The 57,671-nt window shown below is 55.0% G+C and carries 40 protein-coding genes (1 of these 40 running past the window's edge); 8 read left to right on the forward strand and 32 right to left on the reverse strand.

Annotated features, from left to right (window positions below; translation table 11 throughout):
- Positions 1 to 68: 68 nt before the first annotated feature.
- The 14 genes from VN577_20815 to VN577_20880 all read right to left on the reverse strand — a co-directional run bounded on the left by VN577_20815 (position 69) and on the right by VN577_20880 (position 16,204).
- A complete protein-coding gene (locus tag VN577_20815) occupies positions 69 to 1,037 on the reverse strand; it encodes an SDR family oxidoreductase (GenBank protein HWR17284.1) in 969 nt (322 codons plus the stop codon).
- Between the two features lie 68 nt (positions 1,038 to 1,105).
- Positions 1,106 to 2,467, reverse strand: coding sequence for a nucleotide sugar dehydrogenase (locus tag VN577_20820; GenBank protein ID HWR17285.1), 1,362 nt, complete (start codon positions 2,465 to 2,467; stop codon positions 1,106 to 1,108).
- Between the two features lie 191 nt (positions 2,468 to 2,658).
- A complete protein-coding gene (locus tag VN577_20825) occupies positions 2,659 to 3,801 on the reverse strand; it encodes a DegT/DnrJ/EryC1/StrS family aminotransferase (GenBank protein ID HWR17286.1) in 1,143 nt (380 codons plus the stop codon).
- A 77-nt stretch (positions 3,802 to 3,878) separates the two neighbouring features.
- Positions 3,879 to 4,478 carry a hypothetical protein gene (locus VN577_20830; GenBank protein HWR17287.1) on the reverse strand — a complete coding sequence of 200 codons (600 nt, stop codon included), beginning with the start codon at positions 4,476 to 4,478 and terminating at the stop codon, positions 3,879 to 3,881.
- A gap of 161 nt (positions 4,479 to 4,639) precedes the next feature.
- A complete protein-coding gene (gene wecB / locus VN577_20835; GenBank protein ID HWR17288.1) occupies positions 4,640 to 5,704 on the reverse strand; it encodes a UDP-N-acetylglucosamine 2-epimerase (non-hydrolyzing) in 1,065 nt (354 codons plus the stop codon).
- A gap of 83 nt (positions 5,705 to 5,787) precedes the next feature.
- Positions 5,788 to 6,633, reverse strand: coding sequence for a PEP-CTERM sorting domain-containing protein (locus VN577_20840; protein HWR17289.1), 846 nt, complete (start codon positions 6,631 to 6,633; stop codon positions 5,788 to 5,790).
- Positions 6,634 to 7,041: 408 nt separating this feature from the next.
- Positions 7,042 to 7,725 (reverse strand): PEP-CTERM sorting domain-containing protein, encoded by a 684-nt coding sequence (locus VN577_20845; protein HWR17290.1) that lies wholly within the window; start codon positions 7,723 to 7,725, stop codon positions 7,042 to 7,044.
- 421 nt (positions 7,726 to 8,146) lie between these two features.
- Complete coding sequence (gene xrtA, locus VN577_20850; protein ID HWR17291.1) at positions 8,147 to 9,697, reverse strand: exosortase A; 1,551 nt, start codon at positions 9,695 to 9,697, stop codon at positions 8,147 to 8,149.
- A gap of 7 nt (positions 9,698 to 9,704) precedes the next feature.
- The gene (locus VN577_20855; protein ID HWR17292.1) at positions 9,705 to 11,006 is read right to left on the reverse strand and encodes a glycosyltransferase; all 1,302 of its coding nucleotides are present in this window, start codon (positions 11,004 to 11,006) and stop codon (positions 9,705 to 9,707) included.
- Entirely contained in the window at positions 11,003 to 12,328 is a 1,326-nt protein-coding gene (lysA, locus tag VN577_20860) for a diaminopimelate decarboxylase (protein HWR17293.1), read from the reverse strand. The genes VN577_20855 and lysA overlap by 4 nt, the downstream gene beginning before the upstream one ends.
- Positions 12,329 to 13,888: an acyl-CoA ligase (AMP-forming), exosortase A system-associated gene (locus VN577_20865; protein ID HWR17294.1), complete on the reverse strand. Its 1,560-nt coding sequence runs from the start codon at positions 13,886 to 13,888 to the stop codon at positions 12,329 to 12,331.
- A gap of 48 nt (positions 13,889 to 13,936) precedes the next feature.
- Positions 13,937 to 14,191 carry an acyl carrier protein gene (locus VN577_20870; protein ID HWR17295.1) on the reverse strand — a complete coding sequence of 85 codons (255 nt, stop codon included), beginning with the start codon at positions 14,189 to 14,191 and terminating at the stop codon, positions 13,937 to 13,939.
- A 24-nt stretch (positions 14,192 to 14,215) separates the two neighbouring features.
- Positions 14,216 to 15,100: a hypothetical protein gene (locus VN577_20875; GenBank protein HWR17296.1), complete on the reverse strand. Its 885-nt coding sequence runs from the start codon at positions 15,098 to 15,100 to the stop codon at positions 14,216 to 14,218.
- Between the two features lie 204 nt (positions 15,101 to 15,304).
- Positions 15,305 to 16,204: an XrtA system polysaccharide deacetylase gene (locus VN577_20880; GenBank protein HWR17297.1), complete on the reverse strand. Its 900-nt coding sequence runs from the start codon at positions 16,202 to 16,204 to the stop codon at positions 15,305 to 15,307.
- 136 nt (positions 16,205 to 16,340) lie between these two features.
- Between VN577_20880 and VN577_20885 the strand changes: the two genes are divergently transcribed.
- From VN577_20885 to VN577_20895, 3 genes are all read left to right on the forward strand, one after another.
- Complete coding sequence (locus VN577_20885) at positions 16,341 to 17,552, forward strand: glycosyltransferase family 4 protein (GenBank protein ID HWR17298.1); 1,212 nt, start codon at positions 16,341 to 16,343, stop codon at positions 17,550 to 17,552.
- A 260-nt stretch (positions 17,553 to 17,812) separates the two neighbouring features.
- Positions 17,813 to 19,129 (forward strand): UDP-glucose/GDP-mannose dehydrogenase family protein, encoded by a 1,317-nt coding sequence (locus tag VN577_20890; protein HWR17299.1) that lies wholly within the window; start codon positions 17,813 to 17,815, stop codon positions 19,127 to 19,129.
- 9 nt (positions 19,130 to 19,138) lie between these two features.
- On the forward strand, positions 19,139 to 20,371 hold the full coding sequence (locus VN577_20895; GenBank protein HWR17300.1) for a glycosyltransferase: 1,233 nt from the start codon (positions 19,139 to 19,141) through the stop codon (positions 20,369 to 20,371).
- A 3-nt stretch (positions 20,372 to 20,374) separates the two neighbouring features.
- On the opposite strand, the gene VN577_20900 is transcribed toward VN577_20895, so the two are convergent.
- The 13 genes from VN577_20900 to VN577_20960 form a co-directional block, all read right to left on the reverse strand.
- Positions 20,375 to 21,637 (reverse strand): hypothetical protein, encoded by a 1,263-nt coding sequence (locus tag VN577_20900; GenBank protein ID HWR17301.1) that lies wholly within the window; start codon positions 21,635 to 21,637, stop codon positions 20,375 to 20,377.
- Complete coding sequence (locus VN577_20905; GenBank protein ID HWR17302.1) at positions 21,630 to 22,991, reverse strand: putative O-glycosylation ligase, exosortase A system-associated; 1,362 nt, start codon at positions 22,989 to 22,991, stop codon at positions 21,630 to 21,632. The genes VN577_20900 and VN577_20905 overlap by 8 nt, the downstream gene beginning before the upstream one ends.
- A complete protein-coding gene (locus VN577_20910; protein ID HWR17303.1) occupies positions 22,984 to 24,114 on the reverse strand; it encodes a polysaccharide deacetylase family protein in 1,131 nt (376 codons plus the stop codon). The genes VN577_20905 and VN577_20910 overlap by 8 nt, the downstream gene beginning before the upstream one ends.
- A complete protein-coding gene (locus VN577_20915; protein ID HWR17304.1) occupies positions 24,111 to 24,920 on the reverse strand; it encodes a class I SAM-dependent methyltransferase in 810 nt (269 codons plus the stop codon). Before VN577_20915 ends, VN577_20910 begins: the two co-directional genes overlap by 4 nt.
- The gene (locus VN577_20920) at positions 24,917 to 26,800 is read right to left on the reverse strand and encodes an asparagine synthase-related protein (protein ID HWR17305.1); all 1,884 of its coding nucleotides are present in this window, start codon (positions 26,798 to 26,800) and stop codon (positions 24,917 to 24,919) included. The genes VN577_20915 and VN577_20920 overlap by 4 nt, the downstream gene beginning before the upstream one ends.
- Before the next feature lies 1 nt (position 26,801).
- Entirely contained in the window at positions 26,802 to 28,643 is a 1,842-nt protein-coding gene (gene asnB / locus VN577_20925) for an asparagine synthase (glutamine-hydrolyzing) (GenBank protein ID HWR17306.1), read from the reverse strand.
- A 22-nt stretch (positions 28,644 to 28,665) separates the two neighbouring features.
- Positions 28,666 to 29,856, reverse strand: coding sequence for a glycosyltransferase (locus tag VN577_20930; protein ID HWR17307.1), 1,191 nt, complete (start codon positions 29,854 to 29,856; stop codon positions 28,666 to 28,668).
- A 159-nt stretch (positions 29,857 to 30,015) separates the two neighbouring features.
- Positions 30,016 to 30,942, reverse strand: a complete 927-nt coding sequence (locus VN577_20935) for a CpsD/CapB family tyrosine-protein kinase (protein ID HWR17308.1) — start codon at positions 30,940 to 30,942, stop codon at positions 30,016 to 30,018.
- Positions 30,935 to 31,882, reverse strand: coding sequence for an AAA family ATPase (locus VN577_20940; GenBank protein ID HWR17309.1), 948 nt, complete (start codon positions 31,880 to 31,882; stop codon positions 30,935 to 30,937). Before VN577_20940 ends, VN577_20935 begins: the two co-directional genes overlap by 8 nt.
- A 2-nt stretch (positions 31,883 to 31,884) precedes the next feature.
- Entirely contained in the window at positions 31,885 to 33,447 is a 1,563-nt protein-coding gene (locus tag VN577_20945; GenBank protein ID HWR17310.1) for a GNVR domain-containing protein, read from the reverse strand.
- 147 nt (positions 33,448 to 33,594) lie between these two features.
- Entirely contained in the window at positions 33,595 to 34,932 is a 1,338-nt protein-coding gene (locus tag VN577_20950) for a hypothetical protein (protein HWR17311.1), read from the reverse strand.
- Between the two features lie 11 nt (positions 34,933 to 34,943).
- Positions 34,944 to 35,603, reverse strand: a complete 660-nt coding sequence (locus VN577_20955; protein HWR17312.1) for a polysaccharide biosynthesis/export family protein — start codon at positions 35,601 to 35,603, stop codon at positions 34,944 to 34,946.
- A 173-nt stretch (positions 35,604 to 35,776) separates the two neighbouring features.
- Entirely contained in the window at positions 35,777 to 39,502 is a 3,726-nt protein-coding gene (locus VN577_20960; protein HWR17313.1) for an Ig-like domain-containing protein, read from the reverse strand.
- Positions 39,503 to 39,795: 293 nt separating this feature from the next.
- On the opposite strand from VN577_20960, the gene asnB (VN577_20965) reads away from it, so the two are divergent.
- Both asnB (VN577_20965) and VN577_20970 read left to right on the forward strand, forming a co-directional pair.
- Positions 39,796 to 41,727, forward strand: a complete 1,932-nt coding sequence (asnB, locus tag VN577_20965; protein HWR17314.1) for an asparagine synthase (glutamine-hydrolyzing) — start codon at positions 39,796 to 39,798, stop codon at positions 41,725 to 41,727.
- A gap of 3 nt (positions 41,728 to 41,730) precedes the next feature.
- The gene (locus tag VN577_20970) at positions 41,731 to 42,933 is read left to right on the forward strand and encodes a TIGR03087 family PEP-CTERM/XrtA system glycosyltransferase (GenBank protein HWR17315.1); all 1,203 of its coding nucleotides are present in this window, start codon (positions 41,731 to 41,733) and stop codon (positions 42,931 to 42,933) included.
- 19 nt (positions 42,934 to 42,952) lie between these two features.
- Here VN577_20970 and VN577_20975 read toward each other — a convergent pair whose 3' ends face one another.
- The 5 genes from VN577_20975 to VN577_20995 all read right to left on the reverse strand — a co-directional run bounded on the left by VN577_20975 (position 42,953) and on the right by VN577_20995 (position 53,848).
- Positions 42,953 to 45,346 carry a tetratricopeptide repeat protein gene (locus tag VN577_20975; protein HWR17316.1) on the reverse strand — a complete coding sequence of 798 codons (2,394 nt, stop codon included), beginning with the start codon at positions 45,344 to 45,346 and terminating at the stop codon, positions 42,953 to 42,955.
- Between the two features lie 29 nt (positions 45,347 to 45,375).
- Entirely contained in the window at positions 45,376 to 46,776 is a 1,401-nt protein-coding gene (locus VN577_20980) for a TIGR03013 family XrtA/PEP-CTERM system glycosyltransferase (GenBank protein ID HWR17317.1), read from the reverse strand.
- Positions 46,777 to 47,006: 230 nt separating this feature from the next.
- Entirely contained in the window at positions 47,007 to 48,362 is a 1,356-nt protein-coding gene (locus VN577_20985; GenBank protein ID HWR17318.1) for a hypothetical protein, read from the reverse strand.
- A 125-nt stretch (positions 48,363 to 48,487) separates the two neighbouring features.
- The gene (locus VN577_20990) at positions 48,488 to 49,828 is read right to left on the reverse strand and encodes a glycosyltransferase family 39 protein (protein HWR17319.1); all 1,341 of its coding nucleotides are present in this window, start codon (positions 49,826 to 49,828) and stop codon (positions 48,488 to 48,490) included.
- A 327-nt stretch (positions 49,829 to 50,155) separates the two neighbouring features.
- Complete coding sequence (locus VN577_20995) at positions 50,156 to 53,848, reverse strand: fibronectin type III domain-containing protein (protein HWR17320.1); 3,693 nt, start codon at positions 53,846 to 53,848, stop codon at positions 50,156 to 50,158.
- 518 nt (positions 53,849 to 54,366) lie between these two features.
- On the opposite strand from VN577_20995, the gene VN577_21000 reads away from it, so the two are divergent.
- The 3 genes from VN577_21000 to VN577_21010 form a co-directional block, all read left to right on the forward strand.
- On the forward strand, positions 54,367 to 55,425 hold the full coding sequence (locus VN577_21000) for a FemAB family XrtA/PEP-CTERM system-associated protein (GenBank protein ID HWR17321.1): 1,059 nt from the start codon (positions 54,367 to 54,369) through the stop codon (positions 55,423 to 55,425).
- 68 nt (positions 55,426 to 55,493) lie between these two features.
- Positions 55,494 to 57,068 (forward strand): hypothetical protein, encoded by a 1,575-nt coding sequence (locus VN577_21005; protein HWR17322.1) that lies wholly within the window; start codon positions 55,494 to 55,496, stop codon positions 57,066 to 57,068.
- 95 nt (positions 57,069 to 57,163) lie between these two features.
- Positions 57,164 to 57,671, forward strand: the 5' portion of a protein-coding gene (locus VN577_21010; protein ID HWR17323.1) for an asparagine synthase-related protein. 1,055 nt of this gene lie beyond the right edge of the window; the window shows 508 of its 1,563 coding nt (coding positions 1-508); the start codon lies at positions 57,164 to 57,166; its stop codon lies off the right edge, out of view.

The following is a 57,671-nucleotide window of genomic DNA, read 5'->3' on the forward strand; positions in this document are numbered from 1 at the left end:
CCTCAGAAGACTTATCCGGGAATAAACAAAGGCGCGGCCGCAGCCGCGCCCATGGAAAAGGTCAGGTCTTATTTGGTAGCCTGCGCCGCCATCGTCGGCATCGACTCGCGATACCAGTTCACCGTCCGCGCCAGGCCCTCTTCGAACTTCACCAGCGTCTTGTAGCCAATGTGCTCCTCGGCCTTCGAGATGTCGGCCAGCGAGTGCTTGATGTCGCCCTCGCGGTCCGGCCCGTACGCCGGAGGCTGGCTGTACCCGATCAGCTTTTGCAGCACCGAGTACGTGTAGTTGAGCGTCACGCGGTTTCCGGTCGCCACGTTGAAGTAGCGCCCCGCCACCTGTGCCGCCGGCGCCTCGCACGCCAGCAGGTTGCCGGAAACGACATTATCGATGTACGTAAAGTCGCGGCTCTGTTCCCCGTCGCCGTAAATGGTCGGCTGCTCGCCCTTCAGCATTTTGCTGATGAAGATCGCCAGCACGCCCGAATACATCGACGTTGGATCCTGCCGCGGTCCGAAAACGTTGAAGTAGCGGATGCTGACCGTCTCCAGCCCGTACACGCGGTAGAACGATGTCATATAGTACTCGCCGGTGAGTTTCGAAACCGCGTAAGGCGAGATGGGATTCGGGATCATGCCCTCGTGCTTCGGCAGCGTCGGCGTGTCGCCGTAGAGCGACGAAGACGAAGCGTACGTGACACGCTTCACCTTGTTGTCGCGCGCAGCGACCAGCAGGTTCAGCGTGCCGTCAACGTTCGAGCGGTTCGAAGTGATCGGATCCTTCACCGAGCGCGGAACCGACGGAATCGCCGCCTGGTGCAGCACGAAGTCGATGTCCTTGCAGGCATCCTGCATCGCGTCGAGATCGAGCAAGTCGGCCTCGCGGAAGTCGATCTTGTCGCGGATCGCCGCCAGGTTCTGGATCTTGCCCGTCGAAAGATTGTCGATACCGCGAACCGAGTGCCCGCGCTCAAGCAGCGCGTGCGCCAACGATGAACCGATAAAACCGGCAATGCCGGTGATCATGTAATTTGCCATGGCTTCACACCGTTCGGGCAGCCCCGCAGAGCTGCCCGATTGTCAGAAAACTAAATTGTTGTTGTCGCTTAGCAAAGCACAATTTTCGGCGACTTAATGCCCTTCGTGGCGTTGCGGCTGTCAACCACCAGTTGCGCTTCGTTCACGATCTTCTTGTAGTCGTAATCGGTGTGATCGGTAACGATCAGCACGCAATCGTACTGGCCAAGATTCTCCAGCGGCGTGTTCTTCATCTGGAGATCGTAATGACGGCCTTTGCCGACCGACGCGAAGAACGGATCGTTGTAGAACACTTCCGCGCCTTCGTCTTTCAGCTTCTCGATGATCGTAAGCGAAGGCGATTCGCGAAGGTCGTCGATGTCCTTCTTGTACGCAACGCCGAGCACGAGAACCTTGGAACCATTCAGGCTCTTCTTGCGGCCATTGAGCGCTTTGCTGACCGCAGTTACAACGTGATAAGGCATGCCGGAATTCACGTCGCCGGCAAGCTCGATAAACCGCGTGTAGAAGTCGTATTCACGCGCCTTCCACGAAAGGTAATACGGATCGACAGGAATGCAGTGTCCGCCGAGTCCTGGTCCCGGATAGAACGCGTGGAAACCGAATGGCTTCGTCTTCGCGGCTTCGATCACTTCCCAAATGTCAATGCCCATGCGCAGACAGAGCAGCTTGAGCTCGTTCACCATCGCGATGTTCACGCAGCGATAGATGTTCTCGAGCAGCTTGGTCATTTCCGCTGCGGCCGGAGTCGAGACTGGAATCGTGCGGCGGAAAATGGTGCCGTAAACGGAACGCGCCATTTCGGTCGCGGTCTGGTTCACGCCGCCTACAACTTTGGGAATGTCGTGACGCGCGACTTCGGTGTTGCCCGGATCTTCGCGTTCCGGCGAGAACGCGACGAAGAAGTCTTTGGCGCCGAAGTTGTCGCCACGCGCGACCTTCAGTCCGCCCTTGTTGCCCTTCTCGAGGATCGGGATCAGAACATCTTCGGTCGTTCCCGGATATGTCGTGCTCTCGAGAATTACGATCTGGCCCGCATGAACGTAAGGCGCAATCGCCTTCGCCGTGTTCTCGATGTAGCTCATGTCGGGTTCGCGATACTCGTTCAGCGGAGTCGGAACGCAGATGATGACTGCGTCCATTTCGGCGATCTTGGCGTAATCGGTCGTCGCCTTGAAGCCCGCTCCGCGCGCGCCATTGATCTCTTCGGGAGTGATACGAACGATGTACGAACGTCCGGAGTTCAGCGAATCGACCTTCGAGTTGTCGATGTCAAAACCGGTAATGCCGAACTTCTGTTCGGAGAACAGCAGCACCAGCGGAAGCCCGACGTAACCGAGGCCCACAACGCCAATCTTCGCGGTCCGAGCGTCCACTTTGGACTTGAACTGCTCAAGCACAGTAACAGCAGGCTGTATAGCTGTAGACATAGGCAGATGAATTTCCTTCCGAGAATACCCATGATTCTAGCATCGGGATTCGACGCGAGCGCTTGGGCAGTTTGGTTCTGGGGTAACTGGAGTAACTACCTTTGCAATCCGCTAGTTACGGGTCAGAACGGTTCCTCTATTTGTACATATTTGGGCCGTTTCTCGCCATAGGAAATTAGACCTAGACAGAATTACGTACTCTGGTTGTAGAACGCCCCAATGGCCTCTACGACCAGCCTGAGTTTGTCCTCCCCGAGTTCCGGATAGATAGGCAGAGAAAGCACTTCCAGACTAGCCTTTTCGGAAGCCGGGAAATCGCCCGCCTTGTGTCCCAGGAAGGCAAACGCCTTCTGAAGATGCAGCGGATATGGGTAATAGATCTCGGTCGGAATGCCCTTCTCCGTGAGGAATGCCCGTAGTTCATCGCGCTTCTGGCAACGGATTGTGTACTGGTTGTAGATGTGATGACAACCCGAGGGCTCGATCGGGAGAACGACATGGTCGGTGAGTTTGACTTCCGCGAAAAGCTGCCTGTAGATGGCCGCGTTTCGGCGACGACCTTCCGCCCATTTGTCGAGGTACTTGAGCTTTACGCTGAGGACAGCGGCTTGAACTGAGTCGAGCCTGCTGTTGACGCCGATCATCTCGTACTCGTAGCGACGCGGACTGCCATGTCCACGAAGCTTGCGGAGTTTGGCATCGAGCGCAGGGTCGTTGGTGGTTACGAGACCACCATCTCCAGCGCCGCCGAGGTTCTTAGAGGGGAAGAAGCTGAAGCAACCGAGCGAGGCGTTGGAACCAGCCATCTTGCCACTGCGCCTTGCGCCGATGGCTTGGGCGGCATCTTCGATGACCGCAATGCCGTGCTTCGCCGCGATGGCTTTGATCTCGTCGATCGGCGCCATCAGGCCGAAGAGGTCGACTGGGATGATGGCTTTCGTCTTTGGCGTGATAGCAGCTTCAATCTTCCTGACGTCAATATTGAATGTCGCCGGATCGATATCGACAAAGACCGGCTTGCCGCCGAGTAACGCGATCGGACCTGCGGTGGCGACGAATGTGAACGGCACGGTGATGACTTCGTCGCCGTGCTCAACGCCAACGGCCATCAGAGCGAGCAAAAGAGCATCGGTTCCGGATGCACATCCGACGGCATGCCGCGCGCCGATGTAAGTCGCGAGTTCGTTCTCGAATGACGCGACCTCGGGACTCAGAATGAAATATTGCGAATCGAAGACGCGCGCTACCGCCGCGTCAACTTCAGGCTTTATGGCGCGGTACTGTGCGCGCAGGTCGAGAAATGGGAATTGCAGAAAAGCCTCCGTCCCAATCATATTGCAGGAATTTGAAGCAGAAGCTCAATGGAAATCGGGAAGCGACACGGACAGCGGCCCAAAATGAACCTTGCCTCCTAGAGCGCAGATTTCGTGGCATCCTCTCGTAAATTGAGGTGAACGCGGTTGCGCTCCGTGAGCGAGAGGTGCACATACGGGGCGATAGAGGCCAGCATTAGCTCTAGTTTCCAAGCCTTGACGAACAGGGTATGCGCAATTCTGGCTGCGCCGAGGCGCTTGTGAGCACGACGGGACCGGATATTCGTTCGGGTCAGCCGGCTAAAGGAGTTCCGAATGCCTCGAGTTAGCAGGAATTCATTCGCTCCGTGCCAGGTTCCAGCGAAGGCAAGGGTCATCCGGCACTCGGGCATAACATATAGGTCGAAGTCGAAGACCGCATGAGGAGGCAATACGAAGGTGCATCTGGCCTCATCTTCCTCATAGGAGCCAAAAGCCAACCAAATGTACGCCACCAGTTTGTTCTTCTTGAAAGTACCAAGACACATCGCGTTCTGGGCAAACCTGGAGACTTTTATCTCAGGACGCGCCGGCATCAGATCTAATTCGGGGTCGCCTGGCTTGATCTGACGAATCTGATAGGTTTGGGCTAATTGTCCTGCCAGGAGAGGTGTTTCCGGTATGGGCTGAATGAGAATCTCGTACAGGGAGATCCTCAAACCTGGCGAGACTCTCTGAAGTAATCGATCAGCAAGATACAAAGCGCCAGCAACAAACCCGAATTCCTCAAACGGGCTGGTTAGCTTCTTTAACATTTCAGGTAGAGAACGGCACTATTGTGTGACGATCTCTCTGAATAATCAACTCTCCAGTTGAATTGTTATTTGAGCAGCACGTCCGCAATCCGCTCAGAAGCGTGCCCATCCCAAAGGGGCGGAATGCTTCCCTTTTTGCGCTTGCCGTCGAGGATACGCTGGAGTTCTTGTGCCATCAGCTCGGCGCTTCGCCCGACCATGATGTTCGTGCCAACATCAACGGTGATCGGCCGCTCGGTGTTTTCTCTCATCGTTAGACAGGGTGTTCCCAGGAAGGTGGTTTCTTCCTGGATGCCGCCGGAATCGGTAACAACCGCCGTCGCGCGCGTTTGGAGGCCGAGAAACTCGAGATACGGCTTCGGTTCGGAAAGCATCAGAGCCGCGTGCTTGGATGTGTCGATACCGGCATCGCGCAGTCGCTGCCGCGTTCGCGGGTGGATCGGAAAAATTACCGGAATCTGGCTGGAGATGTCGGTAAGCGCCTTCAGAACGCCGGATAGCCAGGGCAGGTCGTCCACATTAGCTGGGCGATGCAGGGTGACCAGCACGAAGCGATCGGGAGTGTCGGGGGAAACCGAAGCTTTTGCTTGTGGGAGCATGCTGATCAGGGTATCGATCATCACGTTACCGACGAGGCGGATCTTGCTCCCGGAAACCCCTTCGCGCAATAGATTGTCGTCACCGTCCTTGGACGGAGTAAATAACAGGTCGGAGATCTGGTCGGTCAACAGACGGTTGATCTCTTCCGGCATCGTGCGGTCGCCAGAACGGAGTCCAGCCTCAACGTGTGCAACGCGGATCAGCAACTTTGAACAGACGAGCGCGGCTGCAACGGTCGAGTTCACGTCGCCATATACAAGAACGAAGTCCGGCTTGCGCTCGAGCACAACGGGCTCGAAACGGCTCATGATGTCTGCCGTCTGCTGGGCGTGGGAGCCCGAGCCGACCTGGAGATTTACGTCCGGCGCAGGGATCGCCAACTGCTGAAAGAATACGTCGGACATATTGAAATCGTAATGTTGTCCGGTATGGACGAGCGTTTGCGAAATTCCGCGAGCCCTTAACGTCCGAAACACGGGCGCGACTTTCATAAAATTCGGACGGGCACCGATTACGTGAAGAATGTGCATTTTTTTGAGTATACGGGATTGCGTCTTCGGGCCAAATGAAAAGCGCGCCAACAAGGCGCGCTTGGCCAGACTTCTATTGCCTACTAGAGACGACGGCGAAGGGCGGCAAACCCGACCAGGCCCAAGCCGAAGAGCAATGCACTTGCCGGTTCCGGAATGCGACGGCGCGTGCTTAGTCCGGATTCCGTAAATGGCGTGGTGTACACGTCACCCGCACTCGTGGCATTTGGGTTCTGGCTGTACGCAACGACAAACGTTCCCACGGGAACGTCGTTGACAAACTTAACGTTGATGTAGTCTTTCGAGTCGAACGTTGCACCAGATGGCAAGTTAATGGCAAAGACGTAGATTGCGAAGTTGGTAACGGAGATATTGTTGACCTGCAGATCGGCACCGGCCCAATTTACGAAATTGTTGGAACCGTTGCCGGTCAGGTTCAAGACCTTATAAACATCTGCCTGTCCGTTATACGGATGGCTTACGTTCCACTTGTCCTTGAAGGCGGTGGCAGTAAACGAACCTTGATAGCCGGATTTTCCGCTGGTCAGGTTATAGGTGTTGTTCGGATCGCCATAGTTCCAAGTCAGCGAATTTGTTGGCGTCGTGCTGTTGTGATAGAGGTCAACCGACGCAATCGAAGTGGCATCGAACATCGCCTTGGTGGTGTCATTCGGAACGGCAAGGATCAGCAGGATGGGGCTGGCCTGTGGGCCGGCACCACCGCTGTTCATGTAGATATCGACATTTCTCGTAATGGGGTTCACTTCCGTCGGATTGCCTGATCCGGAAGGCGAATACATATAGCATCCGCCAGTGGCGCAACTGGTCCCTACGCCAGGCCCCATATGGAGAACGGCAGGATCATCACCCGGAAGGATGTCGGCGAACGCAGTGGTCGCTGCGGCCAACAACGCTATCAGAACAAGCATTACAACGAATTTGCCCTTGCTCACCATAGTCCGACCGTGATTAGTGCAAGTGGTATGCCAATCTGCAAGTAACGACATCCACATTAACTTCAATCTTTTCAACTAAGTAGCTGTCTTCCACTGCGCTCCGGCCGCAATAGTTGCAAAAGGTTGCGCAGTGCGGAACAGCACTTACTCATGATCGGCGCAGATTCAGAGACCTCATCACCGACCACAACACTTTATACCGAATCTCGCACAGATCCGAAAATTACGCCGGTTACCTGAAGCGCATGACTGAAGCCTGCTGCGTGTCGAGCGCCTACCGTGAAGACGGACAAACGGCAGCCCTTATCGGGCTGCCGTAAAAGTTGGGGACACAGAGCCCCAAAAGTTAGATTGGTCCAAGCTCGCCTCGTTATCCGCGAACTATTTCACCAGTTTGCGGCGGAACAGACCGGCCAAGCCGATCATGCCTGCGCCGAGAATCGTCATGCTGGCCGGCTCCGGAATGCTGAGGTGAGCGTCATACGACGTCACGCCAGCACCAGCGTGAGTGATCTGTACGAGTTGCGTGAGCGAGTAGGAACCATCGCCAGCAATCATGCCATTGGTCGCACCGGCGAATGGAGTCGTGTTGAATGTCAGCAACGCACCAATCGTGTTGGCATAGCCAAACGCGGTGTCGCTGTTGTCATAGTACGCCTGGTATTCGACGGTACCGCCAGTCGTGCCGCCAATCGCGCTATGAGCGTTGCCGCCGGAACCGGTGAAGCCAGTCACGGTCCAACCGATCAGAATCGTGCCCGCGCCGCTGCTGAGGTTGACGCTGTTCAGGTCGATCTCAGGCGGAACCGTGCTCACGATGAGACCCGTGGATACGTTGACGGTCCACACGCCAAGGGAACCATTCAGGGTCACCTGATTAGTGTTGCTCGTCTTTGTAAAGCCAGCGCAAATTGCACCCGCCTGAGAATCGGCGCAAGTGCCGGTAGTGGTCAGCGTGATCCAATCACTTCCGACCTGCAGACCCAGCGTGCCAATTGTCGAAGCGCTTGCCAGGGTCGCACCCAACACCAGAACCGCAAGCAAAATCACTTTGTTGCGTAACATTTGTCTGTGTCCTCCAAGCTTTCTTAGAACTTTGTCTGAGATACCCACGGTGTATGTAGCAGCTTCTCTACCAAACTCGCAAATTTCTAAGTTATTGATAAATATGCCACTAACAGCCGTTGGCTTACCGCATACTCAAAAATGCTGCAATCTTCTGCACTTCCGATGGAAAATCCCCTGAACCGCCGGTCTTCCTTCTTCTTTGAGTCGATGACAGCACTCATGCGTATTGGCCCCTAATAGTGCAAGGGGCATTCCAATCTGGCCTGGTGGTTACCTTTGCGCTCTTGATCTGGATGTTATTTAGAATCAGCAACTTGCATGGGAGCTATTGGCGACTTCCACAGTTACCTCAAGCGCGAAAGGGAAGATGTGCAAATTCATTGCACATTGGGGAAGGAATTCTCTCTTCCTGAAGTGATTAGCGAAATGACTGAGAAAGCTGATCCGCGAAGTCGAAATGCTGCACGAAATCTTGAAGAATTGTGCGGGCTTCTGCCGGATCCGCGACGTAGTCCGCCGATATCGCGACAACAGCGGAGGCCGGGAACTTTGCGGTTAGGCGGGCTTTCGCCTGCAGTGCCTTAACCTGGTATGGGCTGGAGGTAAATTCACCGTTAACCCAGTACCATGTCCAATAAACGCGTTGTCCAACAGTATCCGGTGGTGTAATGAGTTCGATCAACTGGGTCTGTTTTCCATCGATTTCCGCCAGCCGCGTGCCCTTTGAGGCTGCACTCCACTGCGACGCGAGCAAATGCTTTCCTGATGAATTCAAGTCGATACCGTTGCCACCAACGCTGTAGAAGGCGAAATACAGGCGTACTCGCTTTTGAGAGTTGCTGTAGGCAACGCTCTGAGTAAAGCTCGCGGTGTTTGATTCGGAGATCCAGGAGGCCGGGCTAAACGGCTCCGCCTGCCAAGGGCTTTTTATCGTCGGCACCGTCGTGCCGGCACGAATCGGTGCGATACGGTGAGAGACCCAGTACGACGCGGTGGCAGGAACCGCGCTGATCAAGAGCGCGGTGACCGCAACTATCGCCAATGTCTTCGACGAAAGCGGCGCGATGGATGCATCGACTGCGGCAAACTCGAGCCGTTCCGGTTCCGTCTCGCGCCAACGAAATCCGATCGAGAACAATACGAGGGTAACAAGCGAGAAGAAGATCCATCCGTAGATCAGATGATCCACGCCCACGGCGATTCGGTTATCGGAGATGTAGCCGAGCGCCACAATACCGTAAGCGCGGATGGCGTTCGCAGCGATTGGAAATACCACTGCGAGCACCATGAATATGATTCTTCGCTTCGTGGATCGATAGACCAGATGTGCGAACACGAGTCCCAGAACGAAGGACGAAAGCAGGTAACGCGCGCCGGCACAAGCTTCCGCAACTTCCCAGACACCGTTTGGAACAAGAATGAAGTGCCCTTCCATCACGACAGGAATACCGCTCCAGGTGAGGAGTTTCAGCGTCGCGATGGCGGTAAAGTCCTGCAGCGGCGGAATCACACTTTCGCCAAAAGGAACCGCAAAAACCAGGAAAGCCAATGGGAAGCGATAGGCACGGACAGCGGCGGTTCCGAAAACGGCCCATGCAAGCGCCATCACAGTCCCAACGAATGCCATCTGCTGAAGTATGCGAACGTTGCCAAGATCGCCAGCGAACCAAACAACCCCGAAGAGTGGCAACAAACAGAGGGCAAGCAATTCAGGCCTGGGGAGAATCGCCCGGGCACGGTTCTTCCCTGTCCAAATGAGGTACAGAGAAATTGGAACTATCAAATAGCAGTGGGAGTACTCTGCACTATCCCAGGTGGCGACAAGCTGACTGACGGTCTGCCAATAGATAACGATGAGACCGCACAGGGCTACGGTGAAAACGATGATGGCGCGCTTCCATTCAGCCGACCAATCAGCGGAAAGAGCATTGCGATTTGTAACATCCGATACGGTTTGTGTGATTTCCATACCGAGCCTAGTGCGAAGCTCCAACTGCCGCATCCGAATGCGTGACGCGATCGGATGCTTTGTGAACCATGTCGCCGAACTTGATCTGGTTGAATATTTCTGCCATACGCTGAGCTTGAGAGCGCCGAGCATACCGTGAGACCAGATTCGGGTCAGGTACCGGGTGACTCAAGCTACGGAGTTTCTGAAAGAAGAGCGGGAATTCGCGGGTGATCGCTTCTTCGTCGGCAATATCGACGATGGTGGACCCACCGTTATCGCGCAGTAAAGCCGCGGTGTCTCCGGCGTGATCGGTCAGAGCAAAGATTGGCTTGCGCAGCCGCAGATACTCATACACCTTCGCCGGAATCTGGTGGTTGCATATCTGCCCTTGGAAGACAAGCAAACCGTCAGCGAGCGCTGCGTCACGCAGAGATTCGCGATATGGAAGCATCGGCAGAATGCGCACGATGTCGCCGATATCACATTCCTGAATAGCTTTGAGGTAGTAATCCTCCGAACCTGGTGCCCTCAGTTCGACGCTCAGCTGAGAAGCCGTGATGAAGCCAGTGGATTTCAGCCGCGCAAGAGTTCTGAAGAATGGAAGTGGATCACGCTGGTCCGGATACAAGACTCCCCCGTGCACGAGTCGCAGGGGACGCGAATCTGCAGCAGGCGCCGACCGTGGAAGGTCCTTGAAATCCTCTTCATCAAATCCGTTAAGGATGACGACACAACGATTCGGATCAAGGTCAGGATAACGGTCGAGATACATGCGCCGCGTCTGGTCCGCAGTCATGATGATCCTCGACGCGCGCTTTACCATTTGGCCCTCAATCCATCGCCACATGCGCCAGACTCTGGGGTCCCGCGGATATCCATCTTCCGTGATGGAGTCACGCAGATCTGAAACCCAGGGCTTGCCAGTGAGCTTCTGCAATATGACGCCGATCAAAACTGCGGTCGAAGTCGGAAACGTCGTATAGATGAGGTCCAGGTTCTCGGATCGAATCAGCGAGAGCGCCTTGGGAATCGCACCCAGCACCCACGTTACCGCGCGATCCGGCAAGGCGGTGAAACGAAGGAATCTTCCCTTCCACGCCAGGTGCTTGCGGGAATCGAGAGCGAAAACGCGATGTATCTCAGTACCCGGTGGGATGTCGGCGAGGCGGCGATCGTCGGTAGCGTCGTACGCGCGTGGATGCGCCGTGAGAACCGAAGGCTTCCATCCGAACTCCGGCAGGTAACGGCAAAGTTTGAGGGAGCGGAGTTGCCCACTGCTGCCTGCCTGCGGCGGGAAGTGGAATGCCACCATGAGGAATCGGTTCATGCGGTGGCCACCACTTGTTTCTCAATATCGCGGGTGTAGTCTTCAACCGAGCCCCGGCGACGAATCAGTCGATGCTGTCCGTGGTCAACGATCACTTCGGCCGGTGCCGGATGGCTAAGAAAATTCAGCGGGCTGGCAGCACGGGCATAGGCGCCAGATTGGAAAACCCCGATCAGGTCGCCGATTGCGACCGGCGGTAAAGAGACGTTGCGCGCGAGGACGTCGAGCGGCGTGCAAAGCGGTCCGACGACTTCGACTGCGCCCGTCTGTTCCGCATTCACCTTATTCAACACTGCCACCGGATAGTTCCGCTTGATGGTTTGTCCCAGGTTCCCTGATGCGGCCAAATGGTGATGCATTCCGCCGTCGACGATAACGAACTTCTTTCCCCGCGACTCTTTCACGTCAGAGACCTGAGTGATATAGACGCCCGACTCTCCGACAAGAAAGCGCCCGGGCTCAACGACGAAACTTGTACCACGAAAAACGGGATCCTGCTCAATTTCCCGCATCAGTTCCGAAATTCCGGAACTGACAGCAGACAGATCAAGTTCGTTGTCGTTAGAAAAATATGGAATGCCCAGTCCCCCACCGAAGTCGACGGTGGTGAGTTGAATTCCCGTCAGCTCGACAACGCGTCGTGCGATCTCGATTGCCTTGCGGTATTGCGTAATCAGAATGGAGGCGTCGAGGATCTGAGTGCCCGTGAACAGGTGAATGCCGTGCAGGGCGAGGCCTGTTTCCCTCATGATCTGCTTGAGCACGGGTTCGAGTTGTTCCTCGTCGATGCCAAATGGCGCAGGCTTCCCGCCCATTCGCATGGCGCCGCCCTGCGCCTCTGCCGATGGATTTACGCGTATGGAGACAGGTATAGGGCGACCAAGTTTTGCAGCTATCAGACCGAGCCGCCGTACCTCGGTGGCGGACTCGACGTGAATCTCGCCGATGCCAGCTGCAGCCGCAGCCTGAAGTTCGGCTTCGGTCTTGCCGGGGCCGGCGAAGATGATTTTATGGGCCGGGCAGCCGGCGGATAAAGCCTGATGTAATTCCCCGAGAGACGCAATTTCCAACCCGCAGCCATTCTCAAGGAAGAATTTCAGCAGGTGGAGATTGGGGTTCGCCTTAACGGAATAGTGAATACTGAAGCGCGTCCCCAAAGCGGACCTCAGCGCAGTCAGTTTTCTTTGAAGAACGCTCGTATCGTAGACGAATAGCGGGGTGCCGTAGATCCGCACCAGCTCCGTAACGCCAATGCCTCCGAGCAGAAGCTCGCGATTACGAACGGCAAAATGGCGCTCAACGATCTCCGCCGCCTTATCCAATCAATTGCCTCCGGAGGCAGCTCTCGCTCGCAGGGAAGGATAGTCCACCTTGCCACTGGTCGTCTTGGGAAGTTCCGAGAGCACTTCAACGTACTTTGGAACCATGTAATGCGGGACTTTCTCGCCGCAGAACTTCAATAACTTCTCCACGTCGACGGCTTCGCCATCGCGAGCGACCACATACGCTTTCACAGCCTGGCCAAGCATTTCGTCCGGTACACCGATGACAGCAGCATGCCTGATGTATCCGCTCTGGAACAGTACCTCTTCGACTTCGGTCGGACTGATGCGATAGCCAGAAGACTTGATCTGCGTATCGCGGCGCGAAACGTAGTAGAGGAAGCCGTCCTCGTCCATCTTCACCAAGTCGCCGGAGTAACAGACGATTTCCTGCTCGCCAAGCTCAGGTGGAAGCAGCGGATTGGGTTTCAGCACCTTGGCAGTGGCTTCCGGATTATTCCAGTAGCCCATGGAAACCGTCGGTCCGCGATGCACGAGTTCCCCGATTTCTCCCGGTTTGCAGAGTTGGCCATGTTCGTTGATGACCATCATTTCGCAATCCGGAATAGCTTTACCCATCGAAGTCGGCCGCTTGTCCAATTCCGATGGAGGCAGGAACGTGGAACGGAATGCTTCAGTCAAGCCGTACATCAGGAAAACTTTAGTAGTCGGCAGGGCCGCACGAAGCTGCGCGAGAACGTTTTGCGGCATTGCGCCGCCGGTATTCGTAATGTAGCGCAGGTGCGGGAACTTGTTCTTCGCGAGTCCGGAATTCGGTTGTGCCAACAAACTCCAGACCGTGGGAACGCCGGCAAGCCCGGTGATGTTTTCTTTCAACAACGCGTTGACAATCTCGCGAGCGAAAATGAATTTGATGAGAACGATGGTCGCGCCCTGCTGGAACGCGGTGGTCAACTGGTTCATGCCCGCATCGAAGCTGAACGGGAGTACCGCCAGAATGCGCTCATTGTCGGTGATGTCCAGGTACGTGGAGACGATCGTCGCACCGGCCATGACATTCGCATGGCTGAGCATTACGCCCTTCGGCTTTCCGGTCGATCCTGAGGTATAGAGGATGGCAGCGAGGTCTTTTGAAATACACCAGTCCTGCCAAGGGCTCTGCGCGGGAGCCTGTACGGCTTTATCAAAGTCGTGAATCTGAAGTGAAATTTCAGGTAGCTCCCCTTCCCCGGTAACGAGAGCGACCTTCAGAGTGGGGATCTGGTTCAGCACCGGTGCTAAGGAGGCCAGCTTCGCACGGGTCGTGATCAGCATGGTCATACCGCAATCACGTGCGATGTGAGCTACCTGCTCGGGGAAAAGCTGGTGGTTGATCGGCACATAGGCTCCGCCCGCCTGCGAGATACCGAAGATCGAGACCACCTGCGCGACGCTTGGTTCCGTATAGATACCTATCCTGTCGATGCGTTTGAGCCCAAGTCCGCGCAGCGTTTGCGCGAGACCAGCCGTCAAGGACGCCACCCGCGAATACGAAAGACGCTGCTCGCCATGCACAATAGCTTCCTTGTCTGGAAACTTCTGTGCAGACGTGCGCAGCATGTGATGTATCAAAAAATCCAAATCCTGCCTCCGGCCTTGAAGGGGGCGCTAATTGAGTTTGCTTTGAACGAAAGCGGTGATCGTTTGTACCGACTGGAAGTTCTCCGGCAAAAGCTCGTCATCGGAGATTTCAATGCCAAACTCCGTTTGCAGATACGACACCAGATCCAGCATTCCGAGCGAATCGACCGCACCGCTCTCCAGCAGATTGTCGTTCGGTCCAAGCTTCAATTTCTTGGCCAACGGAAACTTCTCGGAAATAAACGCGTGAATTCGGTCGCTGTGGCTTTCCACTTGTTGCATCCATTACCCCGTTCTTTTACTGATTTAGCTCTCCCGGTCCGCGTCTAAAATCAACCAGTCTCCACTGCCCTGCGAACCCGGATCCAGCACTACAGCCGCACTTGCTTCTCTCGGCCTGAAGCCTAATTTTGACAACCAGTTACACCATGGGTGAGCTGCGGGAATACAGAAGCTTACCGTACTCTGTCCGGCATGGTGAGCCGTGCGGATCACTTTCGTAACCAGCGCCTGGAGCGGTTCGAGAGCTTCGCCGCCGAAGAGATCCACGATGCGCGTAACTGACTGTTCCTGAGCAGTAACTACGTATGCAAGTAGCTTGCCATTGTGACGTGCCGTCCAGGTAACGAACTCTGCGTACGGGTGCTGCAGGTATCGCCAGCTAAGGTATTCACCGGAACGACGGACACAAGTTCCCCACCGCGCTCCTGTCCGGGAAGCCAATTCGGTAAACTCGTTGCCGAACGGGCCAGGATGTTTTTCGATGGAAAGGGCTGGGCATTGTTGACGAGGAAGCGTTAAGCCAATGCCAAAATCGAGGACAGCTGCCACCAAGCCCGACAATACTGAGTTTCCAAGTCGCTCTCGAACGATCTTGCCGGTCCGCAACGGTCGTGCGTAGCGCGCAACCTGCATCGCGGTTTTCACGCCTATCCTCGTATAAACCGCCTGCATGACATGACTTGGAAGATCGTAGGCGACTGCCCCTGTCTCGGCGATTCCCTGCATGCATGCCTTTTGAAGTTTCAACGCCGGACCTAATGCACGGTGCTTCGAGCTGATACAGAAGTCTCCCAAAACGTAACCAGTGCTTACGCCCGCGGGTCCCTGTATATATCGTGGAAAGGCCGCTGCCACACCGATCAGTTGTCCTTCTGAGCTCACGTATTTCCAGACTTTCGCCTCACCCATCGGGCCCTGACGGTAGAGCCACTCGTAACGCTTTTCGTCGGCAAAGGGGCCGAATTCCTGACGTAGAAGTCCGATGATCGCTTGGCGGTCGACTTCCAGGTTAGCGAGCGAGATTGGATCGGTTGTGGTCTGAGGCTTCAGAGTGGCCGCCGCGTTCGAGTATGGGTGGGTTTCTGCGGGATTATATCCAAATTCCTGCCGGAATCAGGCCGAAAAACTGGCCGCTTTCCCTGCGCTCACAGTAGCCGCTTTTTGCGATACTGGCCGCGAACTCAGAACCAGAGGTTCGACCAGTTGCGCCATCGGAGCGAATTCAAAATCTTTAAGTAACTGTTTCAGTTTTCTTTGTACACCTTTCAAACCAATGTAATGGCGGATACGCGATGTCAAACCTGCCGAAACCCTTGGCTGCTCCGGGTCAAACTCCCAAGGATGCAAATAGGTGCAAAAACTCCGGCTCTGTTCGTTAACCAACTTCAGGGTGTCGCGGGTGAACCAGTACGGCAGAAGTCTGAAGTACGCGCCGCCGGCAACCGGCGCCCTCATCCCTGCGAACTCGATCGCCGTCATCGGAAACTCGACAATCGGTCCATGTGCGGTATTCACGACAAAAGGCCTCAGTTGTTCATTGGGAACGCCGTAATTGGGATGACTGACCGGGAAAACGCTGGAGTCGTACGCAAAGCCCAACTCAGCAAGCACATCGAGTGCCCACCAGGAATCTCGCCGGATGGAGAAGCTCGGGGCACGAAAGCCTAGAATCTGCTGGCCGCAAGCGTCCTCAAGCAACTGCTTTGCCCGCCCCGAATCCTCGCGAAACTCAGTGGGACTCAGCGTAAACACCTGACGGTGAAGATTACTGTGGCAGGCGACTTCATGACCAGCTTCAGCGATCCGGCGCACAAGTCCGGGACGCTTTTCTGCCACCCAGCCTAACGTGAAAAACGTGGCCTTAGTGCCCATCTCGCCGAGCATCTCCAGAACGATCTCGGTGGTGCGTTCGACACGGCTTTCCTTGGTATCCCAGTCGCGGCGATCGATGCTGGCAGCAAATGCGATGACCTGGAAATACTCCTCAACGTCGAATGTAAGGGCGTTTTTCATACTCAAAGCAGCGCGGATAGTGTCCTCCCTTAAGTATCCCACATGCACGCCAGATGCCAGAATCCGTGGTAACCAGTCGCATTCTGTTTGCTATCTGCAATAGGCTAGCCCTGCGATAACATCGGAAATCGCTTCCATGCGCGTACTGACCTTCACAAGCCTGTTTCCGAACTCGTGCCAACCGGAACACGGCATTTTCATTTATCAGCGCATGGCTCACTTCGCGCAACGGCCCGGTAATTACGTGGAAGTGGTAGCACCGATTCCCTATGTTCCTTCGTGGCTCCGGGGAGCCGCGATTCCCAGCCGGTTGCAGCATTTCGCCTCGGTCCCTAGGACCGAGAAGATTGGTGGAATCCGCGTTCATCACCCTCGATATCCTCTGATCCCGAAGATCTCGATGGCAGTCCATGGCTGGCTGATGTACAACGCGAGCCGCAAACTGGTGAAAAGCCTCGTCACAGCAGCGAAGTTCGATCTGATCGATGGACACTACGTATACCCGGATGGCTATGCGGCGGTGCGCCTGGCGAAAGATGTGGGTCTGCCCGCATTTGTTACGACGCGTGGAACCGACATGAACCTCTTTCCCGAAATCCGCACGGTGATGCCGAAGATACGGTGGACTCTAGGGAATGTCGCCGGTGGAATTGGCGTCTCTTCGAAGCTGCGCGAATTAATGCTCAACAACGGTCTTCCTTCCGCGAAATCAACGGTAATCGGCAATGGAATCGATACGGAGCGATTCTTCCCAGTTGACCAGGCGGAGGCACGCAAGCGGCTAGACCTGCCACGGGATCAAAAGATTCTTGTGTCAGTGGCGGCACTCAAGAGACACAAGGGCTTTCCGCTGTTGATTCCGGCTGTACAGAAGCTGCGAGAGAAGGGCCTGAACGTTCTCCTGCTGCTGATCGGCGATGGCGAAGGCGCCGATGAAGCAAAGAAAATGGCATCCGAACTGGGCATCGCCGACCGGGTTCGGTTTCTCGGCATAGTGCCGAACCAGGAGCTACAAAACTGGTATAGCGCCGCGGACGCGAGCGTTCTCGCCAGCACACGCGAGGGCTGGCCCAACGTGCTATTGGAGTCAATGGCTTGCGGCACCCCGGTGCTAGCAACAAATATTGGCGGAATTCCGGAGGTTTTGAATTCAGAAAAGTTGGGGATTTTGACCGAGCCGAATGTTGAATCGGTTTGCACTGGATTGTGCAGGGCCCTTTCAACCTCATGGGACCGCGAGGCCATAGCGGAATATGGACGAAGCCGGTCATGGGATGCCGTGGCGGCTGAAGTAGATGCGTTTTTCGCGCTTAAGCTTTCAGAATCTATGGGTTGCAGCTCAGGGTGAGATTAGAGGTATCAGTTTGACGGAGAGTCTAGGCTGGTTGAGTCCGAAATGCCCAAAGTGAAGGAAATTTGCTACCACATGTGAAAGTATTTTCACACATGCCACACGAAAACTAGGCTTTGCTGCGTAGAATCGCCGTGGTTTTGCACATCAACTCTGGACTTAGGACATGACTTTCGGCTTTCCGGAAACCGTCCGTTCGGAACGCTGATTGCAGTAACTAGTATTTCAATAGCTACCGGCAGTAACTTGGAGAACAAATGTCTCGCTCAGTTAGTGTGTTTGGACTTGGCTACGTGGGTGCCGTTACGGCGGCGTGTTTGGCTGAAAGAGGACATCGGATCGTCGGCGTGGATCCGAACCCGATCAAAGTGGATGCGTTGAACGCGGCGCGTACACCGATCGTGGAAGCCCGGATGAACGAACTCATTGAGGCTGGCTGCAAAAAGGGTTTGATTTCAGCGACCCGCGACGCGAACGAGGCTATTCAAAAGACAGAGATCTCATTCGTCTCGGTCGGCACACCGAGCATGCGCAACGGCAAGCTGGAGCTTGGTCACATTGAAGCCGTTTGCAGAGACATCGGCCAGGCGCTGGCGAAGAAATCGACCTTCCACACCATCGTGATCCGCAGCACAGTTTTGCCGGGCACAACCCAGCAGGTAGTGATTCCGTTGCTCGAAAAGACGAGCGGCAAGAAATTTGGTAAGGACTTCGCAGTCTGCTTCAACCCTGAGTTCTTGCGCGAAGGCTCAGCTGTGGCTGACTTCTTTGAACCTCCGATGACGGTGATCGGCTGCGAAGACCTTAACGTGATTGGTCCGGTGAAAGAGCTCTACGAGTGGGCGCCTGCGCCGCTGTTCGAAACGACCACTGCAACGGCGGAAATGGTGAAGTACGTCTGCAATGCGTTCCACGCCTTGAAGGTCGCTTTCGCGAACGAAATCGGGACGATGTGCCGCGAGATGACGATCGATCCGCACACGGTCATGGATATCTTCAAGACCGATACGCGCCTGAACATCTCGAAAACTTACCTGTCCCCTGGTTTCGCGTTCGGCGGGTCCTGTTTGCCGAAAGATCTGCGCGCTTTGAATTACAAGGCGAAGGAACTCGATACGAAACTACCGCTGCTCGAATCGATCATGCCGAGCAACGATCATCACATCGACCGCGCGGTCGAGGCTGTACTGCGGCTCGAAAAGCGCACGGTTGGAATGCTGGGATTGAGCTTTAAGTCCGGTACCGACGATCTGCGCGAAAGCCCGAACGTGGTGCTTGCAAAGCGTCTTCTGGGCGAAGGCTGCCAGTTGAAGATATGGGATGACCATGTCCGCCTAGGCCAATTGATCGGATCGAACCGCCAGTTTATCGAAGACGTGATTCCACACATCGGTTCCCTGCTCTGCGAAGACATGAACAAGGTGGTGGAGGAATCTGAAATCATCGTGGTTGGGACGAATGCGGTGGACCGCAAGGCATTGCGTGCGAAACTGCGTCCGTCGCAGACGATTGTGGACCTCGTCCGTTGGGAATTGCCACGTGCTGCAAAGCGTGAAATGGCGGCCGCCCACTAGGTCGGAGCGATGAAGATTCTTTGGGTGAAATCAGGAGGGCTGATCCCTGCCGACCACGGTGGGCGCATTCGCAGCTACAACCTCCTGAAACAGCTTGCGCGCCACCACGAGGTGACGTTTTTCACCTTCTACCCGGAGGAACCCAACGATATCCATGCCGAACTGGATAACGTGTTCCACCGGGTGGTGCGCTATACCTTCAAGCAGCCACCTGCAAAAGGCTTCCAGGATGCGATTGCCTACGGGCGCAACCTGCTTTCGCTGCGTCCATACTCATTGACAAAGTATTGCCGTCCGGGAATTCGCGAGCGTCTAGCGGAAGTGATGCGCAAAGAGCGATTCGACGTGGTGATCTGCGACTTCCTCATTTCCGGCGGAGTGATTCCGTGGGAGACCGACGTCCCCATCGTGCTATTCACGCACAACGTGGAAGCACAGATATGGGAGCGTTCATACAAGCTTGCCGACAATCCGATCTGGAAAACAGTCTGCTGGCGGGAATACAAGACGATGGCGCGTTTGGAAGAACGCCTGGTGAAAGATGCAGATCATGTGCTTGCCGTCTCCGAAGACGACAAGCGCGGATTTCTTCCATACGTTTCACCCGAGAAGATCAGCGTGATTCCAACCGGTGTCGATCCGGAATACTTTCAGCCGGTGCCGGGGGTGCCGGAGAAGCCGAATTCACTGGTGTTTACCGGATCGATGGACTGGCTGCCTAATGACGAAGGCATTCTGTACTTCGTCGAGCAAATTCTGTCGCTGGTGCAGCAGAGAGTACCGGATGTTTCGTTGACAGTTGTCGGAAGAAAACCGTCGGAGCGCCTGAAGACGTTAGCCGCTGCGAATCCGGCGATTCGCGTGACCGGACGCGTAGAAGATGTGCGTCCATATATGACGGAAGCTTCGGTGTATGTAGTCCCGCTTTTGATTGGGAGCGGCACGAGGCTGAAAGTATTTGAAGCGATGGCCATGGCGAAAGCGATGGTTTCCACTCCGCTCGGCACCGAGGGCCTGCCGGTCACTCATGGAGAAAACTCCATGTTGGCCGACAATCCGAAAGACTTTGCAGACCACGTCGTTTCCCTCCTCCGCAATCGTGAAGAACGAGAGCGCATCGGCAAGAATGCGCGCAACTTCGTGGAAGCGAATTTCTCCTGGGAAGCTGTGGGCAAGGTGCTGGAGCAAGTACTGCAGAAGGTCACGAACGCATCAGCGGCCGTCCATACGACTGCCCACTAGTCATTACTTCTTCGTAGATTTCTTTACACCAGACTTCGATTTTGAGGCTGCCGGCTTCGGCTTCACAGTAGCTGCGGCACCACTCGTCGCGTCAACATCTTGAGAAGGCCCAGACAAAGCTGGGTTCTTCGCTGGTGCGGCATTGGGGCTGTCGATAGCTTTTGCATCGTCGGCGGTTGCACTGCTTAATGTTCCCGTGGCTAGTTGCAGGGAGCCGTCTTTCGTATCCCGATAAACGACAAAGAGCTTGTTGTTAGGCCCAGCAGTGATGGAAGCAAAAGGATGCTGGTTCGTGCCCTTGGGAGCGATGAATTGTACGTGCCATCCCGCATCGTCCTTCCACGCATGTTTCAAAGCACCACCATCGGGATAGACGATGTGAGGGTGCGCCTCGCTGTCAAAAGTGAGGCGAGTGCGATAGTCTGTCCAACCGTGCCGAGATGCGACCTGATCAACGGTCTCGGTCTTCCAGACCCCGTTCACGTCGGGCTCAGCATAACGAACGGTTACGGAGTCCTGGTAGGTGATCCTTGGACGTCCATCTGGAGCGATCGCTAAGTCGTTGCCAATGCCGACAGGAAACTCAGCCAGTGGCGAGGTGTTTTGATCGACGGCATCGAATTTCCATTCATTGTTGACGATGGTTGCGTAGCCTAGTCGTTTGTCCCTGAAACAAGAATAGGAAACATGAGGATTACCCTTGGCGTCCACTTCTAGGGTGTTCCACTTCCCCGATTCTCCACCGTAATCCAGCGTTCGGAGATACCAAACGTTTTCTCGCTTGGCTCCATAGCGAATGTGCAACACGTTGTCATCCGATTCGGTAACCGGTAGCGGATACCAAACCATGTGTACGGTGCCATCTGGCCCGACTCCGACAGAACAACTGAACTGGATACTGGCCGTAGCGGGAGACACACGCTCCCCTTGCCACTTTTGACCGTCAAACCAGTAGTGACGGAGTTCTCCATGCCCGGTAGAACAAACATGTGGATTACCGGATGGATCAAGATTGAGTCTCACATACTCTCCGCCCGGAGCAAGATCCATCATGTACCACTTCTCGGCGTTCTTCGGCAGGTAGCCATAGCGGACCATCGATCCGGCCAGATAGGCGAGATGAAGGTTTCCGGCCGGGTCAGCCTTCAACGCCGTAAAAGTACCTTCGTTCGGATCCACGAGCTTCGAGGACCATTTCCATTCAGCGGCGACACTCGACCCCAGCAGCAAACATAGGGCAAATACAGTGAACAAGAATTTACGCATAAATACCATCACGAGAAGCCGGCACGGAAGAACCATGCGGCTCTTCGGGTGACTGGCTGACGATCGGCCCCTGTGCTTCAGATTTAAGCTGCTGCATGTACAGAAGGTGGAGAACACTCGTACACGCCACGTATAAATACCAGAGATCGAAGTTCGCGAATCCCAGAAAAGCTCCGCTCACCAGGAAGGCGTAAATACTGACCTCGAAACTGTGGGCTGTGACTAGTGCCCATCGGCCGTTTGGATCCCGCTTGGATATCCGGATCACCTTTCGGAGTGTCAGCAGGCAACTCCCAACAAGTGAAAGGAACAAACCGAGTCCGACGAAACCGTGTTCTCCCAGCATCTCCATGTAAATGCTGTGTGGTCCTGCCGAGAGGCGGCCACCAGGCATATCCCGGGTCTTGTAATGCTGAAAAATGGCTACATCCGGATAGACTTCAAAGCCGCCGCCAAACACCGGGTAGTCTCGTACTAGTCTGAGGCCAACTCCCCAAGTAACCAGTCGTTGCTCGGCAGAGCTGTCCACCTTGCCTTCCAGGAAGCCGCTCATGCGATCCTTCCATTTCTCGGGTGAGTAAGCCAGCGTTCCCAAGGTCACTAAGACTAGAAGGCAAGCTGCAATCAACTTCCGGTGTGCCTTGATCGCCACTAAACCAAGCACAACCGCAAGGCCGAGTAAGCCGCCCCTGGAATAGGTGAGCATCACCGCGATGATGCCGCTAACGAAACCAAACCGAAGGAGCCACCGAACCCACCGTCTCTCTTCATCCCAGGCGAGGAAGAACATGAGAGGCATCACCATGTTGGTGGCCAAAGCGAAGGCATTATTGTCTTCGATGAATGACTCTTGCGGTCCGTAGACTCGCCACTCGCCTCCAGTAGCAACACCCCAGATGGCGCCCTTTCCATCGAGAAAAATGAAGCAGAATGCGACTAATAAAAGAAGCCAGCGTAGTTTCTGCTTAGAGGAAACCAGGTAAAACGTCACGAAGGTCATCAGCAGAATCTTGCTGATGCGAGTGAGCTTAAACAGTCCGTCGTCCAAATGCGTGGAGAGAAATGGAATCTGGCTCGCGTGAAACAGCGTAACGCAGAACCATGCCCACAAGATAACCAGGATTAGAGTTTCCCGCGTAAATAGTTTTCTGTTCGAGTCCTTTGTGAACAATGCGCCGATGAGTGTGGGGATTCCTATCACCATTGCGACAGGAAAATTGAATGCGAAGCTCCAGGCAAACCGGTGCGGATTCAGGAAGGAAATAAAATGCCACACGAGGACGCCATAGTACGGCGAGAACAAGGCTGCCGGTGCTGAGAGAAAGATGAATGCGAGCACTATGAAATCACGCATGCATTTCCCTCAAGCTTGCCTGGGTCTCTTGCGCTGCCGACGTTTGCGTGAGGCGTTCGTTCGACCCACGGCGAAACAACTGGTTCAGACGGAACATTGCGAGGGAAACGCCGGCTTCTTCAATCACAGCGGTCCTGCGCAGCAGGAATGGATCGGCGTCGCCTGAATTTACGCCTTCCATGGTGGTTGTCGCCGACCGATATTCGAACTTCTTGAGCAGTGCCGGGGTACCGGTTCCGCACGCCTGAAGGTTACCGAAAGGGAAAGCGAAATCCACCACGCGCTGGCCCAGCCGTTTTTCGGCAATCGCCTTTGACTCGCCCAATTCGATTTCCGCCTCCGGCGGTGAAAGCTGCGACACAGCCGGATGTGTCATCGTGTGCCCACCAAACGAGATACCGAGCTTCTGCATCTGTCGCGCTTCCTCCCAGGTGAGCATGCGCCCTCTGGTCTCCGTGGATGGAAGTGGAAATTGCTTGTCGAATTTGCGGCAGAAATCAATGCGGTCAACATTTGGAATCTGCCTTAAGCGCCTGATCAGCCGCAATGCCGAACCCAGGCGGTCACGGAGCGATGATAGCGGAAAATGCAGCAATTCCTCTTCGACCTCTACGTCAATGCCCTCTGCCTCGGCAATATAGAAAGCGAGGAAGATCTTGTCGTACCAGGCAATATCGCCTGTCTCAATACAACCCACGGTCAGGTAAACAGTGGCTGGAACACTGTACTTTTGAAGTATCGGGAGCGCTTCGGTGTATGTACCGCGATAACCATCATCGAACGTAATAACCACAGAGGGCTCCGCGACTTTCCCCTCGGGAAACTCCTGGCAAAATTGCGCGAGAGAAATAATCCTATAATTCTGGCGCAGAAACCTGATCTGGCTTTCGAACACATCTGCCGGGATTCCGTTATAGACGGGAACCCCACCTGTGCCAATGCGATGGTAGTAGAGGATCGCGCATCGATACTGGTTGTTGCGTAACAAGGCTGAAGCGGTTGACTTAACGAGTGAACTGAGGAGTCCCGAAGCCTGAAGCAGGCGCGCCGCCGTGCCTTTCCAGCCGTTCTCATCGGGGCCGGGCACGTAAGTAATCTGCTCGGACTTGGTCGATTGCGTCATCCCTGGCCCACTGGAACTTCTTTCGCAGACTCGAACTGCAGGCTTGCAACTTGAGAGATATCTTTCTTCCGCAACTTCACGATCAAGTTCGTTCTCAGGCCTGCTAAAACTCTCGCCCGAAGCAAGCGGATCCACAGCAACTCCAAGGCAACCACTGGACCTAGCATTACCGTCTGAGCGGAGGACTCCACCAGTGCGACTTCCTGCACGTCGAAATGTTCCTGCACGGCTGCTTGCGACACGGAACGCTTCGTATTCATGCGATAACGCGTCGGGAACACATCTTCTGAGGCCCTCCCCTGCAGCCATTTCGCGAGTTGTACCTTAGTGAAGTCAGGAAGAAAGGCGGAGAGCAGCGTGGCGTATCCCAAGAAATTAGGCGTGTGAAAAAGGAATACTCCCCCGGGACGCAACACTCGATGAACTTCGCGCAACAGAGGCGCGGGGTTTTCCACGTGTTCCACAACCATGTTAGCTGTGATCAGATCGAACGTCTGATCACGAAACGGAAGGTACTCGATATTTCCGAAAACTCTCTCGCTGATGGATTCGTGTACTCGGAGATTCGCAAAATCGGCGTCAATACCGACCACTCTTCCACAACGTGCGACCAGTGCTCTCTCGTCCTGAAGCGCATTCGGCATCCAGGAAGGCAGCAAATTGTGACCGCAACCGAGATCCAGCCATTTCGTCTCCGGACGGAGACATTCCGCCAGCTTGTCACGATACGCAAACTGCGAATTTCTCAGGCCCGGAGTAATCCAGTTTCTGAGGCCGTTATACATATTGTGAAGCTGTTTTCTCATGTTGTGCTTGTCACCCGCTTACGAGCGTCCACGTGATTGCGATGCCAAAGTTCCAGCACCAGCAAATACCACATCGTTTCGCCGTAGAATGCAACGTCGTCGTTCTCATGCAACTCGCGCAGCTTGTGAATGAACTGTTTCTGGAAGTATCCGCGCTCGAGCGTTCGGCGGTCGCTGAGCAGGTCATGCATCTGCGTTCTCAGCGTCGGGTTTTCCAACAGCCATTTTGAAACCGGTACTCCGAAGCCGTGCTTCTTTTTGTACAGCACCTTTTCGGGCAAGATGCCCGTCATCGCCTGCTTGAAGATGAATCGCTTCTCGAATCCCTTCAGTTTCAGACTGGTTGGAATGGTTCCAGTGAACTGCGCCAGTTCCGGATCAAGTAATGGATAGCGCACCTTGATTCCTGCCAGTTCGGCCGTGCCCTGCACCTTCCGGAGATCGTTGTCTGCCAACGTCATTTTCACGTCCATGTACAGGTGCTTGTTTAACTCGGTTCTCGCGTTCGCCCGCTGGAAGTGTCCTTCGGCGATGGACAACCATGTTTCGGGGGGAGCTTCGCGCAGAAACTGAGATTCAAAAACTTGGGCTGCCGGATTTTCCAGGAATACGTTGTACGACATCACGCGGCGCGGATTGGGAATCTGTGCCCGCCGCACATACCTGCGCGGCATGCTGAGCTTTCCGCTAGGTGGGAGAAGCTTGGTTCCCACGCTGATCAGCGACCGAAGCGGCCCCGGAACCATGTAGAACAACTGGAATAACTTGTCGTCGGCGTAGCGCTGGTTGCCGCCAAAGATCTCGTCGCCGCCATCACCAGAAAGGAGGGTATCAATCCCATTCTCACGAGCCATTAACGCGCAGTAGTAGCAACCAACTGCTGAGGAATTCGCGAACGGCTCGTCATAATACTCGGCGAGCATATCCACCACAGCGACGGTGTCCGGCGCGTACAGGGCGCGTTCGAAATGCCGGGTCTTGAAGTGTCCGGCAGTAGTGCGCGCGTAATCGATCTCGCTCCAACGTTCATCTTCAAAGAAGATGGAAAACGTGTTCACTGGAGAGTGCCGCTCGTTCATGAACGCAACAACGCTGCTGCTGTCCGTGCCGCCACTAAGAAACGCCCCGGTCTTTTCGGGCGCAAGATCCTTATACGTACGCAGCACCGCTGCCCGCATCGCCTCACGCACACGTGTCGCCCACGCGCTAACGTTCCGGTCGCGGCTCTCTTCGTACTGCATGTCCCAGAACTTCTGGTGCCGAACTTTACCGCCTTCGCAGATCAGCAAATGTCCCGGGCGCATCTTCTCGACGTCTTTGAACGGCGTCATCGGCGCGGGCACCATGCTGTAAAGCAAGAAGTTAATTACGGCTGACGGATTGAGTTCAGCATCCTGACTACGGCCACTTAGGACGCTGCTTAGCCTGGATGCGAAGCAGATGCCGTCGTTCTCCTCGCTCCAATACAGAGACTTAATTCCAAGTGGATCGATGGCCAATACCAGTCTGCGAGCTGATTCATCCCAAATCGCTATGGCGAACGCACCAACAAGGTGCGCCACGAAATCTAGCTGGAACTGCTGGTAAAGGTGACTGACGATCTCGGCGACCGAAGTTCCGTCGGCGACAACGCCGCGCATTGCGAGCTTCGCCTTGATGTCTGCAAGATTGATGAGGTCGCAATCAACCGCGGCAAAGATGCCATCTCTCTCGAAAACGGACTGCGTATCAAAACCCTGCACCGTCCCAAGCAAAGCCAACTTGTTGCCAACAGACCCTTGAATGCGCTGGTCGCGCACACGCAGACCCGAGAGCATCGGTTCCAGATCGCTCTTCAGCAACGGCCGTGTAAATGTGTGAAGCCCGCAAATCCCGCTCATCTTAAGCCTTAAATGTCTGTTTCCATTTTGAATACATCAGTAATGACCACAGCTGGGGTGACCGATCCACCCGCCCCGACTGATGTTGCTTCCATATCTTCTCGACGTGACGGCGATTAAGAATACCGTCATTCAGCGAAAAGATCGCTTCATAAGCAAGTTCCTTTAGCTCTTTACGGAACCACCGCGCAAGCGGAATCGCAAATCCCATCTTCGGACGGTAGAGGACGTCGTGCGGCAACGTCTTCTCCAGCGACTTCTTGAAGATGTACTTCCCTTCTCCATTTTTCAGCTTCAGGTTCGACGGCATGCGCGCCAACGCCTCGATCACGTGGTGATCGAGAAGCGGAGCGCGCACTTCAAGCGACACCGCCATACTGGCGCGGTCAACCTTGGCCAGGATGTCATCAGGCAAATAGGTCTTGATATCCGTGTACTGGATGCGTGACAACGGATCGTCTGTGCCAGCTTCGTCATAATGCTTCTGAAGTACGCTGATCGTGTCGTAAGCCGCGAGTTTGCGTTGCATGTCACCGCTGAGCAGTTCGGCTTTCTCGTGCGGCCGGAAAGTGGAAATGCTGTTGAAGTATCCTTCCAGCGGCGTCCGCGAAAGGCTCTGGAAAGTGGCTTTCCCGCGAAATACTCTTGGTGCCCACGACAGTGCCGGATACCATCTTCCCAGCGGACCAAACAAAGCGCGCCGGAATCCGTAAGGCAGCATCGACCGCATCTTGTTCTCATACATGTCGAGCTTGTATCGACGGTATCCAGCCAGGCTTTCGTCTCCGCCGTCGCCACCCAACGCAACCGTCACTCGCTCACGCGCAACCTTTGAGACGTAGTAGGTCGGCACCGCTGAGGAATCGGAGAACGGCTCGTCGTAATGCCAGACCAGTTTGTCCATGATGTCGACGGCATTCGCTCGAACAATTTGCTCATTGTGGTTGGTCTTGAAAAGATTCGCGACCGTGCGCGCGTATTCCGACTCGTCAAACTTCGCTTCCTCAAAGCCGATGGAACATGTAACGACAGGGTCGTTCATCAGTCGGCTCATATTCGCAACAACAGCCGACGAGTCGACGCCGCCACTCAGGAACGCGCCTAGCGGCACTTCACTCATCAGTCGTACGCGAGTGGCATCACAGAGGAGGTGCTGAAGGACTTCGCACCACTCGTCCTCAGACCGCTGTTCCACCTGGCCAAAGCTCAGAGTCCAATAGGACTTCTCTCGAAGTCCATCCCGCGAAACCACCACAAAGTGCCCTGGGAGAACTTTTCGGACGCCGCGATAGATCGTCTTTGGAGCAGGTACATAACCCAGCGAAAAGTAGTCGGAAAGCGCCTCGAGATCGACGTCGTACTTTCGCTTCGGGTCCGCCGCGAGAAGCACTTTCAACTCGGAACCGAATACAACGTTCTCTTTGTCCGCTGTGTAAAAGAGCGGCTTCTTACCAACCCGGTCGCGGGCGAGAATCAGAACACGCTTGTTTGAATCCCAGAGCGCGATCGCGAACATGCCGCGGAGCCGCTCGAAACAGGATTCACCATATTGCTCGTAAAGGTGAACGATCGCCTCGGTATCCGAGTTGGTGGCAAATCTGTGGCCACGCGCCAGCAGGTCAGCACGAAGATCGTTGTAGTTGTAGATTTCCCCGTTCAGCAGAACCCAAATCGTGCCGTCTTCATTGCTTAATGGCTGGTGTCCACCAGCTACGTCGATAATGCTCAGTCTGCGGTGGCCCAACCCTATTCCGGGGCCCACGAAAACGCCACCATCGTCCGGACCGCGATGCACGATCGTTTCGTTCATCCGATGGACGATTTGTCCGTCCATTGTGTCCATGCGATTCGGAGCGAAGATTCCGCTAATTCCGCACACGTGACACCTCGCTATGACGTAGCACGTTGTGCTTCTTCGCAAGCCCCCAGTAGAGGTCCCGATATGACGACACCATCTTTTCCAAACTGAATGTAGAAACCGCCCGCCGTCGCGAATTTCCGCCCATTACACCGCGCCGTTCGGCATTGCCAGCGAGTTCCGCCAGGATCTGACTCAGTGCTCCAATATCTCTCGGCGCAAACACCGAACCACACTTATCGTTGCCTAGCACTTCGGGATTCCCTCCCACCTTGGTCGCAACCAATGGCAGTCCTGTGGCTAACGCTTCGAGGAGCGTGTTCGACATCCCCTCACTGATCGAAGGCAGCACAAAAGCATCCATCGCGTTGAGCAATCTTGGTGTGTCCGTCCGTGCGCCCGTAAAGTGGGCCCTCCCCTGCAGCGCGGGGTGCCGTTCAGCTATAGCACGCAATTCCTGCTGCAAAGGTCCATCTCCCACGATCATCGCTGCCACATCCATGCCTTGCCCTGCCAAGTTCGCTACTGAGATCAACAGCGTCTGTTGATCCTTGATCGGCACAAGCCTGCCGATGGTTCCAAAGACGCACGTCGTAGAACTAATTCCCAACTCCTGCCGGGCATCGCGCCTGGCATCCGGCATAGGCTTGAACTTATCGACGTTCACCCCGTTGTAGATCACGCCGATCCGCTTTGCCGGACAAAATGCTTGCTTAGCGTGGAAGTCTCGCAGATCTTTCGTGACTGCAAATACCGCCTGTGCCATTCGAAATGCCGCGGCCCGAAACAACCGCCGTCGCATCGGCATGCCCTCGAGCATGTCCAGTTCATAGCCGTGTTCACTATGGATAGCCACTGGCACTCCAGCGATTCGAGCGGCCACCACAGCTTCCAGACAGCCCCAATTCCGCGAGTGCACGATAGCGGGGCGGACCTCTCGAAATATCCTCACCAGTCGCGCCACATCGAGCCTAAGTCGCGATGCGGATTCCGCGGCAACCAGCACTTCCGCCTTCACCCGATCCGTCCACATCAGTCCTGGCTCAACGCCGCGCATCGTGCAAATCTGCTGCTCAATTCCGTCGTTCTGCAGACCTGCCATGATGTTGAGCATGCCGTGCTCAGCACCCCCAACACCCAGTCTTGTAACCACTTGCAGGATCTTGAAAGCCGGAGCTTTTTCCATCCTGTTCAACACAGGGGCTTCCAACCGGGTTTCAAGCGCGTTGGAGCTGGACTGAGACAAGAATCCTCTGGGCACATTATGAGGCGGCAATGCGTTGTAAAGAAGGTGACTGCGGTAATGCCACCCAAGTTTACTAGTTCGTACACATGCCAACGGCACGGAACGCACACCCTAACGCCCCGGAGCGTAATACCGGTAATAATAGCGGTGGTCGTTGTGGACTTCAGTTCCGTTACATACCACGCCGAGAAATTTCTTCTTGTCGAAACGCGGCACTGCCCTTTCCACGAGTTCCCGAGGCGTCACATGCGGACGCACAATCGCGATCACCGCGTCGCAAGGCGCCGCAATCAAGTCGTAATCGGCCAGCGGCAACACCGGCGTGGCATCGATAATCACAAGCCGGAAAGTCTCATTCGTCCAGGAGATGAATTCCTTCCAGGCTGAGCTGGCAAACAGCTCTGGCGGAGGCACATTCGATGTACCCGCTGGCAGAACGAAAAGGTTCGAAAGGTCGGTCTTGAGAATTGCTTCCGCATACCGGGCCTTGCCCTCGAGGACTTCGCTCAAGCCGGTTCTTTCATGGGCCGCCAAGTTGCGAGAAACGCCCGCGGTCCGAAGGTCGGCGTCAACCAGGAGCACGTTTGCATTGCGCAACTGAGCACAGCACAGAGCCAGGTTCAGTGCGGTATAGCTCTTGCCTTCGCCCTTCACGGCGCTGCTGATTACCAGGGTCGTCAAACCCTGAGTTGCCTGAATTCTCGCGATGCGGGTTCGGAGTCCGCGATACGCTTCCACGACACCTTGCGTTAATTCATCGTCGTGCTCAAACATCTTGGCGGAAGGCAGATGTGCGACCTTTAATTGTTCACACTCTTCCAGACGGAATTCATGCAGGCCTGCGGCGATCCGTTCCCCACCGACTCCGGCGAGCGACGCGAAACTCGAATCGGTATTCCGCGACTCCGGTCCAAATGACTTCCGGATACGATCCTGCGCGCCCTCCAGAAGCTTCTCGGCATCCGTGACGCTGACATTCGAGACGGAGTTCTCCGTTCCCGGCTGCATCTTCCGTGCTTGACTAAAAAATCTACTCATCCGATCCCCCTGCCGCCTGCCGCGCTTCACGCAAAGCCTGACTCAATATCTCAAGCGGAGTGCCACTTCGACGGGCGTTTCCCGCGACTGCTTCTTCAGCCTTCGGCTGCGATACATCGATTACATCAAGACCGAGGGCGACGTCATACACCAGGTCCGGCCCCACGTTTGAAGATTTACTTTGGAATCCCTTTTCCAGTGCACCATCACAAAGCAAATTAATCACGCGCGGAACCCCACGCGAATATTTGTGAACGGCCTCCACAGCGCTGTTTGTAAACGGCGAGTTGCCGCGCAATCCTGCATAATGGAGCCGCTGCATGATGTACGCCTGCGTCTCCGACTGCGAAAGAGAACGCAACTCCCGGCGTACTGCAATGCGCTGCCGGATCGCCGCCATCTCTGGAGAACCCACTACCTTTAGCAACTCCGGCTGACCGCACAGAACTATCTGCAACAACTTCTCACGATACACATCCAGATTGCTCAGCAACCGGATCTCCTGGAGCAATTCCGGTGTGAGCAGGTGCGCCTCGTCAACGATGAGCACCGACGTTGATCCCCGTGCCTGATATTGGTGTAGCATTTCAATCAGAGCAGCCATGCGCTTGGGTTTCGAGGTATGCGGACATGCAACTTCAAACTCGTCGAGCATGGTCTCGAGAAACTCATCGCGAGTCAGCGTCGGATTTACGATCAATGCTGACGCAATTCTTTCGTTGCCAGTCAGCTTCTGGACCAGAATCTCAAGGACCGTGTGCAACAGCGTTGTCTTGCCGGTTCCGACGGGACCTGTAAGCAGGAGAATTCCCTTCCGCTTGATGATCCCTCCCAGCAGAGCAACAAGCGAATCCCTGTGCGGTTCCGCGAGATGCACAAACCGCGGGTCCGGGGTCAGTTGAAAAGGTTCCTCTTTCAGTCCGTAGAAGCTAAGATACATGTCTAAAGCATCCGTGACGTAATGTGGCCTATTCCGTAACCGATAATCGCGGCAATGACCACCGTCGCCGCGGCAGCGCTGATATCAATGATCGTGCCCCGCTTCTTTTCACCCCTGCTATACAGGCGTGGGACACCAACCAAAACTGGCTTTCCGTAGAGAGTCTCCGCTTCCTTTTCGGTCCGGACGGAGCCATCCAGAAGTTCCAGAACGATAGCCAGGCCGATGCCCAACATCAGCCCTAATGCCAGCGATGCCGCCGCAATCAATGGACGGTTCGGCGAATAGGGTTTTTCTGGAACTTGTGCCGGATCGAGGATGACAAAACGCTCTCCCTGCTGGCGGTCCTCAATGGAGACTACGGTATCGTTGTTAAGTTTCGTGTTCAGTAAAGAAGTGTAGTGGGCTTTCAGCGTGTCGTAGTCGCGAGTCAGGTCCGTTAGCTTCTGCTGAACGATTGGGTACTGACCCAGCTTCGCCGAGTGATCCTGAATCTGTCGCTGGATGCGGTCCTGGTTTGCGGACTGCTCCTGGATTTCCTGGTCGATACGCTGTAACTGTGCTGCCAGTACCGGGTTGCGCGTATTCTTCTTCACCTCGGAGGGCGTGGGGACAGCAGGAGCATTTCGCTCGTCTTGTTCTGCCTTCGCCTTCAGGTCATTCACCTGCGCCTGCAATTTCACGACGTCAGGATGCTTTGGACCGTAACGAACGGAAAGTTCGGCGAGTTGAGGAAGCAGTCGCTGCAACTGCTGCCGGTACGGACTTTGGCTCTGGTCCAGGTCAACCGTTGGCGCGGAAGTCGCCGCCATCGATTGCAGGTATACCCGTTGCTGTTGTGCCCGATTGATGCGGTCCTGCGTTGCCGTCAACTGCGACCGCAGGTTGTTCAGCATCTCTATGTGGTACGACTGCGAGTCACCGGACTCCATGAGGTTCGCGGACTTGACCTTAGCGATCTCCTTCTCTTTTTCCGCGAGTTGCTGACGGGTCTTTTCCAGTTCATCTTCGAGCAGATTCTTGGTGCCTAGGACCTTATTCTCACGATCCTTCAGGTTCTCTTCAATGAACAGAGACGCCAACTGATTCGTCACCTGTGCCACAGTGACCGGATTGTTTCCTTTGTATGCGATCCGGAACGCATTCATCGGCATGCCGGCCGTCTGGACCATCTCCACGTCGATCGCGTCCGACATCTTCTGAAGGATTTCCTGTTCCCCGATCTTGCCCTTTAATTCGGGATACAGATTCATCGTCTCAATGAGCTTCTTCAGACGGGACTGCGCCAGCACCTGCTGCCGAATGAGACCCAGACGATCCACTACGCTGCTCTGCGGCGACGCCACCAAGGCGTTGGCGACCTTTTGGGGATCGACCAGGATCTTGGTTTCCGCGCGATATGTACTCGGCAGCCGAAACGTGACGGTCACCGCCAACACAAACACTGCGAGCGCAGGCAGGATGATCGTCCGCTTACGGCGCTTGGCGACCTGAATATAGTCCTTCAGTTGAAGGCCGCCGGCCAGGTCCGAGAATGCGAAATTACTTTGACGGCTCTCGTTCACACAATACTCCACAGCTGTCGTAGCAATTGGGCTACCAAACAAAACTGCTGATTTATCTGCATTTTATGGCGAAAGATGCCCAAAAGAAAGCACCCCGCCGTCCATGAGTCTCACATTGAGCTCAGAACGTCGGGGCGTCTGTTCCATCTATTCCTGGGGCACATTACGCGGGGTTGGCGCCCAGGTTATACCAAACATCACCGAATTGCGGTTGCCGATAAACACCGAGCTCGGGTCGCCCTCCTGCACACGCTTCGTGAAGCTCGTGAAAACGGAGAACTGCGGGTGCAGCGCATAGCTCACCTGTGCTGTCCCGTACTTACCCTGGTTGTCGGTCGTGGACCCTGTCTCCGAGTATCGAGCCAGCGACAGTGATCCCGACAACTTGCGGGTGATTGCTGTGGAATATCCCACCGCAATCTGATCGGAGAACCCGTCCCGAACGATCATCGTCAGCGCCGGAGTCCGCGTGTAAGTTCCGAAAAGGCTTGAGGAGCGGAATTGCTTGGAAACTCGTACTGTCGGGGTAAACGCCAATTTCGCCGAATCTCCAAGGGGCTGAGTCGTGCCAGACAGAGCGACGTAAGCGGTGAAACCGCGGCCAAGCATCTGATTCACGCTCACTTCAACCGAGTGGTATTGAGCATTGGAAAAGCGGGAGTTGTAGCGATTTGTCAAATACGAATACCCGAACCCAACCGTCCTGCGTGCACTCATCTGATACGCCGCACCGATTCGCGCACCGTAGCTTTGAGAGGTGACGTCGTCGTTATACAACCGCCGGAAGTTCGGCGAGAGCGTTAGGTTCCAACGCTGATTCAGCGTATACGACATCGAAACGTCGAAGGCGTTTGACAGTGAATTTTGAGCCGTCTGCAGGTAATTGGAGAGTAGGTAGTTGCCCGAGATCGGGTCAAAGTCCACAGCAGGCGTGTTCTCCAGCAGGCCCATTCTGCCCATATACGTAAACTGATCCGAGAGAGACAGAGTGAGTCGCCGGGAAAGTGGAATCGCGCTGGTGACGCTGAAATTCTGGTGCACAAAGTCCGGCTTCACCGTTCCATCGATGATGTAGAGGTTCGGCGAGTACTGAAATGCGATCTGGCTGTGCTTCAAAATTCGGCGGGTATAGAACATATTCGCAGTCAGCGCGCTCGTTGTACGCGACTGAGTGTTTGCGCCCTGCCCGAACCGGTCAAACACCTGCGAATAGCTCAAGTCGTTCATGTAGACCGGCCCTACATGGAACATCCCCGGACGGATTTGCAGCCACGCCGCGCGTCCAAGCGCCTGAATCCGAGTTGCCTCTTCGATGGGATCAGTGGTCTTGGCGGATTCGCCGTCTTGATTATTAGTGACGGTTGCCGCAACGGCAGTATCTCCCGTGGTTGCAGGCGCGGTCTCAGCATCCTGAGCAATGGCGCTACCGGCCAGGAACGACAGAAGCAGCAAAATGTGAATGGATGCCCACCGAGCTTTCGTCATGATCGTTTCTCCTACGGCGCTACGATTACGTCCCCAGGCTGAAGCACTATGTCGTCTTTCATGTCGCCCTTCAGCATTTTTTTATAGCTGAACGGGATCTTCTTACTTTGACCATTCTCCGTTCGAAGAACATACATATTGTCCTTCGCAAACGGCCCCAATCCGCCAACCTCAGCCAGGAGTTGAAGGACGGTTTTACGGCTGTTCAGTTGCACGGCACCTGGATGAGTGACTTGCCCCATCAAGTAAACCTTCCGACTCTTGATGCCACGCACGATGACCGTTACTTGCGGTTCGGTCACATAAGCTTTCAACTTCTCAATCAATTGCGCTTGCAGTTCTTTGGTTGTCAGCCCGGTGACCTTGATGTCGTTTAGGAGCGGCATTGTGATCATGCCGTCTGGCCTTACAGTCACCTGCACCGAAAGTTCTGGTTCCCGCCAGACTGAAACCTGAAGATCGTCTTCAATGCCGATCCGATACACATCCGCTTCGTCGACTGGCGGTTCCGGAACGCTCTGGGCGGCTGCCGGTGCGTTGGCATCGGAACTGGCAACTTCCTTGGGAGCTGGACTCGACTTCTTCGAAGAACTGAACCCTTGATTCTCTTGTGCACTGGCCATACCCAGCGCAAACAACGCAACAAACGCTAATTTGATTACAGTTTTCACACGTATTCCTTGGGCCTTCAGGATTTCTAACGCACAGCGATTGCCATTCGCTAGAGGAAGCTAGACGTTCATTACAAAGAACTTAGCTGGAGATGTGGAGATTGGGAAGGGGAAATGTGAAAATGTTTTCCCACACCACTGAACTGGTTTTCACATTTCCCCATTTCTCGCACTTACGGAGTAGTGACCTGCGATTTCAGCGAGGCTCCACCGTAGCTGGTGTTGTAGTAATACTTCTCGCCCCAAGATTTGTAACTACCTGCCTTGCCGACGGACAAAACTCGGTAGGTGTAGGTAGTTCCTCCCGCAACCGTGTTGTCTACGAAAGTTGACGAGTTGGCAGGAACGGTCGAACTCAACACGACGTAGTTCGAGGCAGTCATATCACAAGCCAAATAGCCACCTGTACAGCGCTCGACCGTGTAACTAATTTGATTAGCAGGAGGGGTTTGCGTCCACGATACGGTCACTTGACTGGAAGAGTTCGCGACCGCTGTGACATTTCCTACCGCGCCAGGCACGTTCATTGCCGCGTTACTGTACGCGGACGCCCCTGAGCCGTTCGTCGCTTTTACTCGATAGGTGTATGCGATGCTAGCGCTACCATTTGGATCCGACCAACTATTCACGGTGCCCACTGTACCAACTACAGCGAACTTAGTTTGGTCATAGTAGCAATTCAAATTGGTATACCCTTGGCACCGTTCGATCACAAATCCAGTTGCTGCCGTGGAACCGTAAACATCGGAATTATCGCGCCAGGTAAGCGTATTTTTCGTGCCATCGTTTGTGACCATCAGCGAGTCGGGGGCGTTAGGGACCTGTACCCCGGGATCCGGCAACCTTCTCTTCGATACGACAAGGCTGTCATACCACGTCGCCGTGTCGGGCATAACCAACTTGGCCCCGGTCATTGTCCCTGAGCCCGAAACTGAGTTGGCGCCACTCTGGCTGTAGGTGATGACCGTGTCGCTGTCAACCGATGTAACATTAAAAGTGCCGTTGAACGTGGAGTCGCTGACACCTGCGATGGTGATGGAGTCTCCAATGCTAAGGCAATAGCCATTCTGAGTAGCATGACTGGCAGACGTCACAGTTACAGTACCGTTCGAGCGACTGATAGAATTGATATTGAAAGTGGCCGGGCATCTCCCCGTCTCATACGGCAAGAACCAAATTTTTCCATAACGAGGAACTAATCCGTTGGTCGTCCACCACGTGGCGGGATAAGGCCAGTTTCCCGACAGATCGTGCTGGAGGAAGTCGTAATCCGTCATACTAATGACCAGTTGCGAAGGCTTGCCCTCCTCAGCCAACCACAATTCGAATGTACTGTCATGCCTGTAATTGCGGTCGTTGACGTAGTCTTCACCCGTCTTAACGTGAATCTGGAAGGTCATCCACTGATCGGCCGCATAGTCGAAGCAACCTATTCCATCGGTAAATCTGCACCCGATTGCATTCTGCAGAAGATAGTCATAGGAACCAGCGTTCGGTTGCAGCGGCTGGTAGGTATTATCCTTCTTCCCACATGAGTGATACACGTTCAGAAACGGTTGATGGTAATACCGCTGAATCGTGATCTCCATATCGGCACAGGTGTACGGTGTATTTACTTCCGTTCCTGACCGAGCGTTGCCCATGTTGATAATGGCGTGCTTGAACCCTCCTCCGAGATACGGTTTCATCGTGATCATCTCAGTAGGCATGTACTGCCTCCACTGGATGTAAAACTCGTTCCCAGCAGGACTTGTCGGTCCAAACTGAATTGGATATGGGTCGTCCGAGAAGTCTACGTGGAAAGCCCCCGACGTATTCGCATTCGCGCTGGAGGGAATCCTGAATTTGAGCGATCCAGCACCAGATGTCGCACGGGTGCTATCAAACGTCGCTTGATAGACGCCCCCCGTCGATGAAACAACCGGACCCACCGACGCATCCGTTCCCTGCGGGATCGGCCCATCGAACCCGTAGCACCTTACGATGTTGGGATCGTTCAGGCACTGTGTTTGGAAAAGGTCGCTGCCGGGCGAAGAGTTCGAGACTGTGACGCTTACGTTTGCGGTAGCCGTGTTATTGCTGGTGTCGCGGGCGGTCGCACGAATCGTGTGCGAAGCATTCGTGATCGTTCCCGTATTCAACGAAACCTGATACGGCGCCGTCGTCACTTCTGAGCCGATGTTCGTGCCATCTACATCGAATTGAACCCCTGCGATTGCTACGTTATCGCTGGCAGCGGCGCTCAGAGTTGTCGTTCCTGTTAGTGTCGCTCCCGCAGACGGACTCGTGACCTGGACTGTTGGGGGCGTCGTATCGTTGGTTGTAGTATTGGAAACTGTTACCGATACGTTTACCGATGTCGTGTTGTTGCTCGTGTCTCTCGCCGTCGCGGAAATCGTGTGATTGCCGTTTGTCAGGGAGGCAGTATTTAGCGATGTCTGGAATGGCGACGCAGTCACTTCACTGCCCACATTCGCTCCGTCAACCTTGAACTGGACACCACCCACAGCCACGTTGTCTGATGCGGTTGCACTGATGGTAACTGTTCCCGTCAGCGATGCGCCGGACGCTGGAGCCGTGATTTGGATCGCAGGCGGTGTTGTATCGAGAACCACGCCATTCGCTACATTGACCGAAATACTGGTGGTGCCTGAATTATTGCTCGCGTCCTTTGCGATTGCTCCAATCGTGTGGCTGCCGTTCGGTAACTTTGTCGTATCCAGGACGAAGTTATAGGGCGAAGTGGTAACCGCTGCGCCTGAGTTCGTACCATCCACCTGGAACTGCACACTGGCCACGCCAATATTGTCCGTGGCGAGCGCCGTCACCATGATCGTTCCTGTGACGTTAGCGCCGTTGCCAGGTGCAACAATCTGCACGGTTGGCTTCGTTGTATCCGGCCCTGGAGGAACCGTGTTGTCCACAGCTACCTGCACTACCGCACTGCCGACATTCCCGGCAGCGTCTCTCGCCCGCGCTTCAACGCGATGCGCACCATTCGTGTTCAAAGTCGTGTTCCAGCTCTTTGTGTAGGGCGGACTTGTAACTTCTGATCCGAAGTTCGTACCGTCAAGGAGGAACTGCACTCCTATTACTCCGGTGTTGTCTGCGGCCGTCGCGATCATGTTCAGTGTCCCGGCGACTGTGCTTCCACCAACCGGAGAGGTGATGATCACGTTCGGCGGCGAGGTATCCCCTCCACCTGAGAGATTGTTCTGAACCGTCACGGTCACGACAGCCGCGTTCGTGGCATTCCCTGCGTAATCCGTAGCTGTTGCGCTGATCGTATGAGTACCATTCGCAACGGTAGTCGTATCCCAGCTCACGTCATATGGCAGCGTCGTCAACGTTGCGCCAAACGGATTTCCGTCTATCAGGAAACGCACGGACTTGATGCCTGAGTTGTCCGACGCCTGGGAAGATAAGCTGATCGTGCCGTTGACCGTCGTGCCATTCCCAGGCGCCACGACCGAAACGGTTGGCGGAGTCGTGTCGACATTGAGGACGGTTTGAAACGTAGCGTCGGGACTCACGGCCTCGGACCCGCCGGAGTCTTTCGAGCGTACCCGGTAGTGATACAGCGCGCCTGCCGTCAGCCCGCTGAGTGAAACCGAATGCGATGTAACCAGAGCATTGTCGGCTGGGCTCGAAGATCCATAACTTGCTGAAGTTCCGAACTCGACTTGGGAGGTAGTCGCAGTATCGGTAGTCCACGTAACGGTCGCAGTCGTTATGGCGACATTCGTCGTCGAAACATTCGAGATGTTAGGTACGCCAGGTTGTGAAATACCGCGACTAGGCCCGGTTCCGCCGCCGCCACCAGCACAACCGGCTAGTGCGAATGTAAGCAATAAGAGGAAATGAAACAGAAGTAACTTCTTCGAGCGTGCGCACTTCATCACTGCAACCTCCCCTACCCCACCCAGCGGCAACAACTCCGTACCAGGGAGTCAACCTCGGAACGTGCTAAGTCCCTTAATAATGCAGAGTTGCTGCCCAAAATCTACTATGAAGCATTGCAAAAAACCACCTTAGAGGGCCCTTGAAAGTTACCCATCTTGGGTACGGGAGGCGTGATACCTTTGGTAATCAATTCGCCAATCTGTAAGCTCTTGCCGTCAGATGGAACCCGGATTGCATTTAGGATTTATTAGGAACTTCCAGCTCTTCGTTTCGGATTCCAGGAGGACTGATGTGCGGCATTTTTGGGGCGCTCTATTTCCATCAACCTGCGCCCACTGAACTCATGCCCAAGATGGGGGACATCATTACCCATCGTGGCCCCGACGACCACGGCTACTTCGTGCGTGGTCCGCTTGCTATGGGCATGCGCCGTCTCAGCATCATCGACGTATCGGGCGGTCATCAGCCGATCTGCAACGAAGACAAGTCGGTTTGGGTGATCCTGAATGGCGAAATTTTCAATTTCCCGGAGCTTCGCAAACGACTGGAGGACAACGGCCATCGGTTCACAACTCACACCGATACCGAAGTACTTGTACATCTGTACGAGGAAGAGGGCGACGACTTTGTAAAGAGCCTCCGCGGGATGTTTGCTTATGCCCTCTGGGATCAGCGCCGCTCTGTCCTTCTTATCGGACGCGACCGCCTCGGCAAAAAGCCGCTCTACGTACGTCGCGAGTCCAACCGAATCCTCTTCGCCTCGGAAATGAAATCAATTCTTGCCGATGAGTCCGTACCGCGGGAAGTGGATCCGGAATCGCTCGACGAATACCTGGGACTGGGTTACGTGCCCGCACCGTTCACGATGCTCAAGGGCATCGAGAAAGTCTTGCCCGGGCACTATCTTCGCATCGACGCTTCTGGCGCAGTGTCTGACCACGAATACTGGGACGTTCGTTTCGACGGGATTGAACATCACGCTGAGCAGGAATGGATCGAACGCGTCCGTGCCAAATTTCTCGAGTCCGTCAAGATTCGCCTGATCAGTGACGTGCCTCTCGGCGCTTTCCTTAGCGGTGGTATCGATTCGAGCGCAATCGTCGGCGCCATGGCCCACATCGTTTCCCAGCCGGTAAAGACCTATTCAATAGGTTTCGGAGGCGAAGACAGTTTTTACAACGAGCTTCCCTACGCTCGAATCGTCGCCAACAAGTACCACACCGAGCATCACGAGATCATTGTTAAGCCCGACGTTGCGGAGTTACTGCCCAAACTGATCTGGCACATGGACGAACCGATCGCCGACTCCGCCTTCGTGACCACGTTTCTGGTCTCGGAACTCGCGCGCAAAAGTGTAACGGTGATTCTATCCGGAGTCGGTGGAGACGAACTCTTTGGTGGGTATCGGCGCTATCTCGGAGACAACCTGCACCGTTACTACCGCCATGTCCCGCGCCCATTGCGTTCGGCATTTCGCGGTCTGCTCAACGCTCTGCCACAGGATCGCCATCGCAACTGGACCAACAACATTCGCTACGCCTCCGGGTTTGCCAATGCCGCCGAGATGGATCCGGCGTCCCGGTACATGAGCTTCATCACCGTGTTCTCTCCGGCGATGAAGCACGAACTCCTTCCTTCGAGCAGAGGGTCGAAACGCAGTTCCGAACTGTTGAAACAGTATTTCGCCCGCGTGCCCGGTGCCGATCCGCTGGATCAGAACATTTACGTCGACCTTAAAACGTCACTGGCGGATGATCTCCTTGCTCTCACCGACAAGATGAGCATGGCTGCCTCCATCGAGTGCCGCGCACCCTTCCTCGACCATGAACTGGTTGAACTTACGGCGCGCATGCCTTCGAACCTGAAGGTTCGCGGATTCACGATGAAGTACCTACTTAAAAAAGTGGTGCAGCCCTGGGTGCCCGACGAGATTCTCCACCGAAAGAAACGCGGCTTTGGCGCCCCGATGGGTGCATGGCTGAAGAACTCGCTGGAAAGCCTGGTGCACGACACGCTGTCCGCCGATGCAATCAGGAGTCGCGGCTTTTTCGATCCCGGCGTGGTTCAGAAGACGGTTGACGATCACCGACAATCACGCGCTGACCACACTGATCACCTGCTCTCGCTCATCACCTTTGAGCTGTGGTGCCGCATTTATCTGGATGGAAAGGTTCCTTCCGGAGCGGGAGAAATCCCGTCGCAGTTGGCGATGAAATCCTAGTCCATGAAGATACTGTTCATCTGTCACCGATTTCCTTACCCGCCGAACAGAGGTGGCAAAATCCGCCCGTTTAACATGATTCGGCACCTGAGCCAGAACCATGAAGTGACGGTAGCTAGTCTTGCCCAGACTCAGCAGGAGCACGATGAAGGAGCCCCACTTCGTGAGCATTGCCGCCAAGTCATAGCGGAAGTGGAACCTTCTTTAGACCGTTGGCGCCGGGCCGTGTTTGCATTGCCAACCAGCACGCCGTCGTCGGCTGCCTATTTTTCCTCGCCACGTTTGCGCCAGCGCATACTGGATTGTTTTCGCCGTAACTCATTCGATTTGGTTTGGGTTCATTGCGCTTTCATGGGCCAGTACGCCGAGGGGCTGAATGCACCATTTCGCATTCTCGATTACGGTGACCTCGACGCGAGCAAATGGCTGGACTATGCGAAGTTCAAGGCTCCTCCACTTGCGTGGGGCTATGGCATTGAGGCTCATAAACTTCGCAAATATGAGAAACATTTAGCGACTCGGTTTAATCAGGTCACAGTCACCGCGCAGGGAGAAAAGGAAGAATTCGAGTCCTTCGGAATTCCGACTCCGTGCACTCTCATCCCCAACGGAGTTGATTTCTCCTACTTTCAACTTCTTCCTGATCGTAACGTCAAGCAGGTGATCGCTTTTCTAGGCCGGATGGATTACTTCCCCAACGTGGATGGCGTTTCCTTCTTTGCCCGTTCGGTGTTTCCCTTTATTCGCGAGAAGCATCCTGCGGCTGAATTTCGTATCGTAGGCTCGAATCCGCTTCCGTCGGTCAAGGAACTGGCTTCGATCCCGGGCATCAGCGTAACCGGCTACGTGCCTGATGTGCGTCCCTACGTTCAAGATGCCGCGGTATCGGTCGTTCCCCTGCGTATCGCTCGTGGCACACAGAACAAGACACTCGAATGCATATCCATGGGCATTCCGGTCGTCTCGTCATCAACTGCCGCGAAAGGAATCCAGGCTCGACCCAATGAGCACCTGCTCGTGGCCGACACTCCGCAGCAGTACGCTCAAGCGGTTTCAAAGATCTTCGAAGATCCCGATTGGGCAGCCAGAATGGCCGAGGCGGGACGAATTCACATACAGAAAACTCACAACTGGGCGAATTCGATGTTGATCCTCGATTCGGTCATCGCCAGCGCAAAAAAAGAGACTACCGCTGTTCTGCGGTAGTCTCAGGTTCCGAAAAACCTTATTGCAGGCTTGCCAGCACCTTCTTCGCTTCTTCGGCTTCCGCGAAGTTGGGCATTTTGAGAGCCGCCTGCAGCTGCTGTTTCGCTTCCGTATTCTTTCCTAGCTTCGAGTAGGCGAGACCCAGGTGATACTTGTAGGTTGCGTTCTGCGGCATCTTGGCCGTGGCGTCCTTCAAGAACTGCACCGCCGATTCGTAGCTTCCCTTCTTGATGTAGATCCACGCCAGGGTGTCACCAATGCGCGGATCTGCCGGGAACGCCTCTCTGGCTTCTTGCGCCAGTTTCAGCGCCATATCCAGATTGCCGCCCTTTTCGGCATAGATGTACGCAAGATTGTTCTTCGCAATCGGGTTCTTGTCGTTCAGTTCGATGCTGCGCTCGTAGAACTTCTTCGCCGAATCCCAGTCCTGCTTCTGTTCGCTGATCTGAGCCAGACGCAATGGAATGATGTAGTCACGTGGATATTCGCTCTCCAGACCTTTTAGCACGCCCGTGGCCTTGTCTGGCTGGTTCTGTGTCAGATAGACCTCGGCCAGTCCGCGCCGTGCCACAAGCAGTTTGGGATTGATCTGAAGCGCCTTTTCGTAAGCTGCCTGCGCTGTCTTCATATCCGCCGCTTCGAAAGCCACGCCGCCCAACACTTCCTGGCCGGCAGGCAAGCTGGGATTCTTAGCGACGTACTTGTTGACGACTTCCACTGCCTTGGCCGGCTGCTTCATCGCCAAATAGCAGGAGCCAGCGATCTGAAGAGTCTCCGGTGGCCGTGCATCGAGTTCCAGCGACTTGGTTGTCAGCTGAATGCATTCCGGGAACTTCTTCTGTACGAACTTCACCGCGGCCATCGCCCGGTATACATTCGCCTTGCTGGCCGGATCGCCGGTTGCGTCCACCAGTCGGGCCAGATTCGATTCCGCCTGTTGGAATTCACCTTTCGCGGTGAGCGCTGCGGACATCAGCACATAAGGAGTGATGTTCGACGGTCTCGCATCAATCACCATCTGAAGATTCTTGATTGCCTCATCGACCTGATTGGAGCGGATCTGAAGGTTCGCAAGATCTACTCTCGCCGTGGCCAATCCGGGCTCGCGTTTCAAGGCTTCTTCCAGCGATGTCTTGGACTGTTCCATTTCGCCGCGACCCAGATACGCTTTGCTCAGATCAACGTACACCTGCGGGTTATCAGGATTGAACTTCTGCGCCTTTTGCAGATCAAGCAGAGCGTCGTTGAAGTTCCCTTCTGCGATCTTCAGCCTGCCGCTCAGGTCAAGCATGCCCGGCTCGTTTGGGTTCTCCTTCAGTGTTTCGGAGAGAACAGCTTTTGCTTCTGCGACCCGGTTCTGCGCTACATAAAGCTCAACCAGTTTCTGCCAGGCGAAGTAGTCCTTCTTGTTCTGCGCCGTCAACCGCTTGAGTTCAGCTTCCGCTTCCTTTTGATTGTTGGTCGTCAGGTAAAACTCCGCCACGGCTAGCCTGGACGGACTGTCCTTCGGAGTTCCGCTCTGGATGGCCTTCGCCAACGCTTCAGCTTCGCCGAAACGTTTGTTCTGCATGTAGAAGCCATACAGCATGTTCTTGGGAATCACGCTATCCGGACGCCGCTGCACCGCCTCTTTCAGAATGGCTTCGGCCTTGGCGTTGTCCCCGCGCTTCATGTATTCCGCACTGAGCGTTGCGGGAGGAACCATTGAATTCGGCTGCATGTCCCAGACGCGACGCAGGCTGGCTTCGGCGTCCGCGAACTTTCCGTCCTTCAGTTGGAATATGGACTGGTCGTACAAAGCTCGTGGGTTCGCCGGATCTTGCTGTAGCACCTGCTCCAGCAACTTACGGCTCTCCTCGAATTTCTGTTGACCGAGCAGCGCTTCTACCTTGATCAGGTTAAGGGATCGCTCCTGCGGGAAGTCCTTTTGGATCTCGTCAACTTTGGCGAGCGCCTGATCAAAGGCTCGGAAGCGCAGCAGCATTTCCGCCACGAGCATGTTCGCATCCTTGTTCTTCGGGTCGCTCTTCAGGGCCAGCATCAGTTCCTGGTAGCCGCCCCGGATGTTGCCCGTCCCGAAATACAGCTTTCCGAGTTCGAAGTGTGCTTTCGAGTGCTGCGGATTCAGTTGGATGGAACGCCGAAGCTCCACGATCGCCTCGTTTTGCTTACTCGACTTCAGCGCCTCCATGCCTTTGGCATAGTGCTTTTCCGCTTCTTTCTTCGGATCGCCCTTGCAGCCGGTCATGATTCCAACGGCTAGCATGGCCACCATCGCGGCAGCCAACGCGGTCTTGGCCTTCGGCTTTGCTTCCATGCGTTTCAAAACGTTGAAGGTCCGAACTAGTAAGGCGTATGTGAATACCCACATACATTGGAAGACATAGGTAGCGGCACGTCGCATAGGTGTCATGGAATTACCTCGAATATTATCGTTCGCGTTTACTTTGCGCCCCGGCCGGACAGCAACACTTTCACTGTCTCAAAGATGATCGCCAGGTCCAAGAATACTGACAGGTGCTTGATGTAGAAGAGGTCATATTCCAGCTTCGTCTTGCTCTCTTCCACGCTGGCTCCGTACATAAATTTGATCTGCGCCCAACCGGTGATTCCCGGTCTGACGGTATGTCGGAGTCCGTAATACGGAATACTCTGTTCCAGTAACTGAACGAAGTACGGCTGTTCTGGCCTCGGCCCGGCGATGCTCATGTCGCCCAACAGCACATTAATCATTTGCGGCAGTTCATCCAGCCGGAACCGCCGGATATAGTACCCCACTCGCGTTACTCTGCGGTCGGCATCTTTCGCCCACGCCGGACCATGACGTTCCGAGTCCTGATACATCGACCGGAACTTCAGCATCTCGAACTCCCGCCCTTCCAACCCCACGCGGCGCTGGCGGAACAATACCGGCCTGCCGCTTTCGACAACGATGGCGGCCGCAACAAGCAGCATGATCGGCGCCGCAATGACCAGCGCAACAAGCGAAATCACCAGGTCCGTGGTGCGTTTTAAGAAACGAGTAATGCCCGACTTCCGGAATCCCTCCGAAAGGATCAGCCAACTAGGCGAAAGGTACTCCAGCAGAATCCTGCCCGTCACCCTCTCGAACATTGTGTGGGCATCTTCCACTCGGACCCCGGCAAATCGCAACTGTAGGAGTTCATGAATCGGCATCTTCCCGCGACGCTCGGCCAGCGAGATGATCACGCGGTCCACCTTCGCCTCGCCTGCTATCCGCGTAACGTCTGATACCTTGCCTACAATCTTCGAACTCTCGAGCATTTGCCCGACATTAGCTCCGCTCTCGTGTTCATCCAGGAACCCCACGACCTCGGTGCTGAACTCCGGACGAACCATCAGTTCCTTCACCAGGTCAATGCCCGGCTTCCCCATTCCAAGAACCAGCATTTTTTCGGTTCGTCTTAGTAACGGCGCGCTCGCGTCAAGGAGCAACCGCCAACTCAGAATGATTGCCAGAATGGCAGGGGCAGCAAGAAGCGCCACGCCGCGCCCCATGCTCAGGCTCGGCTGCAGAAAATAAACGAACGCCAGCAGGAAGCATGCGACGCCTAGCGCCTGAAGCAACTGGACAAAAAGTACCGCGCGCCTGCCCACGACCTGGAAATCGTAAAGGTCGTAGTAATAGAGGCAGAACTCGCACACGACTATGACCAAAATGAGCCGGATAAACGTCTCAGAATTGATCGATTGCGTCGTAATGCTTAGCGGTGAAAGGCTGATAACGGCTGAAAGGAAAAGGGCGAGGCCGATCAATAAACTCTCGGATATCACCAAGATAACGGTGATAAACGGTATCTTTTGTCCACCAATCTTAAGCATTGATTTTGAGCAGGGACCGGTTACTACTTAGCCTTTTCTGAGTTTCAACTTGGAATCAGGCACGTAGAACGCCAAACTCTGCACAAAAGGTGAAAAAACATTCACAGCAGCCAAATTGTAAGTCATAGATAAATCAGGGCGTCCACGAACCCGGGACATGTCCCTTCAGCAACCGATAGGAAAACTATTTCACTGGAGCGGAAAACTATTTCCTCTCTGCCTCCAATCGGCTAAAACGGACATCCCTTCTCGTTGCGACACAACAACATGGCCGGTAGGTTCCAGTCATTGATCAATACGAACACCTTCTGGTTCGGCACATACCGGAATCGCCCGAAGGTTCCGTTGGAGGAATTCCGGCCCGTGTGCGCAGAGTTCGCCACTTTGTCGCCCGGATAAGTGGTTTTTGAGCAGGTTTGGTTTTTCGGGAAGTAGTCGTAGACAGTGTTGCCGAAGTTCGGCCACATCACTACCCGGTTCGCGTCCGGGTCATAGGTCAATCCGGACCATATGTACCCAAACTCCCCCGGCGTAATACTATCCGCCAGCATGTTGCATCCCTTCGCCAGCAGGTTCGGAGTCACGTCCGTTACCGTGTTCGTGTCGATATCGTAGTGATAGACCTCCCTTTCGCCTGAACTCTTTTTATCAGTGATCACCATGACGCGATCTTTGTAAGCGACCACACCGTTTGCAGCCGTCTCTTTGACCCATTCAGCGCGTTTTGTGTAGGTGTTGGTGCACAGATCCCAAGTGCCGAAGTTGTAGTTGTCGTACATGATGATCTTCCGGCTCACCGGATCCCAATCCACCACCTTGCCATGTCCGGAAGCGGGCTTTCCACCTACATACTTGGCCCACGTGTCAAGGCGCTGCCAAGTTCCAGTGGCAAAGTGAAATACCCATGCATCGGCTCGCGCGGTGCCTGCGTCCCAAGTTGAATAACCGCTGAACTCAAATAAAGCGTCGCCGGTTGTAACGCCATTTTTGCAGCTCAACGAATTGGGTGGTATATAGGCCAACTGCGCGTAAGTGTGCTTCGCGTCGGGAGCACAGCCAAACCCCTTCGCATCCGTTTGGCAATCAACGCAGATGTTCATCCCGGCCGCCGCGTCGGTGCGGAAGATCGGCGGCAGCGCCACCGGGCCCGCATCGGAAGCCTGGATCGTCGTTACCACACCCTTGTTCGTAACTCCTCCGTTACAACCACCCACACCAGGCACAATGGGACCACCGGTCCCAGGTATCGTCGGCTCTGTATACCGTTTTAAAGTCACCTTTTTACCGGCGCTGGAATCCTGCAGCGTCAAAGCGTACAACTCGTTACCGCCGTACCCGGTGTGTCCGCCGCCCGTGATCAGCAACTGATCGGTCGCAGTGCGCAGAATGCCGCTCGCCCAGTCGCGGATAACAGCCGAGCACCCTTCTGTTCGCGTGATGGACCGGTACCTCTCTCCCGCAGGACACAGTCCCGGCCGGTTCAATTGTGTTAACAGTCCGAGATTTTTCCAGCCGAAGGGCCACTGTGGCGCAAGCGAACTCTTTCCCTCCGCTGGTGGCGAAGGTATTTGCCCTGCTGCCTGCACATTCTTCTCGATAGAATCCTGTGCTGTCGCTTGTGAGGTGAGGCACCAAAAGCACAAGACAAGGATGGGCCACCAAACAAACGACTGCGGTCGCCTCCGGCTACCTGTTTTCATGGCTTGCAAGCCTAATCCATTCCGACGAGAGAGTACACCTGCAACATATTGGTTGGTGAATTAGCGGTTCGGTTCCATCGGATCGACTCTTCATGTTCAATACGAAACCCTTGAATCGCGCTCGTATCGCATCTAACTGGTCGGCACACGTAAATCACTCTCTGATCGTTTAACTCTCTTGCCTCCGAGATATCGATGACATTCGCCGAGCCCTCCATATAAAAGGTCAACGGCTTCGCAACAAACGATTCATTGGTTATCACGGTGTATTCGGAACCGCCGAATCTCTGTGCGAGTTCTCTCCATGGGGGTGTTACCTGCGCCGGAATAGCTTCTGGCAAGGCTGAGAGACACCACAGCACAAGAGCAGTCGCTGGCACGAGTACCAACCGGCGTGGTACGCACTCAATGGCGAGGCCAATGAGTAGGAAGATCATGGGACCACTAAATAACAACTGGCGCACTGCCCAAATTGACAGGGGCCCGTACCAGGAGACCAGATAAACCACCACTGGCGGCAAGAATGCAAGGGTTGCCACCGTTACGACAAGGCGAATGTCCAGCCTACGATGATTCTTGACGATTAACGCTGCGATGACTGCAAACAGCAGCACCAGCGTCATGCTCGCGTGAGGAACACTCCCGAAGAACTGAACATACAAATACAGAACGTCAAAAATTCGGGGCTTCGGTATCCACGCCATCTGGTTATCGACACCATGCATGGATGATCCGATGATGAGGAGCCAAGGTGCAATCGTCGCCGCCCCTAGAAACGCAGCGAGGATCAGGCGGAACCTGTTTGCGGATCGCCAACATAGAATGCCCAGGACTTCCGCCGTAATCAAAAACACGCTTGCATACATAGTGTTGACCAGCAGTGCACAGCAGATTCCGTATCGCACCGGCCACTTCCAACCCGGCGACTCAAATCCTTGTCGGACGAGTATGTAAAAGCTCGTTGCAGCAAAGAACAAAGCCAGTGCGTACGGGCGTGCTTGCTGTCCATAAATCACCAGCAAAGGGCTACACGCACAAAGCATAGCTACATAGAAGGCGTACATCGGCCTCAGGAGCAACATCGCTACCCGAAACATAATGATCAGAAATCCGGTTGAGGCAAGCACACTGAGTGAACGCATGCCTGCTTCGCTGAATCCGACAACGGCACCCCAATAGTGCAGAGCAACGTTATGAACCGGAGGGTGAACGCGATCAGCAATGAGTATTGATAAGGTCTTCGAGATATCGCTTCTTGCTGCGTCAACGGAGAAGATCTCATCACCGTCGAAGTTATATGAGATCTGATGGCAACGCAGAAACACGCCAGCGAATACTACTAACAGGAGCAAAGGCCAACTACTACAAGCGAATACTCGGAAGAGCAGTTCGCGGCAGGAACGTAAAACCGAGACGATTGGCAGCGCAGTCCACATGAACACACCTCACGTAGACGCGCATGATCACAACGCTTATATGGCTGGGACCGCCGGACTGTACCGCCCCTCTACGGAATCCAAATCCAGCCAACGCTTGCTAAGCGTACTTTAATCTTATGCTAACGCAGTCGTTTGCAGCAATACTGTGATTAACATCACGTTGATGTCACGCACGAGATCACAACCAAAAGAAAACGGGCCGCGCGCTTGGCGGCCCGAGAATACAAATAGCCGTGTGGCTTATGGACAGCCCTTGTCATTCCGGCATAGCACCATGGCCGGCAAGCTCCAGTCGTTGATCAGCACGAACACCTTCTGGCTCGGCACATACCGGAACCGGCCAAAAGTTCCATTGGAAGAACTTGCCCCTGTATGTGCAGAGTTAGCAACTGTGTCCCCTGAATAGGTGAACTTCGAACATGTTTGGGTTCCCGGGAAGTAGTCATAGACTGTGTTTCCGAAGTTCGGCCACATCACGACGCGGTTTGCATCCGGGTCATACGTCAATCCGGACCAGATGTACCCAAACTCTCCCGGGGTGACAAGGTCCGTCAGCATACTGCATCCCTTCGCCGTCAGGTTCGGAGTCACGTCAGTAACGGTATTCGTGTCGATGTTGTAGTGATAAACCTCTCTGCCGCCCGAACTATTCTTGTTCGTAATCACCATAATTCGGTCTTTGTAATCGATGGCGCCCTTCGCACTCGTTTCCTTCGTCCAGTCAGCAAGCCGAGTGTAGGTGTTGGTGCACAGGTCCCAGGACCCGAAGTTATAGTCGTCGTACATGATGATCTTCCGGCTCACCGGATCCCAATCGACTACCTTCCCATGTCCACTCGCCGGTCTTCCTCCCACATACGTGGCCCACGTATCGAGACGTTGCCAAACGCCCGTGCTGAAGTGATAAACCCATGCATCGGCTCGAGCGGTTCCAGCGTCCCATGCCGAGTAACCACTGAATTCAAAGAGCACGTCGCCCGTGGTGACTCCGTCCACGCAACTCAAAGAATTCGGCGGAATATACGTTAGTTGGTCATACGTGTGCTTGGCATCCGGAGCACAGCCAAATCCTTTCGCATCCGTCTGACAATCAACGCAAACGTTGTACCCAGGCGCTAGATCGGTGCGGAAGATCGGCGGCAGCGCAACTGGTCCCGCATCGGATGCCTGGATCGTTGTCACCACGCCTTTACTCGTGACTCCTCCGTTACAACCACCTGTTCCTAGCACGATGGGGCCGCCCGTCCCGGGCACCGTCGGTTGGGTAAAACGCTTCAATGTCGCTTGATTGCCCGCTGAGGAATCCTGCAGCGTCAATGCGTATAACTCATTGCCGCCGTACCCGGTGTGTCCACCACCCGTGATCAGCAATTGATCCGTCGCCGTACGCAGAATCCCGCTGGTCCAGTCCCGAATGACGGCCGAACACCCTTCCGTCCTCAATATTGACGCATACTGCGAACCGGTGGGACACAGTCCCGCCTGGTTCAACTGCGTCAATGCTCCCAAACTCTTCCAGCCGAACGGCCACGCCGTTGTAGGCGGATTCTTCACTTCGGTAAGTGTCGTGAACGTCTGGTCGCCGCTTGCGCTGTCGTTTCCGTTCACCACGGCGTGAACACGGTAGTGGTATGTCACTCCAGATACTAGTCCCTGCAATACAACCGAGTGACTCGTGCCTGATACCACTTCCGTCGACGACCTTCCACCGTAGTTCGTAGTCGATCCATACTCGACATAACCGAGGCTTGCGACCGAAGTCGTCCACGAAATCGTTGCGGTAGTCGACGCCACGTTGGTAGCCGTAATGTTTGAGAACCCAACGGTTGTCGGTGTCTGCTGGCTGGTCGTAAATGTAACGTTGTCGCCCGTGATATCGGCTCTCAACGGATCAGTACTCGAACGCGGCCGTGCGTTGTACGTAGTCGATGGGCTCAGATTGTTTATGGTGATCTGGTGGCTTGTCACAAGGGTGGAATCCAGGTTTGTCGCAAACCCGTAATTCGTCGTTGTGCCGTACTCCACCTGTGACGTCGCCGGAGAATTCGTCGTCCAGGTCATCGTGGCGCTATCTGCAGTGATGTTTGACATCACCACGTTGGAAAGCGTCAGCGGAGTCTTCGTGCTGACCGAGAATGCCAGGTCAGGACCGGCCACATCCCCGGTGCCGCTCGCCGACGAATGAGCACGCGCGTGATAGGTAACCCCCGACTGCAGACCCGTAATAATCACCGAGTGCTGCGTCACCAGTGTCGGATCCGCCGGCAGGTTTGTTCCATATGCGGTGGTCGTTCCGTATTCCACCTGCGACGTCGCCGGTATGTTTGTCGTCCACGAAATCGTCGCGGAATCGAATCCTATCGTCGGCACGTTGGCGTTGGTAATACTCAACGTCGGCTGCATCGTCGTAAACGTCAGGTCCGGACTCTGCGCCACCGCGCTGCTCGAATCCACCGACGTTATCCGGAAATGGTAAGTAGTGTTCGGAGCAAGGTTCGAGAGCGTCTGCAAGTGATTCGTCACCAGCGCCGGGTCCAGCACTGTGCTGCTTCCATACGCCGCCGTCGTTCCGTACTCAACCAGCGAATTGGCCGGTGTTGTCGTGGACCAGGCAATCGCCACTGAGGTCGACGTAACCGCGTTCACCGACACGGAATAGATCGCAAGAGCACCCGAGGAGACCGTCGTGAACGTCAACGCCCCTGACGTGGCGATTGTGCCATTCGGGTCCTGCGACTTCGCCCTGACGAAGTACTGCGTTCCTGGAGCCAGGTCGGTCAACGTTACCGTGTGATTTGTAACGGTCAGCGCATCCGTAACCGTACTGCCGAAGCTTGGCGATGTGCCATATTCCACGATCGAACTCGCCGGAGCATTCGTCACCCATGTGAGCACCGCCGAAGTTGTACCGACGCTGCTTACCGTGAAGTCCGTGAGTGCCAACAGCGGTGTCGTGGTTGTGAATGTGAAGTCCCCAGAGACCGCGGAGAATCCTGTGGTGTCAGCAGAATTGACTCGCGCGTGATACAGCGTTCCCGGGACCAGGCCCGTCAATGTCACTGAGTGCTGGTTCACGAGGTTCGAATCCGTATTGCTGCTGGATCCGTATGCCATCGTTGTGCCGTACTCAACCTTGGAGGTCGCGGCCGCGTTGGTTTCCCACGTGATCATGACCGAACTCTCTGTCACTCCCGTGACCGCCACCTTGCTGATCACCAGCGTGTTCTTTCCCGTAGAAAGGGTGCTGAAGGTTGCATCGGCACTAATTACGTCGGGGCCACCCGGGTTCGCCGAATGCACGCGATAGTGGTACGTAGCTCCACTCTCCAGGCCAGTGACATTGACTGAGTGATTTGTAACCTGGGTGCCATCGACGGGAGTGGTTGAACCGTAGGAAGTTGTCTTGCCGTACTCGACTTGCGAACTTGCCGGAGCCGTGGTTGTCCACACAATGGTGGCGCCGTTTGTCGATAAGTTCTCCGCGCGAACACCAGTCACCGCAAACTGCGGTGCGGTCCCATAACTCGAGGCCGTGATAAACGTAGAATCGCTGCTGACTACCTCAACGCCATTGCTATCTTTGCTGCGAACCCTGAAATGATAAGTGCTGCTTGGTACTAGTCCGGAAATCGTAAAACTGGGGGTCGTCCCCGCGCTGGAAATCGCAGTAGAACTGCCGTAATTCTGTGTAAGTCCGTAATCGACGCTTGAAGTCGTAGTAACGCTCGTTGTCCACGCCACCGTTGCCGTCGTAGAAGTGACGTTCGTCAACGAAAGGTTCTGAATGGAAAAGGCGTCTCCCGAGGTTCCTCCACCGCCCGTACCGCCGCCGGCATCGCGTCCAGGAGTCCCGCCGATTCCGCCTCCGCCAATCGTTCTGGTCGGCGACGTTCCACCGCCTCCACATGCGGTCAACGCAACCAGCAAAACCATGCTGACTGCGAACCAAAGTCTTCTTGAAACTCGAGCGCTAGACCCCATTCGAAACTCCTCGTAACCACGGCATCGAACTCAGTTCTATACCGCACCAGGCAAACTTCGGCCTTCAGACACGTTTGCCTTTCGAATGTTCGCACTCTACAGCAACGAGCAACCAGCAGCAATACAGCAAGGTGTACATACTTAGGTAACCTCGCTTGTGATTGATTGGGGAAATTTCGCTGCTTGACACTGTAGGCACTCATGCCTCAGTGTTAACTACCGAATACATAGTCCCCTTCTGATCCAGGACCTCCTCTTTTACCGTACTTCGGCGTTCGCTCCTTGGCGACATGGAGCCGCGTTGCGCGACTGCAGGTCTCACGAATGGGAACTTCGGGGATGAGAATGGACTGGCTTTTTTGGGGCAAACTATTGAAAAAACAACGGTAACTTTGATCGTCGCTGTTTCTTTGTTACGCTACCGGAAACTACACTGAAGGGACCCGACTCACCTGATCATGGGAACTGCGATGGCCGAAACCACGGCTTCTGCTGCCACGAGGATCGCAACTTACTCCGATTCGCTGCGCTCCAGTTGGGACGCCTACGCGCACCGGCATCCTGACTCGACCATCTTCCACACCATTGCCTGGAAACGAAGTGTCGAGCGTGAGTTTGGCTTTCAGTCACACTATCTTTACGCCGAGCGCAACGATCAGATTTGCGGCATCCTTCCGCTGTTTTTGCTCTCGAACCTCGTGATGGGCAAGGTCCTCATTTCAACTCCGTTCGCTGTGTACGGTGGGCCTTGTGCTGACGACGACCCTGCTACCCTCGCCTTGGTTGACGCCGCCCGGAAACTCGCGCAGGAACTCCGCGTTCAGCACCTTGAGCTGCGCAATCGACACCAGATTTCCCTCGGGCCCGAGTTCCACGAGAAGGACTTATACGTCAGCTTCGATCGCGACTTACCCAAAACCGAAGACGAACTCATGAAGAGCCTTCCGCGTGACACGCGCTACATGATCCGCAAGGGTCTGAAGGCAGGATTGACCTCCGTCATCGATAACAGCCAGGTCGCCACTCTCCACCATATATACGCGCAGAGCGTGCATAACCTTGGCACGCCGGTGTTCTCACAGCGGTGGTTCGAAATTCTCCGGGAGGAGTTCGGCGACGCCCTCCAGATCCTCATCGTGAACTCGCCCGAAGGGCCAATCGCCGCCGTCCAGAGCTTCAAGTTCCGTGAATGGATCATTCCCTTCTACGGCGGAGCTCCGCTCGAAGCCCGTAAGTATGCGGCCAACAATGTCATGTATTGGGAAGTCATGCGTCGCGCCCAGGCCGAAGGCTTGACGAAGTTCGACTTCGGCCGCAGCAAACGCGAGACGGGCGCGTTCTTCTTCAAGACCCAGTGGACGATGACTCAACATCAGTTGCCATACAAGTACTTCCTGGTCCGCCGCAAGGAAATGCCGAACTTCTCGCCGAACAATAAGAAGTTCCAGCTTGCGATCGAATGCTGGAAGAAATTGCCGCTGCCAATCACCAAGTGGATCGGCCCACCTCTGGTGAAGCTGTTCCCGTAAACACTGCCGTAAGCTTTAAAACCCATTCTTTCGCAGAACGCTCGTTAGCGAAGTTTAGGTGATGGAGAATGCTCGAACTGAAAAACCAGTCCTCAGCGATAACAGCACAACCCGCTCCGGGCGATAGAAGGTCCTTCTTTCGCCTGACGAAACAGGAAGATGGCTGGATTTCTTCGGGTACCCCTCACTGCTTGTTGAGTCAGCATTCTCATGCCTCGGCAGTGGGCTCCAATACGGGAGCTTTTGCGCAATGGAATTGGGACGGAAGCGAACTGGCGATCAAGAACGACAGGCTCGGCTTCATGCCCTTGTTCTACTATGCGACTCCCACTGATTTTTGCGTGTCCGGCTCCATTCCTGTGCTGTTGCAGCAAGGAGCGCCGACCAACATAGATTACGACGCACTGGGAATCTACCTTCGAACTGGCTACTTCCTTGCGAATGACACCGCCTTTGAAGCTATTAAGTTGGTCCCGCCTTCGGCGCAAATCTCCTGGCGCGACGGCAAATTGTCCGTTTCGGGTTCGGCGCCAATACCCGCGTCGGTTGACGTATCCAGAAAAGACGCTCTCGATGGCTGTATATCGCTGGTGCGACAAGCCGTTATGCGGACCGCTCCGTCCGATCAGCAGTTTGCGGTCACACTGAGCGGCGGACGCGACTCACGCCACATCCTGCTCGAATTGCTTTCCTGCGGGTTCAAGCCAAGTTTCTGCGCTACGGCTCGCTACTTCGACTGCTGGCCAACCAATGACATCGAGATTGCGGCAGAGCTATGCCGACGCTCGAATATCCCACATCATGTGGTCGGTCAGGACTCCTCGATGCTCACAGGACAACTCGAGAAGAACATTCGGACAAGCTTTGGCACCACTGACCACGTGTGGATTCCGCCCTTAGTCCGGTTTCTGAAGTCCAGGACCAACACCGTGTACGAAGGAGTCGCCTGCGATGTGTTCACCGGCACGTTTTCGACTCCGAAGAGGCTCGCCTACATGCGAGCCCATCAATTCGAAAAGTTCGCGGACGATGTCTTGGAGCTTGATGATAAAGCCATTCGTGCGCTGGTTGGGGAAGACAACTTTCGCCGAATGAATCGCGAAGCGGCAGTGGCACGTGTTGCCAAAGAGGCCGAAAAATATGCCGACGCAGGAAACCCGGTTGCTCTATATTTCATTTTCAACCGGACTCGCCGAGTCACTTCCCTCGCTCCAATGAACCTGTTGATCGACGTTGGGAACGTCATTACTCCTTACCTCGATTTCGATGTATTCAGCTTTCTATGTGGCTGTCCCGGCGAGATGTTCGTGGATCACACATTCCATACCGAAGCCATCACCCTTGCATATCCAGAATTCGCCGACGTTCCATACGCTTCTCCGGCCACCAGCAGAACCGTGCGCATCGCCAGTAGCTACAAATTCTTTGCCGGTATCGCTTTGGATCTCGCCAGCTTCAGCCTCGACCGAAGCCGAAAACCTCAGCTTGTGGACCGAGGCTTCTTGTGGCCTCGATTGCTGCGTTCACTAGTGGATTGGAACTATAGTGAAGCCATGGCATGGATTTCCGAGCTGGCTATTTTGCTGATCCACTTGGAATTCGCTACGCTAGACAAGTTGTTAGATGTTTCCGAATTTGACTGACTGGACGTTTAATGGCAACGCCGTAGTGTCGAATCTCTTTGATGGACACACGAAAAAGAGCGGTGGAGGCCAGTCGGTCCAAATAGGAGCTAGGGATGTCTGCCGAGACACTCCGTGCGGCAAGCCAGCAAGTCGAGACAGTTTATGGTAACCGTGAAGCCTTTTTCCGTCTGACCAAAGTAGACGGTCGCTGGGTTTCGACCGGTACTCCGCATTGCGTGCTAAGCCAGAATCCACTGGCGCGAGACACTTCTGCTTTCGATGGAGTTTTCGCGGAGTGGCTGTGGGACGGCGCTGAACTCATTGCCCGGAATGATCGCTACGGCTTCATGCCGATGTACTACTATCAGGCAGGAAATGAATTCTGCATTTCCGGCTCCATTCCCACGCTTCTCCGGCAAGGCACACCGGCTGAATTCGATTATGTCGCTCTGTCAGTCTTCCTGCGTCTCGGCTACTACATCGGTGAAGACACGGCCTTTCGCGCGATAAGGATGCTGCCACCTTCCGCTCGTCTCAACTGGAAGAATGGGAGGCTCAGCATTACAGGTTCTATTCCGATGCCGACGCCGATCTCCATGACACGAGACGAGGCGATGGAAG

This window comes from Terriglobales bacterium (assembly GCA_035561515.1).
In the GTDB taxonomy this organism is placed as follows: Bacteria; Acidobacteriota; Terriglobia; order Terriglobales; family Acidobacteriaceae; genus DATMXP01.

Excerpts from the sequence above, each read along its gene's own strand:
- VN577_20815 (HWR17284.1), bottom strand. The coding sequence starts at position 1,037 with ATGGCAAATTACATGATCACCGGCATTGCCGGTTTTATCGGTTCATCG.
- VN577_20820 (HWR17285.1), bottom strand. The coding sequence starts at position 2,467 with ATGTCTACAGCTATACAGCCTGCTGTTACTGTGCTTGAGCAGTTCAAG.
- VN577_20825 (HWR17286.1), bottom strand. The coding sequence starts at position 3,801 with ATGATTGGGACGGAGGCTTTTCTGCAATTCCCATTTCTCGACCTGCGC.
- wecB (HWR17288.1), bottom strand. The coding sequence starts at position 5,704 with ATGCACATTCTTCACGTAATCGGTGCCCGTCCGAATTTTATGAAAGTC.
- VN577_20840 (HWR17289.1), bottom strand. The coding sequence starts at position 6,633 with ATGCTTGTTCTGATAGCGTTGTTGGCCGCAGCGACCACTGCGTTCGCC.
- VN577_20845 (HWR17290.1), bottom strand. The coding sequence starts at position 7,725 with ATGTTACGCAACAAAGTGATTTTGCTTGCGGTTCTGGTGTTGGGTGCG.
- xrtA (HWR17291.1), bottom strand. The coding sequence starts at position 9,697 with ATGGAAATCACACAAACCGTATCGGATGTTACAAATCGCAATGCTCTT.
- VN577_20855 (HWR17292.1), bottom strand. The coding sequence starts at position 11,006 with ATGAACCGATTCCTCATGGTGGCATTCCACTTCCCGCCGCAGGCAGGC.
- VN577_20865 (HWR17294.1), bottom strand. The coding sequence starts at position 13,888 with ATGCTGCGCACGTCTGCACAGAAGTTTCCAGACAAGGAAGCTATTGTG.
- VN577_20870 (HWR17295.1), bottom strand. The coding sequence starts at position 14,191 with ATGCAACAAGTGGAAAGCCACAGCGACCGAATTCACGCGTTTATTTCC.
- VN577_20875 (HWR17296.1), bottom strand. The coding sequence starts at position 15,100 with ATGGGTGAGGCGAAAGTCTGGAAATACGTGAGCTCAGAAGGACAACTG.
- VN577_20880 (HWR17297.1), bottom strand. The coding sequence starts at position 16,204 with ATGAAAAACGCCCTTACATTCGACGTTGAGGAGTATTTCCAGGTCATC.
- VN577_20885 (HWR17298.1), top strand. The coding sequence starts at position 16,341 with ATGCGCGTACTGACCTTCACAAGCCTGTTTCCGAACTCGTGCCAACCG.
- VN577_20890 (HWR17299.1), top strand. The coding sequence starts at position 17,813 with ATGTCTCGCTCAGTTAGTGTGTTTGGACTTGGCTACGTGGGTGCCGTT.
- VN577_20895 (HWR17300.1), top strand. The coding sequence starts at position 19,139 with ATGAAGATTCTTTGGGTGAAATCAGGAGGGCTGATCCCTGCCGACCAC.
- VN577_20900 (HWR17301.1), bottom strand. The coding sequence starts at position 21,637 with ATGCGTAAATTCTTGTTCACTGTATTTGCCCTATGTTTGCTGCTGGGG.
- VN577_20905 (HWR17302.1), bottom strand. The coding sequence starts at position 22,991 with ATGCGTGATTTCATAGTGCTCGCATTCATCTTTCTCTCAGCACCGGCA.
- VN577_20910 (HWR17303.1), bottom strand. The coding sequence starts at position 24,114 with ATGACGCAATCGACCAAGTCCGAGCAGATTACTTACGTGCCCGGCCCC.
- VN577_20915 (HWR17304.1), bottom strand. The coding sequence starts at position 24,920 with ATGAGAAAACAGCTTCACAATATGTATAACGGCCTCAGAAACTGGATT.
- VN577_20920 (HWR17305.1), bottom strand. The coding sequence starts at position 26,800 with ATGAGCGGGATTTGCGGGCTTCACACATTTACACGGCCGTTGCTGAAG.
- asnB (HWR17306.1), bottom strand. The coding sequence starts at position 28,643 with ATGGACACAATGGACGGACAAATCGTCCATCGGATGAACGAAACGATC.
- VN577_20935 (HWR17308.1), bottom strand. The coding sequence starts at position 30,942 with ATGAGTAGATTTTTTAGTCAAGCACGGAAGATGCAGCCGGGAACGGAG.
- VN577_20940 (HWR17309.1), bottom strand. The coding sequence starts at position 31,882 with ATGTATCTTAGCTTCTACGGACTGAAAGAGGAACCTTTTCAACTGACC.
- VN577_20950 (HWR17311.1), bottom strand. The coding sequence starts at position 34,932 with ATGACGAAAGCTCGGTGGGCATCCATTCACATTTTGCTGCTTCTGTCG.
- VN577_20960 (HWR17313.1), bottom strand. The coding sequence starts at position 39,502 with ATGAAGTGCGCACGCTCGAAGAAGTTACTTCTGTTTCATTTCCTCTTA.
- asnB (HWR17314.1), top strand. The coding sequence starts at position 39,796 with ATGTGCGGCATTTTTGGGGCGCTCTATTTCCATCAACCTGCGCCCACT.
- VN577_20970 (HWR17315.1), top strand. The coding sequence starts at position 41,731 with ATGAAGATACTGTTCATCTGTCACCGATTTCCTTACCCGCCGAACAGA.
- VN577_20975 (HWR17316.1), bottom strand. The coding sequence starts at position 45,346 with ATGACACCTATGCGACGTGCCGCTACCTATGTCTTCCAATGTATGTGG.
- VN577_20980 (HWR17317.1), bottom strand. The coding sequence starts at position 46,776 with ATGCTTAAGATTGGTGGACAAAAGATACCGTTTATCACCGTTATCTTG.
- VN577_20995 (HWR17320.1), bottom strand. The coding sequence starts at position 53,848 with ATGGTTTTGCTGGTTGCGTTGACCGCATGTGGAGGCGGTGGAACGTCG.
- VN577_21000 (HWR17321.1), top strand. The coding sequence starts at position 54,367 with ATGGCCGAAACCACGGCTTCTGCTGCCACGAGGATCGCAACTTACTCC.
- VN577_21005 (HWR17322.1), top strand. The coding sequence starts at position 55,494 with ATGCTCGAACTGAAAAACCAGTCCTCAGCGATAACAGCACAACCCGCT.